This window comes from Arthrobacter crusticola, from assembly GCF_004357995.1.
GTDB lineage: Bacteria > Actinomycetota > Actinomycetes > Actinomycetales > Micrococcaceae > Arthrobacter_D > Arthrobacter_D crusticola.
Genome location: NZ_SMTK01000001.1, coordinates 227,948 through 285,305 on the forward strand (window position 1 = coordinate 227,948; position 57,358 = coordinate 285,305).

55 protein-coding genes, 1 tRNA gene and 1 riboswitch (2 of these 57 cut by a window edge) are annotated in these 57,358 nt (G+C 68.2%); of the genes, 35 read left to right on the top strand and 21 right to left on the bottom strand.

The annotated features are described in order from the left end of the window. From E2F48_RS01005 to E2F48_RS01025, 5 genes are all read right to left on the bottom strand, one after another. Positions 1-245, bottom strand: the 5' end (the start) of a protein-coding gene (locus tag E2F48_RS01005; protein ID WP_133402171.1) for a sulfate/molybdate ABC transporter ATP-binding protein. It extends 793 nt beyond the left edge of the window; 245 of the gene's 1,038 nt are visible here — the first part of the coding sequence; it begins with the start codon at positions 243-245; the stop codon falls past the left edge of the window. Continuing rightward, positions 245-1,081 (bottom strand): ABC transporter permease, encoded by an 837-nt coding sequence (locus tag E2F48_RS01010; RefSeq protein WP_246018461.1) that lies wholly within the window; start codon positions 1,079-1,081, stop codon positions 245-247. The genes E2F48_RS01005 and E2F48_RS01010 overlap by 1 nt, the downstream gene beginning before the upstream one ends. Beyond that, positions 1,078-1,896, bottom strand: a complete 819-nt coding sequence (gene modA, locus E2F48_RS01015; RefSeq protein ID WP_246018462.1) for a molybdate ABC transporter substrate-binding protein — start codon at positions 1,894-1,896, stop codon at positions 1,078-1,080. Before modA ends, E2F48_RS01010 begins: the two co-directional genes overlap by 4 nt. After that, positions 1,893-2,300, bottom strand: a complete 408-nt coding sequence (locus E2F48_RS17530; RefSeq protein WP_133402172.1) for a TOBE domain-containing protein — start codon at positions 2,298-2,300, stop codon at positions 1,893-1,895. Before E2F48_RS17530 ends, modA begins: the two co-directional genes overlap by 4 nt. An 89-nt stretch (positions 2,301-2,389) precedes the next feature. Then, entirely contained in the window at positions 2,390-2,983 is a 594-nt protein-coding gene (locus tag E2F48_RS01025; RefSeq protein ID WP_133402173.1) for a YdcF family protein, read from the bottom strand. Between the two features lie 184 nt (positions 2,984-3,167). On the opposite strand from E2F48_RS01025, the gene E2F48_RS01030 reads away from it, so the two are divergent. From E2F48_RS01030 to E2F48_RS01050, 5 genes are all read left to right on the top strand, one after another. Next, positions 3,168-3,734 carry a YceD family protein gene (locus E2F48_RS01030; protein ID WP_120165324.1) on the top strand — a complete coding sequence of 189 codons (567 nt, stop codon included), beginning with the start codon at positions 3,168-3,170 and terminating at the stop codon, positions 3,732-3,734. A gap of 2 nt (positions 3,735-3,736) precedes the next feature. Further along, positions 3,737-3,940 (top strand): 50S ribosomal protein L32, encoded by a 204-nt coding sequence (rpmF, locus tag E2F48_RS01035; RefSeq protein WP_120165325.1) that lies wholly within the window; start codon positions 3,737-3,739, stop codon positions 3,938-3,940. 6 nt (positions 3,941-3,946) lie between these two features. Then, complete coding sequence (rnc, locus tag E2F48_RS01040; RefSeq protein WP_133402174.1) at positions 3,947-4,642, top strand: ribonuclease III; 696 nt, start codon at positions 3,947-3,949, stop codon at positions 4,640-4,642. 6 nt (positions 4,643-4,648) lie between these two features. Continuing rightward, entirely contained in the window at positions 4,649-5,620 is a 972-nt protein-coding gene (gene mutM, locus E2F48_RS01045) for a bifunctional DNA-formamidopyrimidine glycosylase/DNA-(apurinic or apyrimidinic site) lyase (protein ID WP_133402175.1), read from the top strand. Between the two features lie 125 nt (positions 5,621-5,745). Next, positions 5,746-5,919: riboswitch (cyclic di-AMP (ydaO/yuaA leader) on the top strand. Between the two features lie 3 nt (positions 5,920-5,922). After that, positions 5,923-6,804, top strand: coding sequence for a C40 family peptidase (locus E2F48_RS01050; protein ID WP_133402176.1), 882 nt, complete (start codon positions 5,923-5,925; stop codon positions 6,802-6,804). A gap of 127 nt (positions 6,805-6,931) precedes the next feature. Here the strand turns inward: E2F48_RS01050 and E2F48_RS01055 are convergent, their stop codons facing one another. Genes E2F48_RS01055 through E2F48_RS01065 form a run of 3 tightly spaced genes read right to left on the bottom strand, consistent with a single transcriptional unit; the run spans position 6,932 to position 11,597 of the window. Continuing rightward, entirely contained in the window at positions 6,932-7,930 is a 999-nt protein-coding gene (locus E2F48_RS01055) for an NAD-dependent epimerase/dehydratase family protein (RefSeq protein ID WP_133402177.1), read from the bottom strand. Then, positions 7,927-10,578: an alpha/beta fold hydrolase gene (locus E2F48_RS01060; protein ID WP_133402178.1), complete on the bottom strand. Its 2,652-nt coding sequence runs from the start codon at positions 10,576-10,578 to the stop codon at positions 7,927-7,929. The genes E2F48_RS01055 and E2F48_RS01060 overlap by 4 nt, the downstream gene beginning before the upstream one ends. Then, positions 10,572-11,597, bottom strand: coding sequence for a 3-oxoacyl-ACP synthase III (locus E2F48_RS01065; protein ID WP_133402179.1), 1,026 nt, complete (start codon positions 11,595-11,597; stop codon positions 10,572-10,574). The genes E2F48_RS01060 and E2F48_RS01065 overlap by 7 nt, the downstream gene beginning before the upstream one ends. A gap of 224 nt (positions 11,598-11,821) precedes the next feature. Here E2F48_RS01065 and smc point away from each other — a divergent pair, with 224 nt between their 5' ends. Continuing rightward, entirely contained in the window at positions 11,822-15,460 is a 3,639-nt protein-coding gene (gene smc, locus E2F48_RS01070) for a chromosome segregation protein SMC (RefSeq protein WP_133402180.1), read from the top strand. A 4-nt stretch (positions 15,461-15,464) separates the two neighbouring features. On the opposite strand, the gene E2F48_RS01075 is transcribed toward smc, so the two are convergent. Continuing rightward, positions 15,465-16,751: an MFS transporter gene (locus tag E2F48_RS01075; protein WP_133402181.1), complete on the bottom strand. Its 1,287-nt coding sequence runs from the start codon at positions 16,749-16,751 to the stop codon at positions 15,465-15,467. A 66-nt stretch (positions 16,752-16,817) separates the two neighbouring features. Between E2F48_RS01075 and ftsY the strand changes: the two genes are divergently transcribed. The 3 genes from ftsY to E2F48_RS01090 all read left to right on the top strand — a co-directional run bounded on the left by ftsY (position 16,818) and on the right by E2F48_RS01090 (position 19,877). Continuing rightward, complete coding sequence (ftsY, locus tag E2F48_RS01080; protein WP_133402182.1) at positions 16,818-18,014, top strand: signal recognition particle-docking protein FtsY; 1,197 nt, start codon at positions 16,818-16,820, stop codon at positions 18,012-18,014. A gap of 220 nt (positions 18,015-18,234) precedes the next feature. Further along, complete coding sequence (locus E2F48_RS01085; protein WP_133402183.1) at positions 18,235-19,542, top strand: ammonium transporter; 1,308 nt, start codon at positions 18,235-18,237, stop codon at positions 19,540-19,542. Beyond that, complete coding sequence (locus E2F48_RS01090; protein WP_120165335.1) at positions 19,539-19,877, top strand: P-II family nitrogen regulator; 339 nt, start codon at positions 19,539-19,541, stop codon at positions 19,875-19,877. The genes E2F48_RS01085 and E2F48_RS01090 overlap by 4 nt, the downstream gene beginning before the upstream one ends. Before the next feature lie 163 nt (positions 19,878-20,040). On the opposite strand, the gene E2F48_RS01095 is transcribed toward E2F48_RS01090, so the two are convergent. Beyond that, positions 20,041-21,528 carry a glucose-6-phosphate dehydrogenase gene (locus tag E2F48_RS01095; protein ID WP_133402184.1) on the bottom strand — a complete coding sequence of 496 codons (1,488 nt, stop codon included), beginning with the start codon at positions 21,526-21,528 and terminating at the stop codon, positions 20,041-20,043. A gap of 98 nt (positions 21,529-21,626) precedes the next feature. On the opposite strand from E2F48_RS01095, the gene ffh reads away from it, so the two are divergent. From ffh to E2F48_RS01155, 12 genes are all read left to right on the top strand, one after another. Then, the gene (gene ffh / locus E2F48_RS01100; RefSeq protein WP_133402185.1) at positions 21,627-23,207 is read left to right on the top strand and encodes a signal recognition particle protein; all 1,581 of its coding nucleotides are present in this window, start codon (positions 21,627-21,629) and stop codon (positions 23,205-23,207) included. 81 nt (positions 23,208-23,288) lie between these two features. Then, complete coding sequence (locus tag E2F48_RS01105) at positions 23,289-23,984, top strand: alpha/beta fold hydrolase (protein WP_133402186.1); 696 nt, start codon at positions 23,289-23,291, stop codon at positions 23,982-23,984. A 68-nt stretch (positions 23,985-24,052) separates the two neighbouring features. Continuing rightward, entirely contained in the window at positions 24,053-24,982 is a 930-nt protein-coding gene (locus E2F48_RS01110; protein ID WP_133402187.1) for a VOC family protein, read from the top strand. Positions 24,983-25,112: 130 nt separating this feature from the next. Continuing rightward, positions 25,113-25,514 carry a 30S ribosomal protein S16 gene (rpsP, locus tag E2F48_RS01115; RefSeq protein ID WP_120165340.1) on the top strand — a complete coding sequence of 134 codons (402 nt, stop codon included), beginning with the start codon at positions 25,113-25,115 and terminating at the stop codon, positions 25,512-25,514. A 1-nt stretch (position 25,515) separates the two neighbouring features. Further along, entirely contained in the window at positions 25,516-25,761 is a 246-nt protein-coding gene (locus E2F48_RS01120; RefSeq protein WP_133402188.1) for an RNA-binding protein, read from the top strand. Between the two features lie 114 nt (positions 25,762-25,875). Further along, positions 25,876-26,484: a ribosome maturation factor RimM gene (rimM, locus tag E2F48_RS01125; protein WP_133402189.1), complete on the top strand. Its 609-nt coding sequence runs from the start codon at positions 25,876-25,878 to the stop codon at positions 26,482-26,484. Then, positions 26,484-27,281 carry a tRNA (guanosine(37)-N1)-methyltransferase TrmD gene (gene trmD / locus E2F48_RS01130; RefSeq protein WP_133402190.1) on the top strand — a complete coding sequence of 266 codons (798 nt, stop codon included), beginning with the start codon at positions 26,484-26,486 and terminating at the stop codon, positions 27,279-27,281. The genes rimM and trmD overlap by 1 nt, the downstream gene beginning before the upstream one ends. 206 nt (positions 27,282-27,487) lie before the next feature. Continuing rightward, positions 27,488-27,847: a 50S ribosomal protein L19 gene (gene rplS, locus E2F48_RS01135; RefSeq protein WP_120165344.1), complete on the top strand. Its 360-nt coding sequence runs from the start codon at positions 27,488-27,490 to the stop codon at positions 27,845-27,847. A gap of 88 nt (positions 27,848-27,935) precedes the next feature. Next, positions 27,936-28,529: a signal peptidase I gene (lepB, locus tag E2F48_RS01140; RefSeq protein WP_133402191.1), complete on the top strand. Its 594-nt coding sequence runs from the start codon at positions 27,936-27,938 to the stop codon at positions 28,527-28,529. 91 nt (positions 28,530-28,620) lie between these two features. After that, positions 28,621-29,484, top strand: a complete 864-nt coding sequence (lepB, locus tag E2F48_RS01145; RefSeq protein ID WP_133402192.1) for a signal peptidase I — start codon at positions 28,621-28,623, stop codon at positions 29,482-29,484. Further along, entirely contained in the window at positions 29,484-30,209 is a 726-nt protein-coding gene (locus E2F48_RS01150) for a ribonuclease HII (protein WP_133402193.1), read from the top strand. The genes lepB (E2F48_RS01145) and E2F48_RS01150 overlap by 1 nt, the downstream gene beginning before the upstream one ends. Before the next feature lie 7 nt (positions 30,210-30,216). Continuing rightward, positions 30,217-30,543: a DUF2469 domain-containing protein gene (locus E2F48_RS01155; RefSeq protein WP_120165348.1), complete on the top strand. Its 327-nt coding sequence runs from the start codon at positions 30,217-30,219 to the stop codon at positions 30,541-30,543. 215 nt (positions 30,544-30,758) lie between these two features. On the opposite strand, the gene E2F48_RS01160 is transcribed toward E2F48_RS01155, so the two are convergent. Continuing rightward, positions 30,759-30,971 (bottom strand): hypothetical protein, encoded by a 213-nt coding sequence (locus E2F48_RS01160; RefSeq protein ID WP_133402194.1) that lies wholly within the window; start codon positions 30,969-30,971, stop codon positions 30,759-30,761. Positions 30,972-31,182: 211 nt separating this feature from the next. On the opposite strand from E2F48_RS01160, the gene E2F48_RS01165 reads away from it, so the two are divergent. The 6 genes from E2F48_RS01165 to E2F48_RS01190 all read left to right on the top strand — a co-directional run bounded on the left by E2F48_RS01165 (position 31,183) and on the right by E2F48_RS01190 (position 37,103). After that, on the top strand, positions 31,183-31,548 hold the full coding sequence (locus E2F48_RS01165; protein ID WP_185149781.1) for a YraN family protein: 366 nt from the start codon (positions 31,183-31,185) through the stop codon (positions 31,546-31,548). Then, positions 31,548-33,086 carry a YifB family Mg chelatase-like AAA ATPase gene (locus E2F48_RS01170; RefSeq protein ID WP_133402196.1) on the top strand — a complete coding sequence of 513 codons (1,539 nt, stop codon included), beginning with the start codon at positions 31,548-31,550 and terminating at the stop codon, positions 33,084-33,086. Before E2F48_RS01165 ends, E2F48_RS01170 begins: the two co-directional genes overlap by 1 nt. Beyond that, positions 33,083-34,273 carry a DNA-processing protein DprA gene (gene dprA / locus E2F48_RS01175; protein ID WP_133402197.1) on the top strand — a complete coding sequence of 397 codons (1,191 nt, stop codon included), beginning with the start codon at positions 33,083-33,085 and terminating at the stop codon, positions 34,271-34,273. The genes E2F48_RS01170 and dprA overlap by 4 nt, the downstream gene beginning before the upstream one ends. Before the next feature lie 284 nt (positions 34,274-34,557). Continuing rightward, positions 34,558-35,379 carry a methylated-DNA--[protein]-cysteine S-methyltransferase gene (locus E2F48_RS17450; protein WP_246018505.1) on the top strand — a complete coding sequence of 274 codons (822 nt, stop codon included), beginning with the start codon at positions 34,558-34,560 and terminating at the stop codon, positions 35,377-35,379. Positions 35,380-35,417: 38 nt separating this feature from the next. After that, a complete protein-coding gene (locus E2F48_RS01185) occupies positions 35,418-36,371 on the top strand; it encodes a tyrosine recombinase XerC (RefSeq protein WP_133402198.1) in 954 nt (317 codons plus the stop codon). A gap of 228 nt (positions 36,372-36,599) precedes the next feature. Further along, complete coding sequence (locus E2F48_RS01190; RefSeq protein WP_120165355.1) at positions 36,600-37,103, top strand: DUF3145 domain-containing protein; 504 nt, start codon at positions 36,600-36,602, stop codon at positions 37,101-37,103. A 97-nt stretch (positions 37,104-37,200) separates the two neighbouring features. On the opposite strand, the gene fabF is transcribed toward E2F48_RS01190, so the two are convergent. The 6 genes from fabF to aceE form a co-directional block, all read right to left on the bottom strand. Next, a complete protein-coding gene (gene fabF / locus E2F48_RS01195) occupies positions 37,201-38,436 on the bottom strand; it encodes a beta-ketoacyl-ACP synthase II (protein WP_133402199.1) in 1,236 nt (411 codons plus the stop codon). A 124-nt stretch (positions 38,437-38,560) separates the two neighbouring features. Beyond that, entirely contained in the window at positions 38,561-38,806 is a 246-nt protein-coding gene (locus tag E2F48_RS01200) for an acyl carrier protein (protein ID WP_133402200.1), read from the bottom strand. Positions 38,807-38,885: 79 nt separating this feature from the next. Continuing rightward, a complete protein-coding gene (locus E2F48_RS01205) occupies positions 38,886-39,953 on the bottom strand; it encodes a beta-ketoacyl-ACP synthase III (protein ID WP_133402201.1) in 1,068 nt (355 codons plus the stop codon). Continuing rightward, on the bottom strand, positions 39,950-40,912 hold the full coding sequence (locus tag E2F48_RS01210; RefSeq protein ID WP_133402202.1) for an ACP S-malonyltransferase: 963 nt from the start codon (positions 40,910-40,912) through the stop codon (positions 39,950-39,952). The genes E2F48_RS01205 and E2F48_RS01210 overlap by 4 nt, the downstream gene beginning before the upstream one ends. 93 nt (positions 40,913-41,005) lie before the next feature. Then, positions 41,006-42,259 carry a PucR family transcriptional regulator gene (locus E2F48_RS01215; RefSeq protein ID WP_133402203.1) on the bottom strand — a complete coding sequence of 418 codons (1,254 nt, stop codon included), beginning with the start codon at positions 42,257-42,259 and terminating at the stop codon, positions 41,006-41,008. Positions 42,260-42,400: 141 nt separating this feature from the next. Next, positions 42,401-45,154, bottom strand: coding sequence for a pyruvate dehydrogenase (acetyl-transferring), homodimeric type (gene aceE, locus E2F48_RS01220; RefSeq protein WP_133402204.1), 2,754 nt, complete (start codon positions 45,152-45,154; stop codon positions 42,401-42,403). A 429-nt stretch (positions 45,155-45,583) separates the two neighbouring features. Between aceE and E2F48_RS01225 the strand changes: the two genes are divergently transcribed. From E2F48_RS01225 to E2F48_RS01255, 7 genes are all read left to right on the top strand, one after another. Then, on the top strand, positions 45,584-46,003 hold the full coding sequence (locus E2F48_RS01225) for a DUF3052 domain-containing protein (RefSeq protein ID WP_133402205.1): 420 nt from the start codon (positions 45,584-45,586) through the stop codon (positions 46,001-46,003). 1 nt (position 46,004) lies between these two features. Then, positions 46,005-46,478, top strand: a complete 474-nt coding sequence (locus E2F48_RS01230; protein ID WP_133402206.1) for a redoxin domain-containing protein — start codon at positions 46,005-46,007, stop codon at positions 46,476-46,478. A gap of 104 nt (positions 46,479-46,582) precedes the next feature. Then, entirely contained in the window at positions 46,583-47,434 is an 852-nt protein-coding gene (locus tag E2F48_RS01235) for an NAD-dependent protein deacetylase (protein ID WP_246018506.1), read from the top strand. 118 nt (positions 47,435-47,552) lie between these two features. Next, positions 47,553-47,628: transfer RNA gene (locus E2F48_RS01240), tRNA-Val, on the top strand. A gap of 281 nt (positions 47,629-47,909) precedes the next feature. Further along, the gene (locus E2F48_RS01245) at positions 47,910-48,635 is read left to right on the top strand and encodes an SGNH/GDSL hydrolase family protein (protein ID WP_165968661.1); all 726 of its coding nucleotides are present in this window, start codon (positions 47,910-47,912) and stop codon (positions 48,633-48,635) included. A gap of 124 nt (positions 48,636-48,759) precedes the next feature. Beyond that, entirely contained in the window at positions 48,760-49,230 is a 471-nt protein-coding gene (locus E2F48_RS01250; protein WP_133402208.1) for a hypothetical protein, read from the top strand. Between the two features lie 502 nt (positions 49,231-49,732). Then, entirely contained in the window at positions 49,733-52,162 is a 2,430-nt protein-coding gene (locus E2F48_RS01255; protein ID WP_165968662.1) for an Ig-like domain-containing protein, read from the top strand. 226 nt (positions 52,163-52,388) lie between these two features. Here the strand turns inward: E2F48_RS01255 and rlmN are convergent, their stop codons facing one another. Further along, a complete protein-coding gene (gene rlmN, locus E2F48_RS01260) occupies positions 52,389-53,603 on the bottom strand; it encodes a dual-specificity RNA methyltransferase RlmN (RefSeq protein WP_246018463.1) in 1,215 nt (404 codons plus the stop codon). Positions 53,604-53,791: 188 nt separating this feature from the next. On the opposite strand from rlmN, the gene gndA reads away from it, so the two are divergent. After that, positions 53,792-55,228: an NADP-dependent phosphogluconate dehydrogenase gene (gndA, locus tag E2F48_RS01265; protein WP_133402210.1), complete on the top strand. Its 1,437-nt coding sequence runs from the start codon at positions 53,792-53,794 to the stop codon at positions 55,226-55,228. Between the two features lie 64 nt (positions 55,229-55,292). Here the strand turns inward: gndA and epsC are convergent, their stop codons facing one another. The 3 genes from epsC to msrA all read right to left on the bottom strand — a co-directional run. Continuing rightward, a complete protein-coding gene (gene epsC / locus E2F48_RS01270; protein WP_120165367.1) occupies positions 55,293-55,880 on the bottom strand; it encodes a serine O-acetyltransferase EpsC in 588 nt (195 codons plus the stop codon). 24 nt (positions 55,881-55,904) lie between these two features. Then, entirely contained in the window at positions 55,905-56,840 is a 936-nt protein-coding gene (cysK, locus tag E2F48_RS01275) for a cysteine synthase A (RefSeq protein ID WP_133402211.1), read from the bottom strand. 103 nt (positions 56,841-56,943) lie between these two features. Beyond that, on the bottom strand, positions 56,944-57,358 hold the 3' portion of the coding sequence (gene msrA / locus E2F48_RS01280; RefSeq protein WP_133402212.1) for a peptide-methionine (S)-S-oxide reductase MsrA. Its footprint extends 110 nt past the window's final position; 415 of the gene's 525 nt are visible here — the last part of the coding sequence; the start codon falls outside the window, past its right edge; the stop codon is at positions 56,944-56,946.

The following is a 57,358-nucleotide window of genomic DNA, read 5'->3' on the forward strand; positions in this document are numbered from 1 at the left end:
GGCTCCTGCGGCAGGAGGCAGACCCCGCGCCGGTGGGGCGGGAGGAAGGAGCGCGGGCCGAAAAGGTTCCGCCCGTCGAGTTCCGCGCTGCCGCTGTCGGCGCGCAGGAGCCCGGCAGCGAGGGCGAGCAGGGTGGACTTTCCCGCGCCATTCGCTCCCAGCACGGCTAAGGTTTCGCCGTCGTCCATCGACAGGGCGACGTCGAACCGGCGGGCATGGACCGCGGCCTCCAGGGCGAACCCCATCAGCGCACCGCCGAGCCCGAGGAGCGGTGGGCCAGGGCGACGACGAGGACGGCAACGGCCACCAGCACGAGGGAGAGTGCGACGGCGGCGTCGGGGTCGGTCTCCCGCTGGAGGTAGATCTCCAGCGGCAGGGTGCGCGTGACGCCCTGCAGTGATCCCGCGAAGGTGAGGGTCGCCCCGAACTCCCCAAGCGCCCGGGCGAATGACAGCACGGCTCCGGAGAGGAGACCGGGGAGGACGAGGGGAATCGTGACCCGGCGCAGCACCGTGGTGGGTGACGCGCCGAGCGTCGCGGCGACCGCCTCGTACCTACCGCCGGCGCTGCGCAGCGCCCCCTCAAGGCTGAGGACAAGGAAGGGCAGTGCGACGAAGGTCTGGGCGAGGACGACGGCGGTGGTCGAGAACGCGATGTCCACACCAAGGGTGCTCAGTGTTCCGCCCAACAGGCCCTGCCGTCCGAAGGTGTAAAGCAGGGCGATGCCGCCAACCACGGGAGGCAGGACGAGGGGCAGCAGCACGAGCGCGCGCAGCACCTGCTGACCGGGAAAGGCGCTGCGGGCCAGGACCAGCGCCATTGGGGTGCCGGCCAGGATGCAGAGCGTGGTGGCAGCGGCGGAGGTGGTCAGGCTGAGCTTCAGGGCAGCGATTGAGGACTCGGAGGTGACCAGTTCGGGGAAACGGGTCCAGTCCACCCGGACGACGATGGCGGCCAGGGGCAGCAGGATGAACAGCGCGCCGAGCGCGGCCACGACGAAAAGCCAGAGAGGCAGCCCGGAGAACCCGGCCCGGGGTCCCCGCACCCGGTCCGGGGCGGCGAGGGGCGCGGTGCCGGTCACGGCCGGTCCGCGGGTGGCTGGAATCCCGCATCCTTCAGCAGGGTCTGCCCGGTGGAACCGGTGACCGTGTCGATGAACGCCTGCGCGCCCTCCGGCGCGCCGGGGGCCACCGCCCCGATCAGGTAGCTGTTGGGCACCTCCGCCGCCTCGGGGATGGACACCGCTTCGACCTTCCCTGCCGCGGCGAGGGCGTCGGTGACGTAGACAAGGCCGGCGTCCGCCTCGCCGGAGATTACCTTGCCGAGCACCTCGGTGACCGAGGATTCCTCGCTGACGGGGGACAGGCGCACGCCGGTGATCTCCTGGATCCGCGTGGCCGCCGCACCGCACGGGACCTGGGGCGCGCAGGCGACCAGCCGGACGCCGGCGAGGTCAGTGAAACCCTCAACTCCGGCGGGGTTCCCCGGGGGGACGGCGATAGTCAGCCGGTTCCGTGCAAACTCTCCGGGCTCACCGTCGATCAGTCCCGCCTCGGCGAGCCGCTCCATGGTCGGTGCGTCGGCGGAGGCGAAGACGTCGGCCGGTGCGCCGGCCTCGATCTGGGTGGCAAGGTCGGAGGAGCCCGCGAAGTTCAGCACCACCTCCGATCCCGGGTTCCGGGCTTCGTAGTCCTCCGCCAGCGATTCGAAGACCCCCCGCAGCGAGGCCGCCGCAAAGACGGTTATGGTCTCCCCGTCTCCACCGGCCGGGTCCGCGCCGCCCCCGCAGCCGGTAAGGGCCATTGCGCAGGCGAGGAGAATCGGGCCGCCGCGCCGGTGCCGCGGCTGCCGTCGGCCGTTGGTGCCGGCGGCCGGGGAGGGTGCGGCCGGGCTCACTGCCGGCGCCCCTGCGGGGTTTCGATGATCACCGTCGTCGCCTTCACCACGGCGACGGCGACGGCACCGGGTTCGATGCCGAGGTCCCGTGCGGCTTCGGCGCTCATCAGGGACACCACCCGGTGGGGCCCGCATTGAAGTTCGACCTGGGCCATGACCGTATCGGCGGTCACCTTGGTGACCAGACCGACGAACCGGTTCCGGGCGGAGCTTGAGTTCCCGGCAGGATCCTCAGGGGTGACGGCACGTGACTGGGCCAGCCGGGCGAGGTCGACGCCGTCGACCTCGAGGACTCCGCCGGGTGAGCGGCGGCTCGACAGCGTTCCTTCGTCAATCCACCGCCGCACCGTGTCGTCACTGACGGCCAGGTACTGGGCGGCCTCCTTTACCCGTATATGCGGCATGTCATCGAGAATAGGTGCTTATCTGCGGAAATAGAACCCGGAGGCGGGGGGGTCTTAGTGAGCAGCGTGGGCTCGAGAGCGTCGGGCTCCTAGATGGCCGACCCGCAGGCGGGTCGCATCCATGCGGCCGCAAGTCCCACCGTTTCCTCCACGGCATGTCCGATCCAGCGGACAGCCGTGACATCCGGGACGGTTCCCACCATGCCGACGGACGTGGAGGAGCACTGCTGCAGGTGGGTGAGAGCCCGCAGCGCGTGGTATCTGGAGGTGACAACCAGAACCTCGTCCCAACCGTGATCCCGGGCCAACCTGGCTATAGCCCGCGCCTCGCCGCGGGTCGTCAGGGGGTCCGGCGAGAAACATAAGGTCGGTACGTCACTGCCGGTCCTGCACAGCTGATCTGTAGAGGCATTTCCCGGAAGGCCCGTGCTTGAGAGGACCAAAAGGGGCGCATAGCCTTCCTCCACAAGCCGTTCGCCTTCCGGCAGTCGTTCGAGTGCGGCGCCGGCCAGCACGATGACTGCATCCACCCGGCTGGGCTGACCCAGCGGCGGGGAGTGGAAGAGTGGATAGGCCGCCACCAGCCAGGCAAGGACAATACCAACCAGGGGGATAGTGGCCCGGCGAATCGGGTACCGCCGGCGGGGGCTTGCCGGGGGAACTGGCAGGTCTGAGGGTTCCACGGTCGGAGCCTACGCGAAAAGGTCCGCCCCGGGGCAGAGGACCCGCCGATTCGCGGGCCGGCCCGGCAACCGCCCGCGGGAGGGGCGGGGCGGCGTTTTGGGCTGGGGGAAGATCTCAGGCTAAGATGATACGTCGGTCATATGTTCTACAGGAGTCACCATTAAAAGCGATCTCAGTTCGCCTTTGATCTTCAGTGTCAAAGACCTCGGGCGCAGCCCGGGAAGCATGCGGACAATCGAAGAACATGTACCCGCACCCAAGGATTTCGGGGTGGCGCTCATCGGCGTGCAGGAGGGTTCCGACATGGAACTCGATTTGCGTCTGGAGGCGGTTCACGAAGGAATCCTTGTGTCGGGAACCGCGGACGTCGAGGTGTCGGGCGAATGCGGCCGGTGCCTGATCCCCATTGAGTACACCAGCGGTGTGGAGATTCAGGAACTCTTCTACTACGGTGACTCCGGGTCGCTGCCGGCTGAAGAGGAAGAAGACCTGCACCGGGTTGAGAACGATTCGATCGATCTCGAGCCGGTGCTGAGGGACGCGGTGGTTACCTCACTGCCGTTCCAGCCGGTGTGCCGGGAGGACTGCAAGGGCCTGTGTTCCGAATGCGGAGCGCGCCTGAACGACGAGCCCGACCACCATCACGAAATTTTGGATCCTCGCTGGTCGGCCCTTGCCGGGCTGACCGGCACTGCCGCTGAGAATGATGCGGCACCACGTACAGAGTCAGACGAGAGAGAAGAGAGTTAGTCGTGGCTGTTCCCAAGCGGAAAATGTCCCGCGCGAATACACGCGCACGCCGGTCCCAGTGGAAGGCAACCGCCCCCAAACTGGTCAAGACCGTGGAGAACGGCCGCGTCACCTACAGCCTTGCCCACCAGGCCAAGGTTGTCACCGACTCCGCCGGCACCCCGCTGTTCCTTGAGTACAAGGGCCGCAAGGTAGCCGACGTCTAACCTGGCGTGTCAAAGGAAGACCTGACCAAGCGTCTCGGTGTCGATATCGATGCCGGGACGCTTCGTCTTGCCCTCACGCACCGGTCGTACGCGTACGAGCAGGGCGGTATCCCCACCAATGAGCGGCTTGAGTTCCTCGGCGACTCGGTGCTCGGCCTGTCGGTGACGGATGCGCTCTACCGCGACAACCCGGACCTCTCCGAAGGTGACCTCGCCAAGCGCAGGTCCGCTGTCGTCAGCACCCGCGCCCTCGCGGGGGTGGCCCGCAGCCTCGACCTCGGCCAGCACATCCTGCTCGGGCAGGGGGAGAAGCTGACGAACGGGCGCGACAAGTCCTCCATCCTGGCCGACACTATGGAGGCCGTCATCGGCGCCGCCTACCTCAGCCACGGAATTGAGACGGCCCAGGCGATGGTGATGCGGCTCATCGGGCCGCTGCTGCGCGACTCCGAGGTCCTCGGCGAGGGCACCGATTGGAAGACCCGCATCCAGGAGACCGCCGCCGCGCGCCGTCTCGGTGCCATCGACTACCAGGTGACAGGCACCGGCCCCGACCATGCGCGCTCCTTCGAGGCCCTCCTGGTCATCGGCGGAACGCCCTACGGCACCGGCGCCGGACACTCAAAGAAGGAAGCCGAACAGGCCGCCGCCGCCGCGTCCTGGAAGATCCTGCGCGGCCCGGTGCCCGCCGACGGCAGCTAGGCCGCGATGCCCGAACTACCCGAAGTCGAGGTGGTGCGCCGCGGGCTGGCGCGCTGGACCGGCGGCCGCACCATCGAGGCGGCCGAAATCCTCGACCCGCGCTCCGCACGCCGTCATGTCGAGGGCCCCGACGACCTGCAGCGGCGGCTCGCGGGTGCCACCATCGCCGACGTCGTCCGGCGCGGCAAGTTCCTGTGGCTGCCGCTGAGCGCAGAAAGTGATAATTCCCACACCGCCGGGCCGCCCCGCACGGCGCTCATGGCTCACCTGGGCATGAGCGGACAGCTCCTGGTGAAGGATCCGGGCCTTCCTGACGAGAAGCACCTTCGAATCCGCCTCGCGCTGTCGCCTGCGCGCGACGAAACCGGCGTCGAACTGCCCTCCGAGCTGAGGTTCGTCGACCAGCGGATCTTCGGGGGGATGTTCCTTGCGGACCTCGAACCGACTGCGGACGGGCTCCCGGGCGGCCAGGGAGAGGTCGGCCTGCCGCTGATTCCCCGCCAGGCCGCCCATATCGCCCGCGACCCCCTTGACCCCGCCTTTTCGTTCGAGGCCTTCCACACCCGGCTTCGGGCCCGCCGCACGGGCATTAAGCGCGCTCTGCTGGACCAGTCGCTGATTTCGGGCATCGGCAACATCTACGCCGACGAGGCGTTGTGGGCTGCGCGCCTGCATTTCGCCCGCCCCACCGACACCCTCCGGCGGTCCGAGTCGCTCCGTCTGACCGAGGAGGCGCGGTCGGTGATGGAGCGGGCGCTTGAGGCCGGCGGCACGAGCTTTGATTCGCTCTACGTGAACGTCAATGGCACCTCGGGCTACTTCGAACGATCCCTCAACGCTTACGGCCGCGCCGGCGAGCCCTGCAGGCGGTGTGCCGCGGAGGGGCGGGATACCCGGATCCGCAGGGATGTCTTCATGAACCGCTCCTCGTACAGCTGCCCTCGATGCCAGCCCGTACCACGCAATGCCCGCTGGTAGTTACAGCGTTTACCCGTCCGTGATCTGAATGTGACAATTCCGAGATGCGGAGGTAGCGTTAGACCCGCGCCGGGACATCATGGACCGGCGCCCTTCGTCAGACTGCCTAACCCTGTCGGTGACAGAAGGACCGTTCGCATAACTTTTCCGACAGGGGCGGGGGAACCGAGAGCGGGCTCTTTGTGAAGAGTCCTAGGGGTTAAGGCGCGGCACGGACATCATCTGGGGAGATGGTCCGGTGCGCCCGGGTGTCCCATCCGAACCCGACAGCTAACTCCGCAGGCATCGGGAGAGGCAACTTTATGTCCAAGAATCGTTCAATCGCGCGCCACCGGGCGACCCCGGTCCGCACCAGTCCCCTCAAGACCGCAACCCGCGCCGTCGCCGCAACTGCAGGTGTAGCAGGCCGTCCGGCAGCCGTCGTCGTCGCAGCCTCGGGCATCCTGCTCGGTGCAACGCTTCCGGCGAACGCTGCCGGAGAGGTTGAGGTAAGTACGTCCGCGTCGCAGGTCAGCGCCCCCGCTGTCCAGGCAGCTCCTGCTCCCGCTGCCTCCGCAACCTCGCACACCGTGGTTGCGGGCGACACCCTTGGAACCATCGCAGGCAAGTATGGGGTCAGCCTTGACGCCATCTTCGCCGCCAACGGAATGGGCTGGGACTCGGTTATTTACCCGGGCCAGACCATCGTCCTCTCCGGCAATGCCGTAGCTGCTGCCCCGCAGCCCGCCGCCGCTGTCCAGGCCTTCGCTCCTGCTCCGCAGGCAGCGCCGGCCCAGACCGCTGCGACCACCAGCAACCCGATGGGTATCAGCAGCCAGAGCAACGAGATGCGCGTCATCGGCGCCGCATCGACCAGCGGCATCGTTGGCACCGCTCTCCAGGGCGTCGGCTCCGGCTACGTCTACGGCGGCTCCGGCTTCGGCATGTGGGACTGCTCGAGCTTCGTCCAGTGGGTCTACGCCCAGCACGGCATCGACCTGCCCCGCACCACCTGGTCGCAGTTCGCCGCCCTGACCCCGACCGGCAACCCGCAGCCGGGCGACCTGGTCAGCCAGAACGGTGGAAGCCACGTTGGCATCTACCTGGGCAACGGCAAGATGGTCAGCGCGCTGAACCCCTCGCAGGGCACGCTCGTCCACGACGTGAGCGCCATGTCGGTCGACGGTTACTACACCGCCGGCTGATACCCCGCTGTTTTCAGCACGCAGAAGGCCGGTGCCCCGTAGGGGGTACCGGCCTTCTGGTTTTCCACCGACGTGTCCGGACTTCGGCCGCGCATGGCGTAAACCGCCCGGCGGCCCGTGGATACAGTCAGGACGTACGGATTTCGATGCGGGGTCCCGGTGCCCGGAAGTGGGCGGCCAGACGCGCGAGGCCCTCGTCGATCGACACCTCGGGGACCCACGCAAGCAGTTCGCGGGTCTGCCGCTGGTCGTACCAGTGAGCCGTTGAGAGCTGCTCGGCGAGGAAACGGGTCATCGGGGGCTCCTGCGTGGATCCGGAGCGGCGCCACGCCCGCTCGACCATTGAGCCCGCCGTGCGGGCCACGGCCCCGGGCACGCTCCACCCCGGCGGGCGCACGCCGCCGGCGGCGCAGATTCCGGCGATCATCTCACCGATCGGCCGCGGCTCGCCGTTGGTCACGACCAGCGCCCTGCCCTGCACGTGCTCGATCCGGTGCAGCGCCGCCACGATGGCCGCCGCGGCGTTGTCCACGAAGGTTGTGTCCACCAGTGCGGTGCCCTGGTCGAGGACGGGAAGGCGGCCCGCTCGGGCCCGCTCCAGCACACGCTGGACGAGCTGGGTGTCTCCGGGCCCCCAGACGATGTGGGGGCGGACGGCGGCGACCCGGAAGCCCGGCTCCGAGCTGCCCAGCGCAAGCAGTTCCGCAAGGCCCTTCGTCCGCGCGTAGTCGCCCCGCGCGCGCTCGGGAGCCGCCGGAGCGGCCCCTGCCCCGGCACACGACGTGCCGTCCGCTGCCACCGAGGGCGAGGAGACAAAGACCACATCGGACACCCCTGCGTCCCGCGCAGCCACCAGGAGCGCCCGGGTCCCTTCGACATTGACCGCCTCGAAGTCGGCCGGGTTCCCAGTGAAGGACACCTTGGCGGCAAGGTGGATGACCGCGTCGACGCCGGCTGTGGCCCGGCCGAGGGCCGCAGGGTCGGTGAGGGAACCCAGTTCATCCTGGGCCCCGGGCACGCCCGAGGGCCGGCGCTGGAAGGTGCGCACCGGTGTTCCCTGTGACAGGAGCAGGGCGGCCACCGCACCGCCAAGGAGGCCGCTGGCCCCGGTGACCAGGACGGTCATGGCGTGCGGACGCGGCCGCCGGACAGGGTCTGCTCCGCCCAGGCGGCGATCCGGGCCCGGTCGAGCTTCGAATTGTGCCGGATGTCCACGGGCAGGGCCGGCACGGTGAGGACCGCCGCGAGCTCTGCTCCCGCGGCGGAGGCCGCGGCCCGGACGCCTGCCGCGAGACCGGCCTCGGCCAGGCCCGGGCGCTTCCGCCGGAGCGGCGGGTCGGTCTCCAGCACTCCGACAACGGCCTGGGTCCCTGCCGGCCCGACGCCGACGACGGCGGCGAGGCGCACCCCGTCGACCTCCTCGATCGCGTGTTCGACGCCGACGGGGGTGAGGACGCCGCCGGGGGCCGTGATGATGTGGCCGAGGCGGCCCTCGACCCACAGGCGCCCGGCTGCGTCGAAGTGGCCGACGTCGCCGGTACGGTGCCAGGGCGCAGTACGGGCCGAATCGGCCTCCGTGCGCCACAACCGGTGGTATCGGTCCTTGACGTGGGGGGCGTCGACGAGGATTTCTCCGCTCACACCGGCTTCGGTCGTCGGCTCTCCGTCGGCCGCGCCGTCCGGGCCCAGCGGGCTGACGGCGACCCTGGCCCCGTGCACGGCGGTACCCACACAGACACCGTTCCCGGCACCGGGAAGCCCGGCGGCGGCATCCCCGGCCGCCGCGCGGATCGAGGGCAGATCGACGTCGGTGACCGGCAGCGCCTCGGTCATGCCGTAGGGGGTGTGAAGTGCGGCGTCAGGCAGGAGGGCCTGGACGCGCTCGAGCAGGGGAGCCGGGATCGGCGCCCCCGCGGAGAGAAGCAGGCCCACCCGCTGCAGGGCGGCCCGGCCGTCGGCGGAAAGGTCCGTTTCGGTCGCCAGTACGTTGCGCAGGGCGGCGGGTGAGGCGAAGACCGCGGTGGCGTCGACGGCGGCCACTGCGTCGGCAAGCGCCGCCGCGGTGAGGGTCCGCGGCGCTGTCACGTCCATATCGGGGGTCACCGATGCCACCCCTAGGGCCGGCCCGAGAAGGGCGAACGGCGCGAACCCTGCGACCAAGGCACCTCCGGGGCGGATGCCGAAGGTCTCCGCGACAGCGTCCCGCATGGCGGAGAGCTGCCGGTGCGTGTACACGACGCCCTTGGCGGGCCCGGTGGAGCCGGAGGTGAAGAGGATGGCAGCGTCGGCGTCGGGCTGCGGCGGGCGGACATCGGCCGGGGCGCCGGCGGGGGTGCGCAGCTCGGCCAGCGAGGTGTCGACGGCCAGCAGCCGGCGCCGGGCCGGGTCGAGCTCCTCGACGCTGATGCGGCGTCCGGGCCAGCCGAAGATCCGGGCCGCGGCGAGGGCGCGCTCGATGCCGATCACGGCGTCCGGTGCGCTGCCGCGTACGGCGCGGGAAAGCCCGCGGGCCCCGAGTCCCGCATCGGCGACCACGATCACGGCGCCGATCCGCAGGCAGGCGTAGATCAGGACGGTGAGGTCAACCCCCGGCGGCACCATCAGGCTGATCCTGCTTCCGGCGCCCAGGCCGGAGCGGGCGAGCCCTGCGGCGACGGCGGCGATGTCGGCCTCCAGCCCGGCCCAGCTCAGCGAGCGGCGCACACGGCCCGCGTCCATCTCCGCGACGGCCAGCGAGGAACCGTCGGCGGCCGCGGCTTCGGTGAGGCGCGTTTCGAGGGCAGAGAAGGCACGGTCATCGGCGGGACCGGTGCCCACAGCGGGAGCGGCGCCCGTCCGTCCGGTGCTGTCCGCGGCCACATCCCGGGCCTGGAGCCAGGAGAAAAGAGTCCCGGCGACGTCGGCGTCCTCCTGGACCAGGTGCCCGGCGTCCTCGAAGCGGTGGACGTCGGCGTGGGGCAGCCTGCACGTAAGGTCTTCGAGGTAGGTCTCGGTGAAGACCGGGTCGTGCGGTCCCCACAGGAGCAGCGAGGGGACGTCGAGGGTGCGGATCCCCTCGGCGATCTCCGTCAGGGCCGGGAAGCTCGGGTGGGACCGATCGCGGGGAATGTCGGCGACGAAGTCCGCGATGCCTTTGCGGGATGCGACGGTGCGGTAGGGCGCGCGGAAGGCGTCCCGGACCTCAGGGGTGAGCTTCGGCCGGGCCAGGGCGTGCGTGATGTCCAGGAAGGCCGTGGTCGTCTGCGTTCCGGTCCGGCGCACCGGCGGGAGCAGGGCCAGGCGCAGGGGAGCGGGAAGGGGCCGGGTCGGGCTCTGGTGCACCGCGGTGTTGGTCAGGACCACCCCGGCCAGGCGGGACCGGTTGCGGTGGGCGAAGCCGAGGCTGACAACGCCGCCCCAGTCGTGCCCGACGGTGACCAGGGGGCCGCGCAGGTCGGCGGCGGCGGCGAAATCCTCGAGGTCGGCGACGCGGTCGGCGAGGCGCCGTAAGACCCCGGTCCGCTGGGAGAAGCCCATATTGAGCTGGTCGACGGCGACCACGCGCCAGCCGGCCTTCGTTCCGGCGGGCAGCAGCGTGCGCCACAGGTAGGACCAGGTGGGATTGCCGTGGACGCACAGCAGGGTTCCGCGGACTTCGGTGCCGGACTCCCGGAGGGCGGCGGCGTTGTCGAGGTAGTGCCAGGTGCGGACGGTCCCGGGGTTGTCGGCCGAGGCCGACGAGGGCACGTCGAGATACGCTGACCACGAAGGGTCAACGCCGGGGAGAGCTACCACGCAATCTCCATCATCGAGGTATTGAGCCCTGAGCCCACACCGAGGCACAACACCCGGTCCCCGGCGTTGAGGGACTGGCTTTCCTGCGCCAGGGTCATGGGCAGGGACGCGGGCCCCACGTTGCCCCAGCGGGGGAAGGTGATGGGCACCCGCTCACGCACCAGGTTCACGGCCTTGATGATGGCGTTCGTATAGGAGTTGGAGACCTGGTGGGTGACGTAGCGGTCCATCGAGTCCCACTTCCACCCGTCGGTCTGCGCTTCGTGCCAGGCGTCCACCACCAGTTCGAGCCCGCCGTCGAGCAGCCCCTTCGTGTCGGTGTACATGCCGTCCACCCCGCCGACGCACAGTTCGTGGTGCTGGGTCCCGGCCCGGGAAACCCCGCCCAGGATGCGGTGGGAGCCCGGGTGCAGGTCGGCCGGGCCGATCACGGCCGCGGCCGCGCCCGAGCCGAGGGTCAGGGTGGCGAACTCGCTGAGGAAGTCCTCCCGCGTGGAGGTGGGCCGGTTCAGCCGGTTGAACGTCGCCTCCTGGGTGCCCTGGGCGTCTTCGCCGGCCACGATCAGGGCGTACTTGATCTGGCCCGAATCGATCATGTTGGCGGCCAGGGTCATGCCGTTGACGAAGCCGAGGCAGGCGTTGGCGAGGTCGAAGTTCATCGCCGAGGAGGGAAGCCCGAGGGAGTGGTGGATCTTCACTGCGACCGAGGGCTCAAGGTTCCGCCGGGTGACCGAGGTGTTGATGAGCAGCCCCACCTGGCCGGGTTCAATACCCGCCTCGGCCATGGCCTTCGCCCCCGCTTCGATGGCGGCGTCGTCGAAGGCGGTGCCGGGGGACCACCAGCGGCGTTCGGTGACGCCGGCTACCCGCTCAAGCAGTCTTTTGGAGAGCCGAAGGCGCTTCAGGCTCGGCGCGAGGCGCTCGTCGAATTCCGCGGAACTGACGACTACCGGCGCCTCCACGCTCGTGACGGCGAGCAGTGCCGTATTTTCATGTCGAAACGTCGCGTTACCGGTCAAATTTCCTGCCTCGTCAACTGATGAGCGCCCCGTTCCAAGGGGAAAATACCACCTTGGAGGTCGTGCCGGGGCGCTTGGGATGCTTCCGAACCTTTGGAAAGCCTACTTGGTATTCCTCCAAGTGGTTTCTTTTTTGTCCGCACACGGTCGCTGCGGATGCGCGGTGAACCGTGCTACACGCAGTAGATTGGGAAGACCCGCCCCCTTTGGAGAACCTGACCACTGTGCATTTGAAGAGTCTAACCGTGCGAGGCTTCAAGTCGTTCGCATCCGCGACGACGTTCGACTTCGAGCCGGGCGTCACTGCGGTCGTCGGGCCCAACGGATCCGGCAAGTCGAACGTCGTGGACGCGCTGGCGTGGGTGATGGGCGAACAGGGCGCCAAAACCCTGCGCGGCGGCAAGATGGAGGATGTCATCTTCGCCGGGACGGCCGGGCGGCCGCCGCTGGGCCGGGCCCAGGTGACCCTCACCATCGACAACGCCGACGGGGCACTGCCCATCGAGTATTCCGAGGTGACCATTTCGCGTACGCTTTTCCGCTCGGGCGGATCGGAATACGCGATCAATGGCAGGAATTGCCGGTTACTTGACATTCAGGAGCTTTTGTCCGACTCGGGTCTGGGCCGGGAAATGCACGTTATTGTCGGCCAGGGCCAGCTCGATAAGGTGCTCCACGCAACCCCCGAGGAACGCCGGGGATTCATTGAGGAGGCAGCCGGAATCCTCAAGCACCGCCGCCGCCGCGAGAAGACGGTGCGGAAGCTCGAGTCGATGGAAGCGAACCTCGCGCGCCTGACCGACCTGACGGCGGAGCTGCGCCGCCAGCTGACGCCCCTGGGGAAGCAGGCCGAGGTGGCCCGCCGGGCCCAGCAGGTGCAGTTCGAGGTCCGCGACGCGCGGGCGCGGCTGCTCGCCGACGAACTGGTCGAGCTGCAGGGGGCGCTCGCACGGGAGGCGGCGGACGAAACGGCGGCACGCCATCGGCACGCGGAGGTCGAGGCACTCCTCGAAGCGCAGCGGGAACGCCAGGGCGGGCTCGAGCGGCTCGCTGCCGAGGCCGCACCGGCGCTGACCCGTGCGCGGGACGACTGGTACCGGCTCACTGCCGTCGCCGAGCGGTACCGGTCGCTGCAGGCCCTCGCCGCCGAGCGCTCCAAGCTGCTCGGCATGCCCGCCGCCGCCCCCGACCGGGGCAGGGACCCCGACGAGCTCGACCGGCAGGCCCGCCGGCTCCGGACCGAGGAGGAGACGCTCAAGGACCAGATCCGGGAGAACGCCCAGACCCTTGAGTCGGCCATTGTCGGCCGGGCCGAAGCGGAGCAGGCCGCCGCGGCCGAGGAGAAGCGCCTGACGGCGCTGCTGCGCGCCGCAGCCGACCGCCGTGAAGGAGTGGCCCGCCTCGCCGGCCAGGTGGGAGCGGCCCGGTCGCGGGTCGAATCGGTTGAGGCCGAACTGGGCCGCCTCGGCGGCTCGATAGCCGAGGCGCTGGCGCGGCAGGAAGCGGCCGAACGTGAGTTCGCCGCCCTCGAGGAGCAGGTGGCCGGCGCCGTGGACAGCGAGCAGGGCCTCGATGCAGCCTACGAAGAGGCCCAGGCCGAGCTAGAAAGGCTCGCCGGGATCACCACGGCCCTCGACGACAGCGGCCGCGCCGCCGAACGCGAGCGGGACGCCCTGGCCGCACGCCGGGGAGCGCAGCTGGAGGGCCTGCGGCAGCGGGACGGCTCGCAGGCGCTGCTGGCCTCGGGGATTCCCGGGGTCCTTGAGCCGCTCGCCGGACTGATCCGGGTCGAGCCGGGGTACGAGACGGCCGTCGCCGCGGCCCTGGCGGGCCTCACCGACGCCGTCGCGGTCGCCGATGCGGGCACCGCAGTAGCGGCGCTGCGCCGGATGAAGGAGGACGACGCCGGGCAGGTGGCCGTCGTCGTCGCCGGCCCTGCAGGTTCCGGCGGGAATGCTGCCCCGCCCGCAGGTTCCGACACGACGGGCACCGCCCTGGAGGCCGGCTCGGTAAGCGGAGCGGCCGCCGCCCCGCCGGCCGGTGCACGGTACGTCCTGGATCTTCTCTCCACCGGTGAGGCCCTGCGGCACTCGCTCGCGGCGGTGCTGGACGGGGTTGTCGTCGTCGAGGACCTCGATGCGGCGCACGCGGCCGTGCAGGGCCAGCCGGGCCTGACGGCCGTCACCCGGGACGGCGACACCGTGTCGGCCTCCACGGCCCGGGGCGGTTCGCCGGGGGCCCCTAGCCTGCTGGAGATCCAGGCGGCCGTCGAGCAGACGACCCGCCGGCTGGAGGAGGCCTCGGCCCAGGCGGCGGAGATCACGCGCCGGCTCGCCGACGCGGCTGCGCAGAAGAAGCTTGCCTCGGAACGCGCCGCGGCGGCGCTGGAGAAACTCCACGAGTCCGACGCGCGCCTCTCGGCCGTCGAGGAGAAACTCGGGCAGCTCGGCTCCGCGGTGCGCTCCGCCGGTGGGGAGGCCGACCGACTCCGGACGCTCGCCCGCACCGCCGAGGGGACGCTCGAGCTCGAGCGGACCAAGCTCAAAGACGCCGAAGAGCGGCTCGCCGCGGTCCAGGAGCTTCCGGACGACCCGGACCCCTCGACCGAGGTGCGGGACCGGCTCTCGGCCGCCGCCGCGGCCGCGCGCCAGGCCGAGATGGACGCCCGGCTCACCCTGCGCAGCGCCGAGGAGCAGCTCCACGCGCTCGCTAATCGGGCCGCCTCCCTCGAACGGGCCGCCGCCAGCGAACGGCAGGCGCGCCTGCAGGCGGCCGAGCGGGCCCGCATCCGGCAGGCTCAGGCAGCCCGGGCCCGGGCCGTCGCCGCCGCGGCGGGCACGGTGCTCGAATTCATCGCCGATTCGATCGCGGCGGCGGAGCGGCTCCGGGCGGCCGCCGAGCGGCGCGCGGCGGACGCCGAAGCCGAGCTGGGCCAGGCCCGGGCGGCTCATGAGGCGCTGGTGGCCGAACTGGCCCGCCTGACCGACGCGCTGCACCGCGACGAACTGGTCCGGGCCGGCCAGCGCCTGCGCATCGAGGCGCTGGAGAACCGTTCGGTCGAAGAGCTCGGGCTCACCCCCGAGCACCTGACGGCCGAATACGGGCCGCACCTGCCCGTCCCCTCGGCCTCGGCGTCGGAGGACAAGTGGGCCGAACTGCGGCTTCCGGTGGACGACGACGGCCGCGTTATCCCCGAGGGCGTACCCTTCGTGCGGGCCGAGCAGGAGAAGCGGCTCCGGCGTGCCGAGCGTGACCTGGCCGCGCTCGGGAAGGTCAACCCGCTCGCGCTCGAGGAGTTCGCCGCCCTCGAGGAACGCCATACCTTCCTCAGTACACAGCTGGGGGACCTCAAGGCCACCCGCAAGGACCTTCTCGACATCATCCGCGAGGTCGACGAGCGGGTGGAGCAGGTCTTCACCGCCGCCTACCGCGACACCGCGGTCCAGTTTGAGCATGTCTTCGGACGGCTCTTCCCCGGCGGGGAGGGAAGGCTGGTGCTGACCGATCCCGAGGACATGCTTGCCACCGGCATCGAGGTGGAGGCCCGGCCCGCCGGCAAACGCATCAAGCGGCTCTCGCTGCTCTCCGGCGGTGAGCGCTCGCTGACCGCCGTCGCCCTGCTGGTGGCGATCTTCAAGGCCCGGCCCTCCCCGTTCTACGTGATGGACGAAGTGGAGGCCGCCCTTGACGACACGAACCTGGGCCGGCTGCTCTCCATCTTCGAGGAGCTCCGGGAGTCGAGCCAGCTCATCATCATCACCCACCAGAAGCGCACCATGGAGGTCGCCGATGCCCTCTACGGGGTGTCGATGCGCGGAGACGGTGTCTCGGCGGTGATCAGCCAGCGGCTGGTGGACGCCTGAGCCGTCAGGCCGCGCCCGGCGGTGCGGCCTGACCGCGGGCGGGGAGGGTCTCCCGGGAGCCCAGCCACAGCACGAAGGCCGCCGCCGTCAGCACTCCGGTGACCACGAACGCCAGCGCGAAGGATCCGGAGGGGAGCTGGTCGATGATGATCCCGGCGAGGATGGGGCCGAAGATGGCGCCGGTGTCGCTGGCCATCTGGAAGACCGCAAGGACCTTGCCGCCGCTGCGCTCGCTGCCGACGACATCGGCCACCACGGCCTGCTGGGCTGGGTTGAGGATGCCGGCCCCCACGCCGCCGACGACGCAGATGGCGAGGAAGACCGGAACATTTCCGGCGAACCCGAGGGCGGCCATGGCGAGGCCGTTGACGGCCAACCCGATGAGGAGCATCGGGCGGCGCCCCCAGGTGTCGGCGAGGCGGCCGGACACGGTCAGGGCCAGGGCCGTCCCTCCGGCGAAGAACGCCAGCGAGATGCCGGCAATCCCCGGGCCGGCGTCCAGCACGACCGTCGCGAACAGCGGAACCAGGGCCAGCCGCACGCCGAAGGAGGACCAGCCGTTGGCGAAGCTCGACAGCAGGGACGCGCGGTAGGCCGAGTCCTTGAGGGCTTCCCGCACCGTGAGCACCGACTGGGCGGCTCCGGTCCGCCGGTCCCCGAGCCGGGTGTCCTTGAGCTGGAAGAACACGACGGCTGAAGCGATCAGCAACGCCCCGGCGTAGACAAGGAAGGGGACCCGCAGCCCGAAGCCGGCCAGCAGCCCGCCGAGGATGGGGCCGCCGATGCTGCCGAGCAGGAATGCCGACGCATAGGCGCTCGAGATCCGGCCGCGGATCCCGGCCGGCGCCAGCCGGACGATCAGGCCCAGCGCGGACACGGTGAACATGGTCGAACCGATGCCGCCGAGCCCTCGAAAGATCAGCAGCTGCCAGTAGTTCTCAGCGAAGGCGCACGCCGCCGTCGACAGCGCCACGATCAGCAGGCCCACAACGTAGACCGGCCGCTCGCCCAGGCGCTCGATCAGCCGCCCACCGGCCGGGGCGAAGATGAGCCGGGTGAAGGCGAAGGCGCTGACAATCACCGAGGAGGCCGTGACTCCCACGTCGAAGCTCTGCGCGAACTGGGGGAGCACCGGGGCGACGAGCCCGAAGCCGATGGCGATGACGAACGCCGAGGCGATCAGCACCTTGATCTCTCGCGGAATCCGCTCCTGCTCCTTGCGGATGGGCCGGCCGGCCGGAGGGAAGGGAAGCAGCCTGCGAAGGGCGGAGCGCTGGGGATTTCGAACCATAGTAAGAAGAAGTCTTCCACTGCAGGCCGCCGGATGCTCAATCGCCTCGTGTGAGAAGCTGGAACAGTGAATGAGACTCTCCAGATCGTAATCTTTTTCGTGATCGCCATCGCGGTCGTCGGCTCCGCCGCCGTCCTGCTGCTCAAGGGGCGCCGCACGCCTCCCGGGGCCTACCCGACGATTCGGGATGCCGATGACAGGGGCGGTCTCGACGTTCACGGGGCGACCTCCGTTGACCTTGTTGACGGCGAGGTGGCGACCACACCGGGCGTCGTCGTCCCCGACGATCTCAGCGGACTCGACGAGGCCGTCACCGAGCTCCCGACCACCGAGCGGCCGGAGCCGGTGCAGGGCAGGCTCGCCCGGCTGCGCGCCCGGCTGGTGCGCTCCAACACCGCCCTGGGCAAGGGCCTGCTGGCGCTGCTGTCCCGGGACAAGATCGATGAGGACGTCTGGGATGAGGTGGAGGAAACCCTCCTGCTGGCCGACCTAGGGACCGAGCCCACCACCGAGCTGGTCGACGCACTGCGCGCCCGCGTCAAGGTCTCCGGCAGCCGGAGCCCCGAAGAGGTCAAGGCGATGCTCCGCGAGGAACTCATCAAGCTCGTCGATCCCACCATGGACCGGTCGCTGGCGACCGAACGCCACCTCGACCGCCCGGCCATCGTCCTCGTCGTGGGCGTGAACGGTGTGGGCAAGACCACCACCGTGGGCAAGCTCGCCCGGGTCCTCGTCGCCGAGGACAAGGACGTGCTCCTCGGTGCGGCCGACACGTTCCGCGCCGCCGCCGCCGAGCAGCTTGCCACCTGGGGTCAGCGCGTCGGGGTGCCCACCGTGAAGTCGGACATCGACGGCGCCGACCCCGCGTCGGTCGCCTTCGAGGCGGTCAAGGCCGGAATCGACCAGGAGGTCGACGTCGTGATGATCGACACCGCCGGGCGCCTGCAGAACAAGGTCGGCCTGATGGACGAACTCGGGAAGGTCAAGCGGGTCATCGAGAAGCAGGGCACCGTCGATGAGGTGCTCCTCGTCCTTGACGCCACCACCGGCCAGAACGGGCTCAGCCAGGCGAAGGTCTTCTCCGAGGTCGTCAATGTCACCGGTATCGTCCTCACCAAGCTCGACGGCACCGCCAAGGGCGGCATCGTCGTCGCCATCCAGCGCAGCCTCGGCGTGCCCGTGAAGCTGGTGGGCCTCGGCGAGGGCGCCGACGACCTTGCGCCCTTCGAGGCCGAGAGCTTCGTGGACGCACTCCTCAACTAAGGCCAGCGCGGCGCACCCCGGTTCGGGGAGCGCAGTCGGGCACAGGGGCGGGACGGTCCGTGGTGCGGCGGGTAACACCGTCGAAACACGGCCGTCACCGCCCTTTTACGTGGGCGCGGAACCAGTAACCTGCGCGAAACCTAAGACCTCATGCCCGGAAACACCGGCACGTCACTCTTGAGGAGCGGGAAGTGCCCGCCACCTCTGAGAGGACGTGAAAATGGATCTGACAGCAGGTCACGTCTGGGTCATGGTTTCGGCCGCCCTGGTACTGCTTATGACGCCGGGTCTAGCCTTCTTCTACGGCGGCATGACCCGCGCGAAGGCCGCCCTGAACATGATGATGATGAGCTTCATCGCGGTGGGCCTCGTGGGAATCGTCTGGGTGTTGTGGGGCTACTCCATGACCGGCGGGGACGGAGTGGCCCAGCTCTTCGGCAATCCCTTCGCCTCCTTCGGGCTCCAGGATCTGATCGGCACCGAGGACCTGATCGGCGCCGGCTACGGGGTGACGTTCGCGATCATCACCGTCGCCCTGATCAGCGGCGCAATCGCCGACCGGGCGAAGTTCGGCGCGTGGTCGCTGTTCGTCCCCATCTGGGTCACCCTTGTCTACTGCCCGCTGGCCTTCATGGTGTGGGGCGGCGGGCTCCTGAGCGCCGACGGCCTCATCGGCGGCGCCGTAGGCGAAGCGATCGACTTCGCCGGCGGCACCGTGGTGCATATCAGCGCAGGCGTCGCGGCGCTGGTGCTCGCGGTGATCCTCGGCAAGCGCCAGGGCTTCGGCAAGGACCCGGCGCAGCGCCCGCACAACATCCCCCTGGTAATGCTCGGCGCCGCCCTTCTGTGGTTCGGCTGGTTCGGCTTCAACGGTGGCGCGGCGTCGACGGCCGAGGAGGCCGGACTCATCTGGATCAACACCATGGCCGCACCCGCCGCCGCGATGGTCGGCTGGCTCGTCACCGAACGTTTCCGCGACGGACGGCCCACCTCCCTCGGCGCGGCCTCGGGCATCGTGGCCGGCCTTGTCGCCATCACCCCCGCCTGTGCCAACGTGAGCCCCATCGGTGCGGTGGGCCTTGGCCTCGTCGCCGGGTTCCTGTGCGCGCTCGCCGTGGGCATCAAGTACCGCCTCGGCTTCGACGATTCCCTCGACGTGGTCGCGGTGCATCTGGTGGCCGGCGTCACCGGCACCCTCGCCCTCGGCTTCATCGCCCTTCCCGTGGACGGCAGCGGCGGCGGCCTGTTCTACGGCGGCGGCGCGGCCCAGCTCGTCGCGCAGCTCGTCTCGGTCCTCGTGGCCATCACGCTGTCGGCCGTCATGACGGCACTGATCGGCCTGGCCATCCACCGGACCATCGGATTCCGCATCACCTCCGACAACGAGGTGGCCGGCGTCGACCTGTCCGAGCACGCGGAGACGGCCTACGAGTTCGGTGGCCTCGGCGTCGGCGGGTCCTTCCACCCCTTCGCCGACCAGTTCCGTGACAAGAAGACCATCGAGCAGACGGAGAGCGTGAACTCATGAAACTGGTGACAGCGATTGTCCGACCGGACAAGCTCGACAATGTGCGCGGCGCCCTTGAGACCTACGGCGTGCAGGGCCTGACCGTCAGCCAGGCCAGCGGCTACGGCAGGCAGCGCGGGCACACCGAGGTCTACCGGGGTGCGGAGTACACCGTGGACCTGCTGCCCAAGGCCAGGGTCGAGGTGCTCGTCTCCGACGAGTGGGTGCGCGACATTGTCGACGTCCTGGTCTCGACCGCCAATACCGGAAGCGCCGGCGACGGCAAGGTCTGGGTCATCCCCGTCGAGGACGCCGTCCGCGTCCGCACCGGGGAACGCGGCGAGGCCGCGCTCTGACCCGCACGCCGGCACCCGGCACGCGATAAGTCACACGGCACCAAAAAGGAGGCACCCCCGGCCGGGGGTGCCTCCTTTTTCTGCGGCGACATTGCTTCTGTGGCGCTGCCCGCCGGCCCGCTTGGGCGGGCGGGCGGTCGGTCGACCGGGGGAGTCCCTCCGGTCAGGCGCCCGGCAGCGGAGTGTCAAGCGTCGAAGTCTCCCACGACTGCGGGCCCTGGGAACCGGCAGGGTACTCCTCGAGGGGAACCTCGTTGGCGGCCCACGCCGCGAGCACCGGCTCGACAATGCGCCAGCAGTCCTCGGCGATGTCGCTGCGCACCGACAGCGTCGGGTCGCCGGAGAGGACCCCGTCAAGGACCTCGCCGTACGGCAGCAGGTCCGTGGCGTTCAGTTCGGCCGTCAGCGTTGCACGGTCGAGGGAGAACATGTCGCCGGGCCCGTTGACGTCGAGGTCAAGCTGAAGCGTGTCGGGGCCGAAGCCGATCCGCAGGCGCGTCGGGGTGTCCATCCCGGTGAAACCATCGGGAAGGTGGTTCACCGGCTTGAAGGTAATCAGGGCCTCCTTGCGCTTCACCCCCAGGGCCTTGCCCGAGCGGAGGATGAACGGCACGCCCGCCCAGCGGTCGTTGTTGATGGAGACGGTCACCTCGGCGAGGGTTTCGGTGCCCAGGGAACCGTCGACTCCGGGCTCCGCCGTGTAGTCGGGAACCTCGCGCCCCTTGATGCTGCCGGCGGTGTACCGTGCGCGCCGGCTGCTGCCCGGAACACCGACGTCGATCGAACTGGCCCGGAGCACCGATCCGATGTGGTCGCGGAGGTCACGCTCGTGAAGTGTGGAGGGGGCGTTGAGGGCCAGCAGCGCCATGACGTGGAGCAGGTGGCTCTGGATCATGTCGCGCAGCGCACCGGCACGGTCGTAGTAGCGGGCGCGGTTCTCCAGGGCCAGGTCCTCGTCGAAGATGACCTCGACCTTGTCGATGTGGAGGTTGTTCCAGACCGGCTCGAGGATCCGGTTGGCGAAGCGCATGCCCAGGATGTTGAACACCGTGGCCTTGCCGAGGAAGTGGTCGACCCGGTGGATGTTGTGCTCCGGAACCAGCTTGGCAAGCCCGATATTGAGCTGGTGGGCCGATTCCCGGTCGGTGCCGAACGGCTTCTCCATCACGAGCCGCGTGTCGGCCGGAAGGCCGAAGGGGGCGGCGGCCGTGCAGGCGAGCTGGCTCACCGTGGGGGGAAGGGCGAAGTAGATCGCGACGGGACCTTCGAGGGAGGCGACGAGTTCGGTGAGCACCCCTCCGGCCGTGACGTCGATGTGGTGGTAGGTGCTCGTGTCCCGCACCTCCTGCAGGGCCCGCCTGCCTTGCTCATCGCTTGTCTCCATCGCCGCGGCGAACGACTCGTCGATCCGGGCGCGCCACTTTGCGTCGTCCCAGGGATCCGACCCGGCCCCGACGAGGCTGAGTCCCTTGGCCCGGCCGGATCGGATCAGCCGGGCGAGTCCGGGCAGCAGGAGCCTACCGGTGAGGTCTCCGGAGGCTCCGAGGATCAGGAGCGTCCGGACGCGCTTATCCGCCGTGGCGGCAACCGTTCCGGGTTCTGTAAGGGAAGAAGTATTCACCCCTACACCCTGCCACTTTCGGGCGCTCATGTCTCGCGGTCGGGCGCCCGGCGGACCCGCTCCCGTAGCCTCCTTGGTACCCTTGAGGTTGAGTCTTTCCAACCTCCGATGAAAGTAGTTCACGGCCTGTGTTCAATTCACTCTCCGACCGGTTGACCGCGACGTTCAAGAACCTCCGCGGCAAGGGGCGCCTGACCGAAGCTGACATCGACGCGACGGTCCGGGAAATCCGCCGTGCCCTGCTTGACGCTGACGTCGCCGTTCCCGTGGTGCGTGCCTTCACCGCAAGCGTCAAGGAGCGCGCGCTCGGGCTCGAGGTGTCCCAGGCACTCAACCCGGGTCAGCAGGTCGTGAAGATCGTCAACGAGGAGCTCGTGGGCATCCTCGGCGGGGAGACCCGCCGGATCCGCCTTGCGAAAAACCCGCCGACGGTGATCATGCTCGCAGGCCTTCAGGGCGCGGGTAAGACCACCCTGGCCGGGAAACTGTCGAAGTGGCTCAAGGGCCAGGGCCACAGCCCCCTGCTGGTGGCCGCCGACCTGCAGCGCCCGAACGCCGTGCGCCAGCTCCAGGTCAACGGAGAACGCGCCGGCGTCCCGGTGTACGCACCGCACCCCGGGGTCAGCTCCGAGTTCGAGGCCGCCACCGGGGACCCTGTCGCCGTCGCCCGCCAGGGTGTGGCCGAGGCCCGCACGCGGCTTCACGACGTCGTCATCGTCGACACCGCCGGACGGCTCGGCGTCGACGCCGAACTGATGCAGCAGGCCGCGGACATCCGGGCCGCGATCAGCCCCGACGAGGTGCTCTTCGTCATCGACGCCATGATCGGCCAGGACGCGGTGAACACCGCGCTCGCGTTCAACGAAGGCGTCGATTTCACCGGCGTCGTGCTGACCAAGCTCGACGGCGACGCGCGCGGCGGTGCCGCCCTCTCGGTCGCCTCGGTCACGGGCAAGCCCGTCATGTTCGCCTCCACCGGCGAGGGCCTCGGGGACTTCGAGCTGTTCCACCCCGACCGCATGGCCTCGCGCATCCTCGACATGGGCGACATCCTGACCCTGATCGAGCAGGCCGAGCAGTCGTGGGACAAGGACGAAGCGGCGCGGATGGCGAAGAAATTCGCCGATCAGGAGGACTTCACCCTCGACGACTTCCTGGCCCAGATGCAGCAGATCCGCAACATGGGCTCGATGAAGAAGATGCTCATGATGATGCCCGGTGCCGCCGGCATGCGCGAGCAGCTCGAAAACTTCGACGAGCGCGAGATCGACCGGGTCGAGGCGATCGTCCGGTCGATGACCCCGCACGAGCGCCTGGCGCCAAAGATCATCAACGGCTCACGCCGGGCACGCATCGCCCGCGGGTCCGGGGTGCACGTCTCCGAGGTCAACGGGCTGCTTGAGCGGTTCGGCCAGGCCCAGAAGATGATGCGCAAGATGGCCTCGGGCGGCGGCATCCCGGGCATGCCGGGGATGGCCGGCCCCGGCGGGTTCGGCGGCCAGCGCAAGAAGGCCGCCGCGGCCAAGGGCAAGAAGAAGGCCCGCTCGGGAAACCCTGCGAAGGCCGCCCAGGAACTTGCGGCAGCGGAGGCCCGGCGCAGTGCGGCCCGCAGCGCCGCACCGACCGGTGCGGCGTTCGGAAACGCCGGCGACTTCGACCCGGCGTCGCTGAACCTGCCCAAGGGCTTCGAGAAGTTCCTCGGCAAGTAGCACCCCGATCCGGGCCGCAGGCCCGGCCCGTCGGCACCGCCGGCGGGCCGCGGCACGGGCGGACGGCAACAGATTGGCAGCATGACGCAGGAACGCATTGTCTTTGTCCATGGCAGCGGCTCATTTGGGGCGGCCGCCTGGCCGCGGCAGCACGGATTGGCACTTAACTATGACTGCCTGTTTCTGCGCCGGCACGGCTTCGACGCCGTGGCCGAGCCGCTGCCGACCGACCACGGCGAGGACCAGCGGATCATCACGGAGGCGCTGGGAGACGGCGGCCACCTGGTGGCCCATTCCCAGGGGGCGATCTCGGCGATGATCACGGCCGTCGAGCGCCCCGACCTGATCCGCTCGCTCACTCTGATCGAGCCGGCCTGCCTGTCGCTCACCGCCGACCTGCCTGTCACGGCCGCCCACATCGAACTCGTCACCCCCCTGTTCGAGCAGCGCCACGCGCTCACCGACGAGCAGTTCCTCCAGCAGTTCGTCCGGCTGCTCTACGCGACCGAGGCCGAGCAGCCCACCACCGAGGACGAGCGCCGCAGCGCACGGCGGCTGCGGATGCAGGCCCCGCCGTGGACCGCGCCGCTGCACATCGTCCCCGGCGTGCTTACCCTGGTGCTGACCGGGGGCTGGGAGCCGCTGTACGAGGAGGTTGCGGGCTACCTTGCGGGAACCGGAGCGGTGCACCGCGTCACCCCCGGAGCCCACCGCCCCCACGACACCGACGAGGGGGACCGGGTGCTCCGGGACTTCCTGCGCTCCGCCGCCGCCTGACCCTTTCGGGAATAAGTTGAAGCTTCAAGTGTTAACTCAAGAAGGACTTTCCTACTGAGGAGGACACCATGACCATCGACCTGCTGCCGCCGGACACCGGAATGGCAACCGTCTCGCTCAAGGTCGGCAACCTGGACGCCATGGCCCGCTACTACACCGACGCCCTCGGCCTCGAGCGGCTTGCCGGGCCCGACGGCGATGACCGGGCCGGACTGTACCTCGGGCGCGGGTCCACCCCCCTGGTCCACCTTTCCCCTGCGGCCGGGCTCCGCCTGCCGGCGCCGACCGAGGCCGGCCTCTTCCACACGGCACTGCTCTTCGGCAGCCGCGCGGACCTGGCGGCGACGGTGGCCACCGCGGCACGCCACCCTCAAAGCCGCTTCGTGGGAAGCGCCGACCACCTCGTCAGCGAGGCCTTCTACTTCGCCGATCCCGAAGGCAACGGGATCGAACTGTACTTCGACAAGCCGCGGACGACGTGGCAGTGGACCGGCACCGGCCCGTCCCGGAGCGTCGTCATGGACAACGTGGCCCTGCCTCCGGCTCAGTACCTCACGGACCACCTGACCGAATCGGCCGCCGGCGGCCTGCGGGAGGCGGGCGCCGGCGTCGGGCACGTCCACCTCCAGGTCGGAGACATCGACACCGCGCAGGCCTTCTACGTCGACACCCTCGGCTTCGAGCGCACCGCGGGCTGGCACGGGCAGGCCCTCTTCGTGTCCGCCGGCGGCTACCACCACCACATGGCGATGAACGTCTGGAACAGCCGCGGCGCCGGGCCGCGGCAGGACACCCTCGGGCTCGGCGAGGTGCTCATCACCGTGCCGGCTGCCGGCGACGTCGACGCCCTCGCCGACCGGCTGCGGTTCGCGGGGATCGAACGGCACTCGACGGGGCTTGAACTGCGCTTCCGCGACCCCTGGAACAACAGCATTCGGGTCGCCGTGGGCGCGCCCCCCGCAGGAATCGCCCAAACACCCCACCGTCTGGCACAATAGATTCGTACTCGATCCGTGCAGCCCCTCTCTCTGTGCGTGAATTGTGTCCTTTGAACCCCTCCGAATGGCCCGCCCCACGGGAGCAGGATGACGGGTTCGCCCCTTTCATTATCAAGGAGTGACCACACAAGTGGCCGTAAAGATTCGCCTCAAGCGCATGGGCAAGATCCGCGCACCTTTCTACCGTGTCGTCGTCATGGATGCACGCGCCAAGCGTGATGGCCGTGCCCTCGAGGAAATCGGTAAGTACAACCCCACCGAGGAGCCCTCGTTCATCGAGATCAACTCCGACCGTGCGCAGTACTGGCTCGGCGTCGGCGCCCAGCCGACCGAGCAGGTCTCGGCGCTGCTGAAGATCACCGGTGACTGGCAGAAGTTCAAGGGCCTGGAGGGCCAGGAAGGCACTCTGCGGACCAAGGCACCCAAGGAAGCATTCGTTGCTCCCGAAAAGGGTTCAGTGATCGTCCCCGAGGCCATCACCCCCAAGGCCAAGAAGGCCGAAGAGGCCGCGGAAGCACCCGAGGCAGAGTAAGTTGCTTGCTGAAGCGCTGGAACACCTCGTCCGCGGCATCGTGGATCACCCGGACGACGTCCAGGTGTCCGCAAAGAGCAACCGCCGCGGCGAGACCCTCGAAGTGAGGGTCCACCAGGAGGACCTGGGCCGTGTCATCGGCCGCCAGGGCCGCACGGCACGCGCCCTGCGCACCGTCGTTTCAGCACTCGCGGACGGCGAGCAGGTCCGTGTCGACGTCGTCGACACCGACCGCCGGCACGCCTGAGTCCGCACCTCCGCTTTACCGTTCGGCCCCTCACCAGTTGATGGTGGTGGGGCCGAACCCATTTAGCCGCAGAATTTTCCCCGATGTCCCTCACCGGAGCGCAGGAGCAGCACCATGGAAGTACTCGTCGCAAGGATCGGCAAGCCCCACGGAATCCGGGGTGAGGTCACCGTCCAGCTGTTCACCGACGCTCCCGAGGACCGCTTCGAGCCCGGGGCGGTCTTCCGGGCCGAGGGCATCACGCTGCCGGAGCTGACGGTGGCCAAGGCCCGCTGGAACAAGGACACGCTGATCGTCGCCTTCGAGCAGGTGCCCGACCGCAATACGGCCGAGACGCTGCGCGGCGGGACCCTCTTCATCGACAGCGACGCCACCGACGACGAGGACGACGACGCCTGGTACGAACACGAACTGGTCGGGCTCGACGTGCGCCACGAGGGGAATGTCGTCGGGAAGGTGACGGCACTGCGCACCATGACCGTCCAGGACCTGCTCGTCGTCGAGCTCACCGGCGGCCACGAGGTCCTGGTTCCGTTCGTCGGGGAGATCGTCCCCGAGGTGAACCCCGAGGAGGGGTTCGTCACCGTGAACCCGCCCGCCGGCCTGTTCGAACTGAACCTGCCCGGCTCCAACTCCGCACCGGACGACGGGGAGGACGAGCCGGACGGCGAGGCCGGCGGGCTGCCGGACGGCGCACCCCGGGCGGCCGGGGAAGGCCGATAGTGCGCGTCGACGTCGTCACGATTTTCCCTGAGTATCTGGCGGCCCTGGATGTCTCCCTGATCGGCAGGGCCCGGAAAGACGGCCTGCTCGACGTGCACGTCCACGACCTGCGGGACTTCACCGTCGACAAGCACCGCACCGTTGACGACACCCCCTATGGGGGCGGCGCCGGAATGGTGATGAAGCCCGAACCCTGGGCGCTGTCCCTGCTCTCGATCAGTGAGCAGAGTCCCGCGGGCGCACGACCGCTCCTGGTGGTGCCCTCGCCGGCCGGTCAGGTGTTCAATCAGGCTCTGGCCCACGAGTTCGCGGGGCGCGAGCACCTTGTCTTTGCCTGCGGCCGCTACGAAGGCATCGACGAGCGCGTGCTGGACTGGGCGTCGGAATCCTTCGACGTACTGCCGGTGAGCCTCGGCGACTACGTCCTCAACGGGGGAGAGGTGGCGGCGCTAGCCATGGTCGAGGCCGTCGGCCGCCTCATCCCCGGAGTCGTCGGCAACCCCGAATCCCTCGTCGAGGAGTCCCATGCCGACGGGCTGCTCGAATACCCCGTCTACACCAAACCCTCCTTCTGGCGCGGACGCGGCATTCCGCCCGTACTGCTCAGCGGCAACCACGCGAAGATCGCCGAGTTCCGCCGCACCGAGCAATTCATCCGCACTGCCGCCCGGCGCCCTGACCTGCTGGCCTCCATCGATGTCCCCTCGCTGACAGCGACCGACCGCGCCGCCCTGGCCAAGGCGGGCGTCGACATCGTGGACGGGCGCCTTGTTCCCCGCCCGGACGCCGCAGATTAGCCCCTGCCTGCTCTCTATGGAATAATTGAGGCTTGTGCCTGCTGGGCCCGCCCCTGCCACAGGGGGAGCGAAGCCAACAGCTCGGCACGCCGGCCCCGGGTAGCGGTGCAGCCGGCTAACTCTCTTCGGCGGTAATTGCCTGCTTCACCGGCCTTGACCGCTGCGACCAACGTGAATGACCTGTGGCGTTCACCAGGAGTATAAAGATGCATATTCTCGACTCGGTCGACGCCGGTTCACTCCGGAACGACATCCCGGACTTCCGCGCCGGCGACACCATCAACGTCCATGTGAACATCATTGAAGGCAAGAACACCCGTGTTCAGATCTTCAAGGGCTTCGTTCTCGGACGCCAGGGTGACGGCATCCGCGAAACCTTCACCGTCCGCAAGGTCAGCTTCGGTGTCGGTGTGGAGCGTACCTTCCCGGTTCACTCCCCGGTCCTCGACAAGATCGAGGTCGTCTCCAAGGGTGACGTGCGCCGCGCCAAGCTGTACTACATGCGCGATCTGCGCGGCAAGGCTGCCAAGATCAAGGAAAAGCGCGATCCCAAGACGGTCAAGTAACCCGTTTTTGGTGCGGAAAGACAAAGCTCCCGGGCCCGCGGCCCGGGAGCACACAAAACGCCGGTCTCCTGTGTGGGGCTGGCGTTTTGTGCTACCGGTGCTGATTCTCGCGATCGTGCTCACCTCCGTCCTGCGGGCGGTGGTCATCGACGTGTTCTTCATTCCGTCGGCCTCGATGGAACCCCTGCTGCGCCAGGGCGACCGCATCCTCGTCAGCAAGAGTACCTTCGGCGACCGGCCGATCCAGCGGGGCGACGTCGTCGTCTTTGACGGACGCGGGTCCTTCGATCCCATCACCGATCCGCGCACGCCCGCCCAAAAGGCCGCCGGAATGGTGGGGCAGTGGCTTGGTCTGCGCGGGTCGGATACCGTCTACGTCAAACGGGTCATCGGCGTCGGCGGCGACCGGGTCGAATGCTGCGGAGAGGATGGCCGGGTGAGCGTCAATGGCAGGGCCCTCGACGAACCGTACGTCTCCGTCGGCGACGCGCCCAGCGACACTCCCTTCGACGTTGTCGTTCCGGAGGGTAGGTTGTGGGTGATGGGCGATCACCGCTCGGAATCGGCCGATTCGCGTGCGCTGCTCGGCGCGCCGGGTGGCGGATTCGTGTCCGAGGAACGCGTCCTGGGACGGGCGGAGCACCTGGTGTGGCCGCTGGACCGGGCCGGTGCCATCGATTGAGCGGGGGAGGGCGTTGAGCGGAACGCCACAGGGATTCAGTAGGAACAGAACGGCAGCTCCACCGCCGGCCAAGATGCAGAGGATTCAGTAAATGCCACGACGCTTCCACTGGAAGTCGGCCGCCCGTGCCGGCGGCGTGCAGCCGGCCGGTGCCACCCCCGCTGGACCGGACGCCGTACCCGCCGATGGCGCCGCGACGGGCCCGGGAGCTGCCGCTGCAGAATCGTCCGCCGGTGCGGGGTCGAGGGCCGCAGCGAAGGATTCGGGCGGCAAGGGCGGCGGCTTCCTCGGTTGGCTCAAGGAGATCGCGACGATCGTGGTCATCGCCCTCGTCCTCTCCTTCCTGATCAAGACCTTCCTCTTCCGGGCCTTCTTCATCCCCTCCGGATCGATGGAAAACACGCTGCAGATCGACGACCGGATCTTCGTCAACCAACTCGTCCCCGAACCCTTTGCCCTCGAGCGCGGCGACGTCGTCGTATTTCGGGACACCGAAGGCTGGCTTCCCGAAGCGGAGTCCGGCGCCAACACCAGCTGGCTCAGCGAAGCGCTCGTGTTCGTGGGGCTCGCCCCCGACGAGTCGCAGCAGCACCTCGTGAAGCGTGTCATCGGGCTCGAGGGTGACCGGATCGTGTGCTGCAACGCCGACGGCCGTATCACCGTCAACGGGGAACCGCTCGACGAGCCGTACCTCTTCCCGGGGGCAGCGCCGTCCGACACCCCTTTCGACGTCACCGTGCCCGAGGGCAAGATCTGGGTGATGGGGGATCACCGCAACGCCTCGGCGGACTCGCGGGCCAACCAGGACAAGGACGGCGGGTTCATCGACGTCGACGCCATCGAAGGCAAGGCCTCGGTCATCGCCTGGCCGCTGAGCAACGCCTCAGTGCTCGACAGCCACCCCGAGGTGTTCGAGGACATACCCGAGCCGGCCGAAGGCGCATCGGGGAACTGATGGCTTCGGTCCGTACCGCCCGCTCCAAGGCACCCACGCTGTCCTTCGAGCGCACCTTCACGCAGGCCGGCCACCGGTACGTCGCGGGGTGCGACGAGGTGGGCCGCGGGGCGCTTGCCGGTCCCGTCTCGGTGGGCCTGGTGGTGATCGACCTCGACGCCGTCAAGGGACTGCGCGGGGTGCGGGACAGCAAACTCCTTTCGGCCGCCGAGCGGACCGCCCTCGTGCCGCGGATCCGGCGCTGGGCCGCCGCCTACGGCGTCGGGCATGCGAGTGCGGCCGAAATCGACGCCAACGGGCTGATGGCCGCCCTCCGGGCGGCGGGCAACCGGGCGTGGGAACAGGTCCTGGCGACCGTCCGGCCCGACGCCGTCATCCTCGACGGCAATCACGACTGGCTCTCGGTGCGCGGCCAGGGCAGCCTCTTCGACACCGGGCCCGAGTCCACCGGCTGCGACTCACCGGTCACCACCCGCATCAAGGCCGACCTCGACTGCCTCAGCGTCGCGGCCGCGAGCGTCCTGGCCAAGGTCGAGCGGGATGCCCTGATGGCATCGCTCGCCCGGGAGCACCCGGAATACGGCTGGGAGGTCAATAAGGGCTACGCGACGGCCGCCCACCGGGCCGCCATCGACGGCCGCGGACCAAGCGACTACCACCGCCGATCCTGGCGGCTGGGAAGCACCGAACGGCCGGGAGTCCCCGGCCTCGAAATTGGGGGATGATGGATTCATGAGCGCCGAAGATCTTGAAAACTACGAAACCGACATGGAGCTCCAGCTGTACCGGGAGTACCGCGATGTCGTGGGTCTCTTCAGCTATGTCGTCGAGACCGAGCGGCGGTTCTACCTCGCGAACCACGTCGACCTGCAGGCACGCTCCGCGGACGGTGAGGTCTACTTCGACCTCACCCTGCAGGACGCCTGGGTGTGGGACGTGTACCGGTCGGCGCGCTTCGTGAAGAACGTCCGGGTCATTACGTTCAAGGACGTCAATGTCGAGGAACTCTCAAAGTCGGACGACCTCGCCCTGCCCAAGGACGGGCCGCTGGGAGGCTAAGCTCCTTCTGACGCCCCTGGGCCCTTCCTTTGGTGCCTGTGCCCTTCCCCCGGCAGTGGGCGCGTCCTGTGGGTGTGCCGGCCAACGGCTTCGTTCACCGGGCGTGCCCGGGTATGCCCACTGACCACCGACGGTCACTGGGCAGGGGCGTGAGTAAGGGACCAGCCCACCCCGCGTTGATTTTCCGAATTCGAGAGACCGCTGGAAACCTGCGGCTATTCTTCGTCGCTTTCCCGCGGGTATTCCGAATCGGAATCTTCGGGCAGGTCAACTGACTGTTCGAGGACGTCGGCCTCCGATCCACCGTTGCCTACGGCGAAAACCCCGGCGCCGGTAGCGTCCTCGCCGCCGTCAGAAGCGACCGGGGTCTGCTGCTCAACCTGATCCGCCTCGGACCCTCCGGCCGTCCTGTCTTCGATGGGTGTCATTGCTGGTCCCTCCTCGTGCGCGGTTGATGAGCCGGTTTTATTGCATGCGAGCTTACTCGCCTTCGGGCTGCTTGGCGTCGCTCGCCGCATTCTTCCTTGGTGGATCTCTGGCTTTTGACTGCGCGGCATTCGATCTGAACCGACGGGGTTATCCACATAGCGGCTTTCGCTCATCGGCTTCCCCCGAGAACCTTTCATCCTTGACGTGGAGGTGGCGTTAATGGCGGCGAAGGATGAACTGGGACGGCGGGGCGAGGCGGCCGCTGCGGAGTTCCTCGAAGCGCGGGGGCTGCAGGTGGTGGACCGGAACTGGCGCTGTCCCACAGGAGAGATCGACTTGGTGGCGGTGGACGGGGCGACCCTGGTCATCGTCGAGGTCAAGACGCGCACCTCCGAGGATTTCGGGCACCCGCTGGAGGCGATCAGCACGGCGAAGCTGGAGCGGCTCTATGTGCTGGCCTCCAAGTGGGCCCGGGCCCACCGGCAGCGCTTCGCCGGCTTCCGCGTCGATGCCGTGGCCATCCTCGATGACGGTGCGGGCAGTCCTCGGATCGAACACGTCCGGGCGGTGATCTAGTGGCGTTGGGCCGCACCTACTCGGTTGCCCTGGTGGGGCTCAACGGCTACATCGTGGAGGTCGAAGCCGACATCGGCCAGACCCTGCCGGCATTTGTCCTCCTTGGCCTGCCGGATGCGTCCCTGAACGAGGCGAAGGACCGGATCCGGGCGGCCGCACGGAACGCCGGGGTTCCCCTCAGCCGCCGCAAGATCACCGTGAACCTCGTTCCGGCGTCACTTCCCAAACGTGGTTCAGGGTTCGACCTTGCCATCGTGATGGCGGCACTGGCCGCCGCGGGGGACGTCAGGGGATGTGGGCGGACGGTGTTCCTTGCCGAGCTCGGCCTCGACGGGCGCCTCCGTCCGATCCGCGGCGTCCTTCCGGCGGTCATGGCGGCCGTCTCCGCAGGGTACAGCGACGTCGTCGTGGCCATCGGCAACCGGGCAGAGGCAGCACTCGTCCCGGGTGCGGAGGTATGGGGTTACCGTTCCCTCGCCGAGGTGCTCCTGGCCTACGGAGCCGATCCGGCCGCGGTGCAGTCGTCGAGTGGAGATGAGCCCGAGGCGCAGGAGGAGGATCCCACTCAGCCGGATGTCGGGGAGCACCGCGATCTTGCGGATGTCGCAGGCCAGGCCGAGGCCCGGTTCGCTTTGGAGGTCGCTGCCGCCGGCGCCCATCACCTGATGATGGTCGGTCCACCCGGCGCGGGAAAGACGATGCTCGCTGAGCGGATGCCCGGTATCCTGCCCGACCTTGATGACCAGCACGCCATGGAGGTCACGGCCATTCACTCGCTCAGCGGTACGCCGTGTGACACCCTCCGAAGGCGCCCACCCTTCGAAAGTCCCCACCACACGGCCACGGCGGCCGCAATCATTGGAGGTGGGAGTGGCATACCGCGACCGGGTGCGGCCTCGCGGGCGCACCGCGGCGTGCTGTTTCTCGATGAGGCTCCGGAGTATGAGCGGCGGGTGCTCGAGGCCCTGCGAGAGCCGCTTGAAAGTGGGTCCCTCGTACTGCACCGGTCGGCGGGAACGGCGGCCTATCCCGCCCGGTTCCAGCTCGTGCTCGCCCTCAACCCGTGCCCGTGCGGCCTCGCCTCGGGGAAGGGTACCGAGTGCCAGTGCACGGCACAGCAGCGCCGGCGCTACTTCAACCGGCTGTCCGGTCCCTTGCTCGACCGGGTCGACCTGCAGCTTTCGGTCAACAGGGTTGCACTGGGTGACTATGTCAGCGGAACGGCAGGGGAGAGCAGTTCCAGCGTTGCTGCTCGAGTGCACGCGGCAAGGAATGCGCAGGCCCAGCGGCTTTCCCGCTGGGGCTGTTCAACGAACGCCGAGATCCGGGGCCGGGTCCTGCGGGATGAACTGCGCCTGCCGCCCGGGGTCACCTCCGCATTGGACCGGGCGCTGGAACGCGGCCTGGTCAGCGCCCGAGGCTGGGACCGGGTGCTCAAGGTCGCTTGGACCGTTTCCGATCTCGCCGGACACATCCGTCCGGACCCCGACGACGTGTCGGTGGCGCTGGGCTTCCGCTTACAGGAGCGAGCCGCATGAACGCCGCCCAGGAGAGCAGTACCACGATCGCGCGCGCAGCATTGTCACGGCTGTTCGAACCTTCGGACGCCGTTGGGCTCGCTCTGGTGGCTGCGGCAGGGCCTCGCGATGCGCTTCGGATTGCCACCGGAGGTCTGAAAGCGGCCGGTGACATAAAGGAGGAGATTCAGGAGCTGCTCGCGCCGGGCGAAGGCCGGGGCAACCTGCTTGACCGGGCGCTCGAACGCTGGGCGCCCCGCCGGCCCGATCTGGCGCCCGAGCGGGACCTCGCCACACTGGCTCGATTCGGCGGACGCCTGCTGACCCCTGAAGCGGAAGACTGGCCGGGCGCCCTTGAGGACCTCCAGCTTGCAGCACCAGTGTGTCTGTGGGTCCGCGGATCGGTTGACGTGCCGCCGCTCCAACGGATGGTGGCGCTCGTGGGATCCCGCGACAGCACCAACTACGGCGCCTCGGTCACGGCCGAAATGGCATCGGGCCTGGCCATGAAAGGGTTCACCGTTCTCTCCGGCGGGGCCTACGGAATCGATGCCCAGGCCCACCGCGCGGCATTGGGGACCTCAGGCACGGCCCAGCCTCCGACGATCGCCGTCATGGCCTGCGGCGTGGACCGCTACTACCCGGCAGGCAATGAGGAACTGCTGCGTACCATCGCGCGGGACGGACTCGTCATGTCCGAGGTTCCGCCGGGTTCTTCCCCTACCCGATGGCGCTTCCTCGCGCGGAACCGGCTCATCGCAGCCCTGGGCGCCGTGACGGTTGTCGTGGAGGCCCGGTGGAGGTCCGGCGCCCTCAACACCGCCCACCACGCCGCCGGGCTCGGGCGCCCTGTGGGAGCCGTCCCGGGATCGGTCTACTCAGCAAACTCCGCGGGCTGTCACCGGCTCCTTCGGGGCGGAAGCGCCATCTGCGTCACGGATGCGTCCGAGGTCGCTGAGCTCGCTGGTCCGCTCGGGACCCACCCTGAAACCGATGTTTGTGTTCCTTCAAGCGACCACGACGGACTGGCCGTGCAGGACATCCTCCTGCTCGATGCCCTGCCACTGAGGATGTACTCCTCCATCGACAAGCTTGCAACGGTGGCCGGGCTCGGATTCCGGGACGTCCTCGCCGGGCTGGCGCGCCTCGAGCTCGCAGGGCTTGCCCTCCGCGGCCCGGAAGGGTGGAGGCGGGCACCGAAGTCCTGACAGAAGAAACCGTGAAAAGCCCTGCACCTCAAGGAGCACGAGGAGTATCGAATATGAGACAGCATTACCGTATTGAAAGTCCCATCGGGGATTTGATTCTTGTGGCGGCACAAGGCGGCCTCGTCGGTGCCTACCACGAACGGCATGACCCGCCGCCCGGAGTGGTCCTGCTGGGGGAGCCCTGGCAGGAACACCGCCCGGGTCACCAGAATGCCGGACACCCGATGGCAGGGGACCCGCCAGGCATCGAGCCAAGCGCCACCGCCGGCCCCGGATCGAACGGAATGGCGCACAGAGAGCACGGAGGCTCTACGGGAAGGGATGCGGGCCGAGTCCTCCTCGACGCAGCCCGACAGCTCGAAGAGTATTTTGCAGGAACCCGACGCTCTTTTCAGCTGCTGCTCCTCCCGGCCGGCACGGGATTTCAGCACCGCGTATGGGCCACCGTCGCCAGGATTCCTTACGGTCAGACACGCACCTACCGAAGCATCGCCGCGGCACTGGGCAACCCCGCCATGGGCCGGGCCGTCGGTGCCGCGGTACGGGCAAACCCTTTGTCGATCCTCATCCCGGGCCACCGGGTCGTCGCGGGAAACGGAGCGCTTGCAGGGTACGCGGCCGGGATCGATGCCAAACGTTTCCTGCTCGACCTCGAAGGAGCGGCCGTTTCGGAGGGGGTTAACACAGCGCGGATTGCTGCCGGGGAAGTAGGCAGGACCCGGCTCATCGCCGGGCCGGTCACTCCGGGCGAGAGCGCGGCAGCGACCGCCCGAGAGAGCGCGGCGGCGACCGCCGGAGTGAGCGCGGCGATCAGCGGAACGGATGGCCCGGCGGCCGCCGAGGTAGAGAATGCTGCGCCACCGGCGGCGGAAACGCCTGCGGCCCGGGCGTTGGAAGTGGCGGTGGAAACGGCGGCGGTCGAAGGCGCGTCGCCCTTGGTCGGAAAACCGGCGCGGGCCGCGGCCGCGGGAAGTTCGGCCCGAATTGCCATGGCGGGAGCGGGCGGCCCACCGGGCGGCTCCGGGCGAGGTAGGTCCCGCGGGAAACAAAGGGACCTCGTGCCCGGAGCGCCTGTTGGACGCGGTCACCAGGAAGGAGCAGAGTAGAGGTCCAAGAACTGTACAAAGCCGGAAGGGAGCTGGACATCGCTGTCGCGAAGACTCCCGCAGGCAAACCGGCGGCCGACCTCTCACCGTCGTTCGCCGACGCCGTCGACAGGTACAGGAGGTACCTCGAGGCCGAACGTAACCGTTCCGAGCACACGGTCAGGGCCTACCTGACCGACCTCGAACTGCTGCTGGGCTTCGTCCAGGCCCGGGGCACCGAACGACTTGAGGACATGGAGCTCAGCGACTTCCGGGCCTGGCTGGGCTCGCTCGACAGCGCGGGGCTGTCCCGCTCCACCATCGCCCGGCGCGCGGCGACTGCCCGCAGCTTCATGGCCTGGGCCGAGCGCGAAGAGTTGATCTCGGTCAATCCCGCGCTCCGGCTGCGGGCGCCGAAACGGGAAAAGTCGCTGCCCCACGTCGTCACTCGTGCTCAACTTGACTCCATCTTCGCCTCCCTCGAGGAGGCGGCTGCGGCGGGGGAGGGTGGCGCCCTTCAGGCCCGCGCTATGGTCGAACTCCTCTACGGCACCGGCATCCGCGTCGGAGAGCTGACCGGACTGGACATCGACGACCTGAACACCGAGCGGCGTACGCTCACGGTCCTCGGCAAGGGCAACAAGGAGCGGACGGTTCCCTTCGGTGTGCCTGCGGCCCACGCGCTTGATGACTGGCTGCGGCGCGGGCGGCCCCAGTTCTCCACTGCGGCCAGCGGACCGGCAGTGTTCCTCGGCCGGCGCGGCGGCCGGATCGACCAGCGCGCGGTGCGCGGCACCGTCCAGAAAATGTTCGCCGCTCTCGGCGGCACCTCGGCCTCGGGGCCGCACGCCATCCGCCACAGCACCGCCACTCACCTCCTCGACGGCGGCGCCGACCTTCGGGCCGTGCAGGAGATCCTGGGCCACAACAGCCTGGCGACAACCCAGATCTACACGCACGTCTCGGTCGACCGGTTGCGCCGGAGCTACGAGCAGTCACATCCCCGCGCATAATACGTCCGGTCGGGCGGAATTCTGAGGCTCGCCGGAAAGCAAGTAGTTTTTACAATTACCTGAGTAGTTACAGTAGCGCTTCAGTGAGTTGTACGGCACAATGATTCCTAGTTAGTCATCCGGCACACTGCACATAGGGCAGTGTCGTCAAAGCACACGCAAAGCTGCACTGTTTCATCTGCCATGCAGGTCGTTGGGGAAGACGTACCTAAAGCTATGGAGGATGGAATGTCTGTTGTGATGGCCCGCGGTGTTTTGTACGTGCACTCAGCCCCTTCCGCGTTGTGCCCTCATGTCGAGTGGGCCATTGGGTCGGTGCTCGACAAGCGGGCCGATCTGGACTGGAGGCCTCAACCCGCCGCGCCCGGAATGCACCGCGCCGAGCTCGCCTGGACCGGACCTCAGGGCTCGGGAGCGCAGCTCGCCTCGGCCCTGCGCGGCTGGGCGCACCTCCGCTACGAGGTCACAGAGGAGCAGAGCGCCGGAGTCGACGGCGGACGCTGGTCCCACACCCCCGAACTAGGCATCTTCCACGCCACCACCGACGTCCACGGCAACATCATGGTTTCCGAGGACCGCATCCGCTACGCCTATGAGGCAGGCGCCGGCGACCCTTCGGCCGTCTACAACGAGCTGTCCCTGGCGCTCGGTGAGTCCTGGGATGAGGAGCTCGAGCCGTTCCGCCATGCAGCCGAAGGTGCTCCCGTCCGCTGGCTGCACCAGGTCGGTTAGCAGGCACCCGCGGGGCAATGCAGTAGCCCGGCCGCAGCTCCATAGATTGCAAGAAGGGCACCCCCTGATGGGGGTGCCCTTCTTGCGCGGTGCGGGACTAAACGTTCCGGATGACGACGACGGCGTTGTGGCCGCCGAAGCCGAACGAGTTGCTCAGCGCCACGATGTCTCCACCGGGCAGCTTGCGCTCGGAGGTGACGACGTCGAGGGGGATCTCCGGGTCCTGGTTCTCCAGATTGATCGTCATCGGAGCGCTCCGGTCGTACACGGCCAGCACGGTCATGACGGCTTCGATGGCACCGGAGGCGCCGAGCAGGTGGCCGGTCTGCGACTTTGTGGCCGAAACCGCAACGTTGTCGACGTGCGAACCGAACGCTTCCTTCAGCGCGATGTACTCGGGCTTGTCACCGACCGGCGTGGAGGTGGCGTGGGCGTTGACGTGGACGACGTCCGAGGGCAGGGCCCTAGCGTCGAACAGCGCCGCCTTGAGGGCGCGGGTGGCGCCCAGCCCGCCCGGGTCCGGTGCAGTGATGTGGTACGCGTCGGCGGTGACGGACGTGCCGGCCAGTTCGCCGTAGATACGGGCACCGCGGGCGAGGGCGTGCTCCTCGGCCTCCAGCACCAGGGCGCCGGCGCCCTCACCCATGACGAAACCGTCGCGGTTGAGGTCGTAGGGCCGTGAGGCGTGCTCGGGGTCGTCATTGCGGCGCGAAAGCGCCTGCATTGAGGCGAACGCTGCCATCGGCATGGGGTGGATCGCCGCCTCGGCGCCGCCGCACATGACGACATCGGCCTTGCCGGAACGGATCAGTTCGAGGCCCTGCTGGAGGGCCTCGGTGCCCGAGGCGCAGGCCGAGACGGGGGTGTGCGCTCCGGCGCGGGCTCCGATGTCGAGGCTGACCGCGGCGGCAGGGCCGTTGGGCATCAGCATGGGCACGGTCATCGGCAGGACGCGGCGGGGGCCCTTGTCGCGGAGGGTGTCCCAGGCGTCGAGCAGGGTCCACACTCCGCCGATGCCGGTGGCGAAGGCGACGGCCAGACGGTCCGGGTCGACCTCTTCGATGCCGGAGTCGCGCCAGGCTTCGCGGGAGGCGACAACGGCGAACTGGGTTGAGGGATCCATCCGCTTGGCCTCGACGCGGGTGAGGACTTCGCTGGCCGGCGTGGAGACCTGGGCCGCGAACGTGACGGGAAGCTCGTATTTCTGGACCCAGTCGGCCTCGATGGTGTGAGCACCGGAAACACCCTTGAGGGCGTTTGCCCACATGGTGGGTACGTCACCGCCGATGGGCGTTGTCGCACCAAGGCCGGTGATGACTACTTTGCGGGGCATGGGGTCACTCTTTCAAAGCGTTGGATCGGTCCACGCCTTCCGGCGGAAACCTAAGGTGAAGAAGGGCGGCTGCCTCCGGCACTCGGGCCGGAGGCTGCCGCCGTCGCTCCTCGCGGAGCAGGTGCTACGCCTGCGCGCCGGCGATGAAGGTAACGGCGTCGCCTACGGTCTTGAGGTTCTTGACTTCCTCGTCGGGGATGCGGACGCCGAACTTTTCCTCGGCGTTGACGACGATGGTCATCATGGAGATCGAATCGATGTCGAGGTCGTCGGTGAAGGACTTGTCCATCTCGACCGATTCGGGAGCGAGGCCCGTTTCCTCGTTGACGATCTCAGCCAGACCGGCCAGGATTTCTTCGTTGCTAGCCATAGTGGCTCCTTTTCTGTTACTGCCGGGCTGTCCCGGCGTGGTTGGGTCAAACCGCCGTCGGCGGTTTGGGCGTGGAAAATCAGGGAAGGACGACAACCTGGGCGCCGAAGACGAGCCCGGCTCCGAAACCGATCTGCAGGGCGAGCCCGCCGCTCAGTTCCGGCTGTTCCTTCAGGAGCCGGTGCATGGCCAGCGGAATCGACGCCGCGGAGGTGTTCCCCGCATCGACGATGTCACGGGCCACGCTCACGTGTTCGGGAAGCTTCAGCTGCTTGACCATCTCATCGATGATACGGATGTTCGCCTGGTGTGGCAGGAAGGCGGCGAGGTCGTCGGCGGTGATTCCGGCCGCATCGAGTGCCTGCTGGGCGACCTTGGCCATCTCCCAGACGGCCCAGCGGAACACCGTGGGGCCGTCCTGGCGCATGGTGGGCCACAGCGAGGCCTGCTCGGCCGCTGGGGCGGCGGCTTCGCCGTCGCCCTCCAAAGGGGCGAGGGCGCCGAGGGAGTAGTCGCGGATGTCAATGAGGGATCGGGTCATGCGGATCGATTCGTGCTTGCTGCCGTCCGAGCCCCACACCGACGGGCCGATGCCCGCAGTGGTCGACGGGCCGACGACGACGGCGCCCGCGCCGTCACCCAGCAGGAAGGAGATGGTGCGGTCGGAGTTGTCGATGAAGTCGGAGAGCTTTTCGACGCCGACGACGAGGACGTACTCCGCGGTACCGGCGTGCACGAGGGCGTCGGCCTGGGCGATCCCGTAGCAGTAGCCTGCGCACGCCGCGGAGATGTCGTACGCCGGGGCGGGGGTCGCACCGAGCCGGTCCGCGAGCTGCGCGGAGGCCGAGGGAGTGGCGTAGGGGTGGGTGACCGTGGAGACGAGCACCCCGCCGAGCTGCTTGGCGTCGATGCCGGCGTTGGCCAGGGCCTCGCGGGCGGCCGCCTCGGCCATGTCGATGACACTCACGTCGCGCGGAGCGCGGTGGCGGGTGACGATGCCCGTGCGCTGGCGGATCCATTCGTCGGAGGAATCGATCCACTGCACGACGTCGTCATTGGTGACGATCACCTCGGGCCGGTACGCCCCGACGCCGAGAATGCGGGTGTAGTCGCGCAGGGGGGCCTGCTGAAGAGCCGGAGTGCTCACTGATGTCCTTCTGCCAGGGATGAGTCGGTATCCAGGAGACGCGAATGCTCGTCGATGAAGGCGCGGGCCGCGTCGAGGTCCTCCGGAGATTTTACGGGCAATGCGGCCGTACCGCGCATTCCGCGTTTCGCCAGCCCGGTCAGGGTGCCCGCCGGGGCGAGCTCCAGCATGCCGGTCACCCCCATTTCCTGCATCGACGCCATGCACAGATCCCATCGCACCGGGCGTGACACCTGGGCGATGAGGCTGTCAAGGTTCGCCTCGCCGGTGCTCACCGGCTGCCCGTCGTAATTCGAGAGCAGGGTCGGCAGGGGCTCGGCGGGGGTAAGCGAGGGGCGCAGGGCCTCAAGTGCGGTCACGGCCGGGGCCATGTGCGAAGTGTGGAACGCGCCGGCGACCTTCAGCGGGATCACCCGGGCCTTGGCCGGCGGATCGGCGGCGAGGGCGGCGAGCTGCTCGAGCGTCCCGGCGGCCACCACCTGCCCGCCGCCGTTAGCGTTTGCCGCGGTGAGACCGAGCCGGTCCAGGACCTGCGCGACGTCGTCGGGATCACCGCCCAGGACGGCGCTCATGCCCGAGGGCACGGCCGCGGCGGCCTCGGCCATGGCAGTGGCACGGACGCGGACGAAGGCGATCGCGTCGGCCTCGGTGAGTGCGCCCGAGATGGCCGTGGCGGTCAATTCGCCCACCGAGTGGCCCGCCACGACGGTTCCGGCGGTCATCGGGCGGTTCTCGAGGAGAACCCGGGCGGCGACCAGCCCGGCGGCAACGATCAGGGGCTGAGCGACGGCCGTGTCCTTGATGGTGTCCTCGTCGGACACCGTGCCGTGCTTGACCAGGTCGACGCCGGCCTGGTCACTGAGGAGGGCGAGGTGCCCGGCCACGCCGGGCAGTTCTAGCCACGGGCTAAGGAATCCTGGCGTTTGGGACCCCTGGCCGGGGCAGGCGATTGCGAGCACGTTTCCAGCTTTCCAAATCGGCGATGCTTTCTCGGGTGTTTCGTCGAACCAAGCTGCGGCGGACGCTTTGTAGGAACTCTACAAGGTCCAGCCCTACCCGGATCGGGTCGGCGACCGTTCCGGGGAGGACTTCGAGGGCTGATAGAGCCGCCCGACGACCAGCGCCGTCTGCAGGACAAACGCCTCCCGGGGGAGCAGCGGGTCCCACCCGGTGACGTCGCAGACCCTGCGCAGCCGGTACCGAACGGTGTTGGCGTGGACGAACAGTGCACGCGAGGTGGCCTCGAGCGAGTGCCCCAGCGTCAGGTAGGCGGAGAGGGTCTGCTCAAGGCCGTTTGAGGCGTTGATCAGCGGCCGGTAGATGTTGTGGACCAGGGCCTTCCGCGCCGAATCGTCACCGGAGACGACCCGCTCGGGCCAGAGGTCCTCCGCCGACACCGGCCGGGGCGCCGTTGGCCAGGCCTTCGCTGCCGTGAGGCCGGCGAAGGCGGCCTGCGCCGAGCTGCTCGCCGCGACGAGGGACTCCGCCTCCGGGCCGTACACCACCGGGCCCGGCCCGAAGAGTTCACTGAGACGGGCGTAGGAGGAGTCGCGGTCGTGCACGCCGCCGAGGACCAGGATGAGCCGGTCGCCCTGGATGCCGACGAGGGTGTCCTCCGCCAGCCGTCCGGTGACCCGCCGCAGCTCGTTGAGGAACCCGGCGTTGGGTTCGGGCGGCGCGCTGCCCACCATCACCGTGATGCGGCCCGTGGAGTTCCACCCGACCGCGGCGATGCGCGAGCGCAGGGCATCAGAGCTTTCACCGCGCAGGATCGCGTCGACCACAAGGGCCTCGAGGCGGGTGTCCCAGGATCCGCGCGTCTCGGCGGCACGGGCATAGACGTCGGCGGCGGCGAAGGCGACCTCGCGGGAGTAGCGAAGCACCGCCTCACGCAGGGGCGCCTGATCGGCCGGCGGCGCCAGGAAGGGCACCTGGTCCTCGACCACCTGGACCACGACGCGGATCAGCTGGAGGGCCTTCTGCAGGCTGATCGAGCGCGTCAGCTCCGTCGGGGCGGTGCCGAAGACGTCGCTGAGCACCCAGGCCGGGGAGACGGGACGCTGGTACCAGTTGACGAAGGAGGCGATGCCCTTCTGGGCGACCATGCCCAGCGCCGAGCGTTCATCGGGGCGCAGCCCGCGGTACCAGGGGAGGTCGGAGTCAAGCTGCTTCAGGGTGGCCGTGGAGAGCGCCCCGATCTTCGAGCGCAGCCGCTCCACGGTGTCGGGATCCGGCGGTGCGGCCGATGACCCTCTGGCGGCCCCTGCGGTCCGGGGCGGGGAGGCAGGGCTGTCGGGGAGCGGCATGAACTGAGCATACGGTTTTCGCCCGGGAAGCTCCATTTTGTGGGACAGCTACAAAGAAAGTGCTTAAACGCAACGGCGGGCGGTGGACTTCCGTCCACCGCCCGCCGTCACCGGATCAGGCCCGGGGGCCCTTGCCCAGGATCAGCTTTCGCCTCCGGTGTTGCCGGTGGTTCCGGCGTTCACATCGAGCAGCGAGTACTTCTCGATGGCGTCTTTCGGTGCGTTGGCGTCGACCTCGCCGCGGCGGGCGAGCATCTCCAGCGCCCGGACGACGACCGAGTGGCTGTCAATCTTGAAGAACCGGCGGGCGGCGGCGCGGGTGTCGGAGAAACCGAACCCGTCGGCGCCCAGCGTTGCGAACTCGTTCGGCAGGAACTGCCGGATCTGGTCCGGCACGGCCTTCATGAAGTCGCTGACGGCGACGATCGGGCCGGTGGCACCCTCGAGCTGCTGGGTGACGAACGGCTTGCGGGCTTCCCCGCCAGGGTTCAGGAATGCCTCCTCCTCGGCGGCAATGCCGTCGCGGCGCAGTTCGTTCCAGGATGTGACGGACCAGACATCGGCGGACACACCCCAGTCCTCGGCGAGGATCTGCTGGGCCTCAATGGCCCAGGGCACCGCCACGCCCGAGGCCAGCAGCTGCGTGCGCGGGCCGTCGACCTTCGCGGGCTTGAGCAGGTAGATGCCCTTGAGCAGGCCCTCGACGTCGAGTTCCTCCGGTTCGGCCGGCTGCACGAACGGCTCGTTGTACACGGTGAGGTAGTACATGAGGTTCCGGTCGGACTCCGAACCGCCGGGGTTCTCGCCGTACATCCGGCGCAGGCCGTCGCGGACGATGTGCCCGATCTCATACCCGTAGGCCGGGTCGTAGGTGATCACCGCGGGGTTGGTCGAGGCCAGCAGCGGCGAGTGTCCGTCGGCGTGCTGGAGTCCCTCGCCGGTGAGCGTGGTGCGTCCGGCCGTGGCTCCGATGATGAAGCCGCGGGTCATCTGGTCGGCGGCCGCCCAGATGGAGTCACCGGTGCGCTGGAACCCGAACATCGAGTAGAAGACGTAGACCGGGATCAGCGGTTCGCCGTGGGTGGCGTAGGCCGTGCCCGCGGCGGTGAAAGCAGCCACCGAACCGGCCTCGTTGATGCCTGCGTGCAGGATCTGGCCCTGAATCGACTCCTTGTAGGCCAGGACGAGGTCCCGGTCCACCGACAGGTAGTTCTGGCCCTTGGGGTTGTAGATCTTCGCCGTGGGGAAGAAGGAGTCCATGCCGAAGGTGCGCGCCTCATCGGGAATGATGGGCACGATCCGGTTGCCGAACTCCTTGTCCCGCATCAGGTCCTTGAGCACACGCACGAACGCCATGGTGGTGGCGGCCTGCTGCTTGCCGGAGCCGCGCTTGGCGACCTCGTAGGCCTTCTCGCCGGGGAGCGCGACCGGGGTGTGCTTGGTGCGGCGCTCGGGCACAAACCCGCCGAGCTCACGGCGGCGCTCCAGCAGGTACTTGATCTCAGGCGCGTCCGGGCCCGGGTGGTAGTACGGCGGGTTGTAGAGGTCGTTGTCGATCTGCTCGTCGGTGATGGGGATCCGCAGGTGATCGCGGAACGCCTTCAGGTCCTCGAGGGTGAGCTTCTTCATCTGGTGGGTCGCATTGCGGCCCTCGAAGTGCGGACCCAGGCCGTAACCCTTGACGGTCTTGGCGAGAATCACGGTCGGCTTGCCCTTGAACTCGGTGGCCGCCTTGTACGCCGCGTACACCTTGCGGTAGTCATGGCCGCCCCGCTTGAGGTTCCAGATCTGTGCATCGGTCATGTCCGCGACCATCGCCTTGGTGGCCGGCGACCTGCCGAAGAAGTGGTCCCGGACGAATCCGCCGGACTCGGTCTTGAAGGTCTGGTAGTCGCCGTCAGGGGTGGTGTTCATAATCTCCACCAGCGCGCCGTCATTGTCCTTCTCGAGCAGCGAGTCCCACTCGCGGCCCCAGACGACCTTGATGACGTTCCAACCGGCGCCACGGAAGAATGCCTCGAGCTCCTGCATGATCTTGCCGTTGCCGCGCACCGGGCCGTCGAGGCGCTGCAGGTTGCAGTTGATGACGAAGTTCAGGTTGTCAAGGTTCTCGTTGGCGGCAAGCTGGAGGAGGCCGCGCGATTCGGGCTCGTCCATTTCGCCGTCGCCAAGGAACGCCCACACCTGCTGGTCGGAGGTGTCCTTGATCCCGCGGTTGTGAAGGTAGCGGTTCGACTGCGCCTGGTAGATGGCGTTCATCGGGCCGATGCCCATGGACACGGTGGGGAATTCCCAGAACTCGGGCATGAGCCGTGGGTGCGGGTAGGAGGAGAGCGCGTGGCCCTCCTGCGACTTCTCCTGACGGAACCCGTCGAGGTCCTCTTCAGTGAGGCGCCCTTCGAGGAAAGCCCGGGCGTACATGCCGGGGGAGGCGTGGCCCTGGAAGAACACCTGGTCGCCGCCGCCCGGGTGGTCCTTGCCCCGGAAGAAGTGGTTGAAGCCCACTTCGTACAGAGTCGCCGCTCCGGCGTAGGTCGAGATGTGTCCGCCTGCGCCGATCTCGGGCCGCTGTGCCCGGTGGACCATGACCGCAGCGTTCCAGCGCATCCATGCGCGGTACTTGCGTTCGATCTCCTCGTCGCCGGGGAACTCCGGCTCCTGGTCGGCGGGGATGGTGTTGACGTAGTCCGTGGTGGTCACCATCGGAACGCCGACGCTCTGGGCTCCTGCCCGCTGGAGCAGCGAACGCATGATGTACTGCGCCCGCTCGGTGCCCTGGGTGCGGATGAGCTGATCGAGGGACTCGATCCACTCAGCTGTCTCCTCAGGGTCGCCATCGGGCTTGCCCACGGTCAGACCACTCAAAATATCTGCCGTACCTTCTTCTGCAGCCACGCGAAAACCTCTCCACTTGTCGCCGATGATGTCAGCGACGCTTATGACTTTGTGCTTCGGATCGATTGCCCGAATGATTGTGCAGGTCCGGCCGGGGGCTGATTAACCGAGGCCGTTCACCGAATCACTCTATCGCCGCGGCGGGCCGGATGCGTAGCCGCGGCTTCGCGCTGGGCGAAACGGCGGACGGCGGGGCCGCGGCGTCCCGCCCGTGGGCCGCCGCGCCAGGGCGGCGTCGGCCGGTCGATGGGCGGTGCGCGGCGGGGGAAGAGGGGAGCGGTGCCGACCGGCAGGGGCGCGCAGCAGCCCGGGCAAAGGTCATGCCAGCTTGAAGCGTGGCGTATAAAGGTGTTGGCTGGTAGTAATACAAGACTAGCTTTGTGCGGATTCGTCACCTGGACGGTCCCGGCGTTCTTCAGGAGGAACTAAGTGAGCGAGGCCGAAGCCGCCACTGCAGTAAGTGTGGCGGGCAAGTTGGGTTTCAAGACCGGTGACCTTGTTCAGGAGCTCGGCTACGACGAGGACGTCGACTTCGACTTCCGCGACGCCCTCGAGGCTGACATCGGGTCGGAACTTCTGATGGAGGACGACCAGGACGTCGTGGACGGCGTCATCCTGTGGTGGCGCAACAACGACGGTGATCTCGTCGATGCTCTTGTCGACGCGCTGGTTTCCCTCGGCGCAGGCGGCGTCATCTGGGTCCTCACCCCCAAGCCCGGGCGCGAGGGCTACGTGGCTCCGTCCGAAATCCAGGAGGCCGCGCCCACCGCAGGGCTCCACTCAACCTCCTCCGCGGGGGTCTCGAAGGAGTGGGCCGCAACCCGCCTGGTGAGCCGGCGGAAGCAGTAGAGTGACGCGGCTCCCTGTTCCGGGTGAGCCCGCACCCGATGCCGAGCTGGTGAACCAGCATGGCGAAACGGTTCGCTTGAGTGCGCTTCGGGGTGCACCCGCGGCGCTTGTCTTCTTTCCCTCGGCTTTCTCCCGAATCTGCACCCGGGAACTGGCGGATCTGGAGGCCTCCCGGGGTCTTTTCTCGGCCCAAGATGTACGGCTGCTCGGTATTTCGACCGACTCCAAGTACACCCTCCGGGCCTATGCCGAGGCCGAAGGCCTTTCCTTCGATCTCCTCTCGGACTTCTGGCCCCACGGCGCCGCAGCCCAGGCCTTCGGCGTGTTCGATGGGCGGGCGGGCCACGCGGGGCGGTTCACCTTCTTCCTCGATTCCCACGGCGTCGTCTCCTCCGTCGTCAGCTCCGGCCCGGGAGAGCCCCGCAGCGCGGCGGACTATGCCTCCGCCGTCGCCCTGCTGGACGGTGCGGCGTGAGCGTGCAGCCAGGACAGAATCCGCCCGGCGAGCCCGTGCCAGCGGATCCGGCGGCCAATCCGCGCTTCGGACTCACGGGATTCGCGACGGACGGCTCCACTTCTCTGGCACCCCTCGATGCGGATGCTCGATGCCGGCTCGATTCTGCCGTGGAACTGCTCTCCGGCCTGCGGCTCGCCGTCCTGACCGGGGCGGGCCTCAGCACGGATTCGGGCATCCCGGACTACCGCGGGCCGTCGTCGCCCCCGCGCAACCCGATGACCTACCAGCAGTTCGTGGGCGATGAAGCCCTCCGCCGGCGGTACTGGGCCCGCAACCACGTGGGCTGGCGCCACCTGCGCCACGCCGACCCCAACCCGGGCCACGCCGCCGTCGCCCGGCTCGAGCAGCGCGGGCTGATCACCGGGCTCATCACCCAGAACGTGGACCGGCTCCACTCAACGGCGGGCAGCGTCAATGTCATCGATCTCCACGGCACCTACGACCGGGTTGTCTGCCTCAACTGCAGGACGCCGTTCCGCCGGGCCGAAATCGCCGAGCTGCTCGAAAAGCTCAATCCCGGCTACCTCGAGCGCGAGGCCGACGCCGGGGACGTCGCCCCCGACGCCGACGCCGATGTCGACGACACCGCCGACTTCGTGATCGCACCGTGCCCGGTCTGCGGCGGGATGCTCAAGCCGGACTTTGTCTACTTTGGCGAGAACGTGCCGAAGGACCGGGTCACCGAGGCCTACCGCATGGTGGACGAGGCCGGGGCCCTGCTGGTCGCCGGATCCTCACTCACCGTGATGAGCGGGCTGCGGTTCGTCCGCCACGCGCACAAGGCCGGGAAGCCCGTGGTCATCATCAACCGCGGCGCCACCCGGGGCGACGACCTGGCGACCCTGCTCATCGACGCCGGAGTATCGGAGTCACTGACCTACCTCGCGGAGAGGCTCCCCGCGCTGGAGAATTGACCATGGACTGCCAATGTGCCGGGCGCCAGCGATTGGCGCGTGCCGTCGGTCATCGGGTAGAGTCAGTCCTCGTGATGAGCGCTTCTCCGGATTCCCGGCGCGCCGCGTTCACGCATTTGGGTCTTTAGCTCAGCTGGTAGAGCGCCACGTTTACACCGTGGATGTCATCGGTTCGATCCCGGTAGGACCCACCAGCGGAACCCCGCCAACTCTGAGGCTTTTGCCCCTGAGCTGGCGGGGTTTCCTCGTTTCCGGGATTTCCTCATTTCCGGTCGATACTGCGGAATCCAGATATTCGAGGTCGAGCAACCTTGCATGGGGTTAACACCGCCACAGCGAAGCGACGGTAATCCATCGTGGTGGAGGTTTCGCCCCACGCGGTGCGCGCCACCGAGAACTCCGCCCACAGAACCTGCACCATGACCGGAGAGGAGTTGGTGCATAATCGGTGCAGGTCTCAAATTTGGGGGAACACTTGGCGCAAAAACGGAATCGAAAATTCGGCTTTGCGGTGGTCGCGATGGCAGTAGCGGCCGTCCTCTTTATCGGTTCGAACATTCTTCAAGGTCAGCGGGTGAACGCGGAGAATGGCGGCGCCCCCGCCCGCACCCCGAGCCCGCTGCCGTCCGCATCGACGTCTCCGACTCCCACCGCAGGGCCGCTGTCCGTCTGGTTCAGCGGGGATTCACTGACGGTGGGCGTTCACGCGACCACCGAGGCTGAGGCATTTCGCAGTCTCGTGGTCACCGAACTGGGTGATCGGGTGGGGGAGACGACGGTGACAGCACGGTCGGGTGCCACGCTGCAACGAGTGGCTGATGAGTACGAGGTTCCCGTGGGCATGGATATTGCTGTGGTGGCACTCGGCACAAACGACTTCGGCACCGACCCGGCCCTTTTCGCCGACCAGTACACCGCATATTTAGACAGGGTCGTCGAGGCCTCCCCGAAGGCGCAACTGATTTGCCTCGGGGCGTGGCGGCCCAGTTCGATTCCCGGAACCAGCGCCCGGGATGCTGCGATCTGGCAAGCCTGCACCGCCCAGGGCGGCACTTACATCCCCCTCACAGGCCTGTTCGCGGATGCTTCGCTACGGGGACCCGACGGTGCTCCAACCTGGGTGGGGGCTGCCGACACCTTTCACCCGAACAGCGCGGGCCACCGTGTGATCGCCGACCGAATTCTCGCTTCGCTCACCTAGTTGCCTGCCTTTCCCTGCGACCGCTGTTAGACAAGTTGCTTCCCCTACCTCGCATGGCTGGTCGTCATCCTCCTCGCCCACATCCTCATCCTGAACCACCGGGGGGGTCCTGGCACCCCGGGATGTGATCTGGTCCATCCTTGGCGGACCTATCAACGGCGGGGCGTTCGGCGCCTACTGGTTCATGCCCGCCCTGTTCTTCTCCGCCATCATGTTCCGTACACTCGAGCGCTTACCCTTCACGCTGCGCCTTCCAGTCATCGCCGGGGCCACCACCGCTACCTACCTGTACGGGCCTTCCCCCGCCCCGCTGCCCATGTCCCTCGGAGTGGCCGGCTCGGCCCTCATCGTCATGGTCGCCGGCCACGGCCTCCAACGCCCCCGCCCCACCAACGTCGGGCCGATCCGGTTCGGGGCGATCCTCCTCGTCACCGGCGCCGCGCCCATCCTCGCCGGGGTGTCCGCACGCCTTGACAGAAAGCATGGCGACCTCGGCACACCGGTCCTGAGCGTCGCGTCCGCCATTCTCATCAGCTCCGGACTCATCCTCATCTTCGAAGGTATTTTCACCCGTCTCCCAGTCCCGGCGAACTAGCTCCCGACCAGGCTCACTGCAGGATGCCGCATGGTCGTCCTGACCCACACCTATGTCCTCGGGCTGCTGGCACTCCCACTTGATGAACGCCGCGCCTAGATCCTCCTTCCCGCACTCCTGGCACCGTGGGTCGTCGCTATATTGCTCAATCGAACCCGGCTGTCACGCATCTTCCTCGGATCTTCGCGCCCGAGCGACGGACGGCTGACCCCATCCCGGCGCGTCGTGAGTCAGCCCAAATTCGGAAGAGGGCGCGTTTAAAGGTAGAGAGTGCATTTAAATAGGGTAGAAAGTCATTCCAATTGGGGTTGCGCTCGATGGATTGCCCACTCCACACTTGACGCACTGGGGATCCACCTTCAATTCCAGGGGGCAACTGGTGCTGGACGCTGCATTTTTCTCATTTCGCCGTCGTGGTGACGGCCGCAGGACTTCTCAACTCGGACTAATGCGCAGAGGTGGTCCGCGTCGACGCGGGCCCCTGAGTCTGCGGGTTAATACATTGGCGACGGCGCTGCTGGTTGCGCTGGCCACTCTGGTGGTACCGGTGGCGGCATCGGGTGCTCCGGGTGATGTTGGAATTGAAGGTCCGTCGCATTCGGGCACGGGGACGCCCACGGGCACCAAGCGGGCCACGAGCAACCTGTGGTTCCACGACGGGCTCTGGTGGGGGAACCTGTGGGACACGTCCAGCTCGGATTTCCACATCTTCAAGTTCAATACCTCCACTAAATCGTGGGTGGATACGGGCGTGGCGACGGATACGCGGGCGAGTACCCATCACGACGTGTTGTGGGACGGGTCGACCCTGCATGTGGCGAGCTATCGGTTCGTCAACGACGGTCTGCCGGCCGAGCCGAACTTCCCAACGACCATGAAGCGGTACAGCTACAACTCGAGCAGTAAGACCTACACGCTGCTGAGCAGCACCCAGATCAACAACTCCAAGGTTGAGGCCTTGACGATCGACAAGGACACGACCGGCCGGGTCTGGGCCACCTGGCAGCAGGGGAACCGGATCTACCTTAATGTCACCGGCACCGACGGCAAGACCTGGGGGTCGCCGTTCGCGCATCCTGCGTCGCTGAGCAACGTATCGGTGGACGACACGTCGGCGTTGGTTTCCTACGGGCCCGGCAAGATGGGTCTGATGTGGAGCCGGCAGGTCGGTGACTCGACCGACGGCATGTACTTCAGCTTCCACAATGATGGAGCGTCAAACAGCTCCTGGAGCACTCCCGTGGGGGCCGTGTCGGGGCAGCGCAGCGGTGATGACCACATGAACCTGAAGTGGCTGGACTCCTCCGGTGGTCGGGTCTTCGCTGCGATCAAGACGTCGTACACGACCGGGTCCCAGCCGCTGATCCAGCTGTTGGCCTTGAACAACTCGACGTCGACGTGGACGGCGCACACCATCGCCACCGTGGCGGAGTGCCCGAACCGGGTGATCGTTCTGATCGATGAAGCTGCGCAGAGGCTGCGCACGTTCGCCACCTATCCGAAGCCCAGTGGTACAACCAACGCTGGTGCCTGTACAAGCTCGGGGGGTGCGATTTACGAGAAATCCACGCCGCTCAGCAACATCGGTTTCACTACCTCGAAGACGCCGGTGATCGTTGACGCAGACCAGTATGTGCACAACGTGACATCGACGAAACAGAACCTCAATTCGGCGCGCACGCCTAACAGCGGTCTGCTGCTGCTCGCCGATGTGAACGCCACGAGCCGGTACTGGCACCACTACGAAGCAGGTAGCGGTGGTGTTGATACGACGGCTCCGACGGTGCAGACAACCTCCCCGACCGCTGGTGCGACCAATGTGGCGGTGTCGGCGAATGTGACGGGGACGTTCTCGGAGGCGATGACTGCCTCGACGATTACGTCCTCCACGTTCACGCTGACCCCGCAGGGGTCGACAACGGCGGTGCCGGCCGCCGTGACGTACAGCGGCAATGTCGCGACGTTGAACCCCAGTAGTGACCTGGCCGCGGGTACGACATACACGGCGACGATCAAGGGCGGCGCAACTGGCGTGAAGGATGCTGCCGGCAACGCGCTGGTGTCGGACAGGACGTGGACCTTCACCACGGCTCCCGCAACCGGTGGTGGTGACACTACGCCTCCGACGGTGACGGCTGTTTCGCCGAGCGTTGCGACCGGTGTTTCGGTCGCCGCCAACGCGACCGGAACGTTCTCAGAGGCGATGGATGCTGCGACGGTGACGTCGTCTACGTTCACATTGACGGCTCAGGGTTCGACAACGCCGGTGGCGGCGAATGTGACGTACAACAGCACCGATCGGGTAGCCACGTTGAACCCGACCAATGACCTGGCCCCAGGCACGACATACACGGCGGTGATCAAGGGCGGTGGGGTCAAGGATGCTGCCGGCAACGCGCTGGCCGCGGACAGGACGTGGACCTTCACCACGGCTGCTGCGGGCGGCGGGACCCCGGAGACCGTCACGCTCACGGCCACCGCCGACAGCTACGTGGAGAGTGGGACGACGGGCACGAATTATGGCACCTCGACGATGTTGGGTGTGGACAGCAGCCCGGTGGAGGTCTCGTACCTGAAGTTCGACCTGTCGGCCTATGCCGCCAGGACACTCGAGAGTGCGACGCTGCAGCTGCAGAGCGCCGGCAGCGGGTCGGTTGGTACGCAGAACGTCAAGCTGGTCACCGTTGACGGCTGGACCGAGACGGGGATCACGTTCGCCAACAGGCCGGCGCTGGGCACAAGCCTCGGCACACTGGGTCCGACAGCGACCAACACCAAGTACAGTGTTCCGCTGTCGGTCGGCAGTGTGACCGGCGAGCTCGGCCAACCGCTCTCCCTGGGCCTCGATTCCACCAGCAGCGACGGCCTTGACCTCAACTCCCGGGAGGCCGGCAGCACGGTAGCACCGAAGCTGGTGCTCACCTTCAAGTAGATAGCTCGCCGTTGGCATTCGATGCCGGGTGCCGGGACGTCATCCGTGGGGATGGGGTCCCGGCACTGCATTGCCCGGGCGTAATTGCCCCATCGCGTGGACGCGACTGTCGCGTCCATTAACGACGAACGCACTCAAGAACGACGAACGCACCGGTTAACTCCGGTGCGTTCGTCGTTTTCGGGTGAGCGGGACGCTCTCGAGCGCGGCGGTCGTTTGGGGTGCGTCAGTCGGCGGCGGCCAGCTGCCCGCAGGCCCCGTCGATCTCCTGGCCGCGCGTATCGCGCAGCGTCGTCGGGATGCCGGCGTCGCGGAGCCGGTTGATGAACTCCGTAGTCACGGCGGGCTCCGAGGCCGTCCAGATGGATCCCGGCGTCGGATTCAGCGGAATCGGGTTGACGTGCACCCAGCCCCTGCCGCGCTTGTTCAGCTTCTTGGCGAGCAGGTCCGCACGCCAGGGGTGGTCGTTCATGTCCTTGATCAGGGCATACTCGATGCTGACCCGGCGGCCCGTGGTGGCGAAGTAGTTGTAGGCGGCGTCGAGGGCCTCGTCCACCTTCCACTTGGTGTTGACCGGAATCAGTTCGTCCCGCAGCTCGTCGTCGGGCGCGTGGAGGGACAGGGCGAAGGTGACAGGGATGTCCTCGGCCGCGAGCTTGTTGATCGCCGGCACGAGTCCGACCGTGGAGACGGTGATGTGCCGGGCCGACATGCCCAGGCCTTCGGGGGAGTCGTCGACGAAACGGTGGACCGCGGCCATCACGCGCTTGTAGTTCGCCAGCGGCTCGCCCATGCCCATGAAGACGATGTTGGTGACGCGGTCGGCGTCGTGCCCGCCGTCGGTGCGGGTCCCGCCGAGCTCTCCCGCGGCAAGGACGCGGTTCGCGGCAACGACCTGGTCCACGATCTCGGCGGTCGACATGTTCCGGGTCAGTCCCGCCTGCCCGGTGGCGCAGAAGGGGCAGTTCATGCCGCACCCGGCCTGTGAGGAGACACACAGGGTGACCCGGCCGGGGTAGCGCATCAGGACCGACTCGACCAGCGCACCGTCGAACAGCCGCCACAGGAACTTGATGGTGTCACCGTTGTCCGTCTTGAGCTGCTTGACCTTGGTGAGCAGCGGCGGGAACATCGCCTCCACCAGTTCCGCCCGGCCCGTCTTGGGGAGGTCGCTCATCAGCTCGGGGTCGGTGGTGTAGTGGCTGAAGTAATGGGTCGAGAGCTGCTTCGCCCGGTATGCCGGGTAGCCCAGTTCCTTGAGCCGTTCCTGGCGTTCGGTGAGCGTCAGGTCGGCCAGGTGCACCGGCGGCTGCTTCACGCGCGGAGACTTGAACTGGAGCAGCGGACGCCCGTCGCTGCCGACGACCGGGGCGGCGCCCTCCACTTCCGGGCGGACCTGGGGGCGGGAGGCGGGAGCAGGGGAAAGAGTCGCGTCAGTCATCACCTCCATTGTTTCATGACTTGTTTCCCGGGGAGTCCGCAGCCGGCCGGGAATGTTACCGAGGCCATATCCCGTCCTGTGGCTTCCGGAGCGCTGCCGGTAATAGGCTGAGGAGTAAGGGATGGGGGCGAAGATGCCCCCACTCAGCGCAGGCGCCAACGACGCGCCTCGAAGCATCGGAGAGACAATTGAGTGCACAAATTGGAGTGACCGGGCTTGCCGTCATGGGAGCCAACCTCGCCCGCAACCTGGCCCGCAACGGCTACACCGTGGCCCTGCATAACCGGTCGATCGAAAAGACGGACGCCCTGCTCGAAAAGTATGGCCACGAGGGCGACTTCATCCGCACCGAATCCCTCCAGGAGCTCGTCGACTCGCTCGAGAAGCCGCGCCGGGTCCTGATCATGGTGAAGGCCGGCAAGCCGGTGGACTCCGTCATCGATCAGCTGGTGCCGCTGCTCGAGCCCGAAGACATCATCATCGACGCAGGCAACTCCCACTACGAGGACACCCGCCGGCGCGAGGCAGCGCTGGCCGAGAAGGGCCTGTTCTTCGTCGGCGTCGGCGTGTCGGGCGGCGAGGAGGGCGCGCTGCTCGGGCCCTCGATCATGCCCGGCGGCTCCCGCAAGTCCTACGAGTCGCTCGGCCCCATGCTCGAGAAGATCTCGGCCAAGTACAAGGGCGAGGCGTGCTGCGCCTGGATCGGCACCGACGGCGCCGGCCACTTCGTGAAGATGGTCCACAACGGCATCGAGTACGCCGACATGCAGGTCATCGGCGAGGCCTACGACGTCCTCCGCTCGGCCGCCGGCATCGAACCGGCCGAACAGGCCGATATCTTCACCGAATGGAACAAGGGCACCCTGTCGTCTTTCCTGATCGAGATCACCGCCGAGGTGCTCCGCCACACCGATCCCCGCAGCGACAAGCCGTTCGTTGACATCCTGGTCGACTCCGCCGGCCAGAAGGGCACCGGCCGCTGGACGGTCGTCTCGGCCCTTGAGCTCGGCAGCCCGACGTCGGGCATCGCCGAGTCGGTGTTCGCCCGCGGCCTGTCCTCGCAGCGGGAGCAGCGACTGCTGGCCCAGGAGACCCTGAAGGGCCACGAGTCGAGCGTCGAACTGCCCGAGTCGTTCGTCGAAGACGTGCGCCTTGCCCTCTACGCCTCGAAGATCGTCAGCTACGCCCAGGGCATGGATATGCTTGGCGCCGCCGCGAAGGAGTACGGCTGGGAGCTCAAGCTCGACGAGATCGCATCGCTCTGGCGGGCCGGCTGCATCATCCGCGCCGAACTGCTCGACGACGTCATGAAGGCCTACGCCGGCGAGGACCGCCCGGCCAACCTGCTGCTCGCGCCGGCCTTCGCGGAGGCCATCGCCGAGGCCGTGCCGGCCTGGCGGCGCGTCGTGGCCACGGCGGTGCAGCTGGGCATCCCCGTGCCCGTCTTCTCCTCGTCGCTGGCCTACTACGACGGCCTGCGCCGCAAGCGCCTGCCCGCCGCCCTGACCCAGGGACTGCGCGACCTCTTCGGCGCCCACACCTACAACCGGGTCGACGCCGAGGGCACCTTCCACACCCAGTGGAGCGGTGACCGCTCCGAAATCGAAGCCGTGGACACCCACTAGTCCAACCGGCTCAGACAGAAGAAAGGCCCCGGGAAACCGGGGCCTTTCTTCTGTGGTGGAGAAGCTAGATGTAGATAGCCGGGTCGACGTACTCGGCCGGATCCACGGCGGGAAGGGTCTCCCGGCGGGCGTCGCGGTGCCGGTAGGTCGCGGGGATCCCGGTGATGATCGATTCCGGCGGCGTGCTCTTGACGACGACGGCGTTGGCTCCCACGGCGCTGCGGGCGCCGATGGTGATGGGGCCAAGGATCTTCGCTCCGGCGCCGATGGTGACGCCGTCGCCGATGGTGGGGTGGCGCTTGACCTTTTCGAGGGACCGCCCGCCCAGGGTGACGCCCTGGTACATCATGACGTCGTCACCGATCTCGGCGGTTCCACCGATCACGACGCCCATGCCGTGGTCAATGAAGAAACGGCGTCCAATGACCGCCGCGGGGTGGATTTCGATTCCGGTCGCGGCCCGGGCCAGCTGGGCCAGGATGCGGGCCGGAAGGCGCAGCCCCGGCCGGGTCCACATCCGGTGCGTGAGCCGGTGAACCCAGATGGCGTGCAGGCCGGAGTACACCAGGGTGTTCTCGACCGCGCCGCGTGCCGCTGGGTCGTGGGTGCGGGCCGTCTCCAGGTCCTCGCGCAGTCTCCCTAAAAAGCTCAAGGCTTCCTCCTCGTAGAGGGCGGGTCAGGCGCGGATGTCGTCGAAGAGCACCGTGGAGATGTACCGCTCGCCGAAATCGCACACGACCGCCACGATGAGCTTACCGGCGTTTTCGGGCCGCTTGGCCAGCTCAAGGGCGGCCCATACGATGGCTCCCGAGGAGATGCCGCCGAGGATTCCCTCCTTTGTGCCCAGCGCGCGGGCAACGCGTACCGAGTCTTCGACGGAGGCATCGATGACCTCGTCGTAGGCATCGGTGTCCAGGATCTCCGGCACGAAGTTCGCGCCCAGGCCCTGGATTTTGTGCGGACCCGGCGCCCCGCCGTTGAGGATGGGGGAGTCGGCCGGTTCGACGGCGACGATCTGCACGCCGGGCTTGCGCTTCTTGAGGACCTGCCCGACGCCGGTGATGGTGCCGCCGGTGCCGACGCCGGCGACAAAAATGTCGACGGCGCCGGCGGTGTCTTCCCAGACCTCCTCGGCGGTGGTGGTCCGGTGGATCTCCGGGTTGGCGGCATTGGCGAACTGCTGGGCCCAGATGGCGTTCTCGGTGTTCGCCACGATCTCCTTGGCGCGTTCCACCGCCCCGCGCATCCCCTCGGAGCCGGGGGTCAGGACGATCTCCGCGCCGTAGGCCCGGAGCATGACGCGGCGCTCGGTGGACATGGTCTCCGGCATGGTGAGGATGACCTTGTACCCGCGCGCCGCACCGACCATCGCGAGGGCGATGCCGGTGTTGCCGGAGGTGCCCTCGACGATGGTGCCGCCCGGGCGCAGCGCACCGGACCGCTCCGCGGCGTCGACGATCGCGACGCCGATGCGGTCCTTCACGCTGTTGGTGGGGTTGTAGAACTCGAGCTTGACCACCACGTCCGCCCCCAGGCCCTCAGCCAGGTGATTGAGGCGCACCAGGGGAGTGCCCCCGACCAGCTGGGTGACGTCGTCGTATATCCGTGCCATTGAGTGAGCCTGCCTGATCTGGTCTGCCGCGGGGTGACGGGTGGATAGGGAACTAGGGGCGCTGAGCCGCCGGGGTCAGCCTAGTTCCCGGCGTATGCCCCGACTACGCGACAAGCCATTCGGCGTAATATTTGCGCGCCTTGGCGAGCTTCGGATTGATAATCACCTGGCAGTAGCCCTGCTCGGGGTGTTTCGCGTAGTAGTTCTGGTGGTACTCCTCGGCTTCGTGGAAGGCGCCGAGCCGGGTCACTTCGGTGACAATCGGGTTGCTCCACTTGTCCTGGTTGCGCTGGATGGCCTTCTCGAAGAGCTCCTGCTGTTCCGTATCCTGGTAGAACATCGAGGACCGGTACTGGGTCCCGACATCGTAGCCCTGCCGGTTCAACGTGGTGGGATCGTGCGAGACGAAGTACATATCGAGGATGACCTCCTCCGGAATGACGGTCTCATCGAAGGTCACTGCAACGACTTCGGCATGGCCACTGGTGCCGGCGCTGACCGAGTCATAATCCGGGTGG

What these genes read in the sequence shown, in the direction of transcription:
- E2F48_RS01150 (WP_133402193.1), top strand. Translation starts at nt 29,484, where the DNA reads ATGGCTTCGGTCCGTACCGCCCGCTCCAAGGCACCCACGCTGTCCTTC.
- E2F48_RS01090 (WP_120165335.1), top strand. Translation starts at nt 19,539, where the DNA reads ATGAAACTGGTGACAGCGATTGTCCGACCGGACAAGCTCGACAATGTG.
- E2F48_RS01095 (WP_133402184.1), bottom strand. Translation starts at nt 21,528, where the DNA reads ATGAGCGCCCGAAAGTGGCAGGGTGTAGGGGTGAATACTTCTTCCCTT.
- E2F48_RS01105 (WP_133402186.1), top strand. Translation starts at nt 23,289, where the DNA reads ATGACGCAGGAACGCATTGTCTTTGTCCATGGCAGCGGCTCATTTGGG.
- dprA (WP_133402197.1), top strand. Translation starts at nt 33,083, where the DNA reads ATGAACGCCGCCCAGGAGAGCAGTACCACGATCGCGCGCGCAGCATTG.
- E2F48_RS17530 (WP_133402172.1), bottom strand. Translation starts at nt 2,300, where the DNA reads ATGCCGCATATACGGGTAAAGGAGGCCGCCCAGTACCTGGCCGTCAGT.
- E2F48_RS01085 (WP_133402183.1), top strand. Translation starts at nt 18,235, where the DNA reads ATGGATCTGACAGCAGGTCACGTCTGGGTCATGGTTTCGGCCGCCCTG.
- rplS (WP_120165344.1), top strand. Translation starts at nt 27,488, where the DNA reads ATGCATATTCTCGACTCGGTCGACGCCGGTTCACTCCGGAACGACATC.
- cysK (WP_133402211.1), bottom strand. Translation starts at nt 56,840, where the DNA reads ATGGCACGGATATACGACGACGTCACCCAGCTGGTCGGGGGCACTCCC.
- E2F48_RS01050 (WP_133402176.1), top strand. Translation starts at nt 5,923, where the DNA reads ATGTCCAAGAATCGTTCAATCGCGCGCCACCGGGCGACCCCGGTCCGC.
- E2F48_RS01160 (WP_133402194.1), bottom strand. Translation starts at nt 30,971, where the DNA reads ATGACACCCATCGAAGACAGGACGGCCGGAGGGTCCGAGGCGGATCAG.
- E2F48_RS01110 (WP_133402187.1), top strand. Translation starts at nt 24,053, where the DNA reads ATGACCATCGACCTGCTGCCGCCGGACACCGGAATGGCAACCGTCTCG.
- fabF (WP_133402199.1), bottom strand. Translation starts at nt 38,436, where the DNA reads ATGCCCCGCAAAGTAGTCATCACCGGCCTTGGTGCGACAACGCCCATC.
- E2F48_RS01215 (WP_133402203.1), bottom strand. Translation starts at nt 42,259, where the DNA reads ATGCCGCTCCCCGACAGCCCTGCCTCCCCGCCCCGGACCGCAGGGGCC.
- E2F48_RS01075 (WP_133402181.1), bottom strand. Translation starts at nt 16,751, where the DNA reads ATGGTTCGAAATCCCCAGCGCTCCGCCCTTCGCAGGCTGCTTCCCTTC.
- rlmN (WP_246018463.1), bottom strand. Translation starts at nt 53,603, where the DNA reads ATGACTGACGCGACTCTTTCCCCTGCTCCCGCCTCCCGCCCCCAGGTC.
- E2F48_RS01200 (WP_133402200.1), bottom strand. Translation starts at nt 38,806, where the DNA reads ATGGCTAGCAACGAAGAAATCCTGGCCGGTCTGGCTGAGATCGTCAAC.
- mutM (WP_133402175.1), top strand. Translation starts at nt 4,649, where the DNA reads ATGCCCGAACTACCCGAAGTCGAGGTGGTGCGCCGCGGGCTGGCGCGC.
- E2F48_RS01055 (WP_133402177.1), bottom strand. Translation starts at nt 7,930, where the DNA reads ATGACCGTCCTGGTCACCGGGGCCAGCGGCCTCCTTGGCGGTGCGGTG.
- lepB (WP_133402192.1), top strand. Translation starts at nt 28,621, where the DNA reads ATGCCACGACGCTTCCACTGGAAGTCGGCCGCCCGTGCCGGCGGCGTG.
- E2F48_RS01190 (WP_120165355.1), top strand. Translation starts at nt 36,600, where the DNA reads ATGTCTGTTGTGATGGCCCGCGGTGTTTTGTACGTGCACTCAGCCCCT.
- rimM (WP_133402189.1), top strand. Translation starts at nt 25,876, where the DNA reads ATGGAAGTACTCGTCGCAAGGATCGGCAAGCCCCACGGAATCCGGGGT.
- E2F48_RS17450 (WP_246018505.1), top strand. Translation starts at nt 34,558, where the DNA reads ATGGCGCACAGAGAGCACGGAGGCTCTACGGGAAGGGATGCGGGCCGA.
- E2F48_RS01155 (WP_120165348.1), top strand. Translation starts at nt 30,217, where the DNA reads ATGAGCGCCGAAGATCTTGAAAACTACGAAACCGACATGGAGCTCCAG.